The 45,095-nt window shown below is 36.4% G+C and carries 41 protein-coding genes and 3 pseudogenes; 32 read left to right on the forward strand and 12 right to left on the reverse strand.

Features of this window, described 5'->3' with window-relative positions:
• Positions 1-553 (forward strand): annotated as a pseudogene (locus FIM66_RS06240) (DUF1542 domain-containing protein); the annotation flags it as partial.
• Positions 554-771: 218 nt separating this feature from the next.
• On the opposite strand, the gene FIM66_RS06245 reads toward FIM66_RS06240, so the two are convergent.
• From FIM66_RS06245 to FIM66_RS08245, 4 genes are all read right to left on the reverse strand, one after another.
• Complete coding sequence (locus FIM66_RS06245) at positions 772-1,908, reverse strand: potassium channel family protein (RefSeq protein WP_021310300.1); 1,137 nt, start codon at positions 1,906-1,908, stop codon at positions 772-774.
• Between the two features lie 186 nt (positions 1,909-2,094).
• Entirely contained in the window at positions 2,095-2,283 is a 189-nt protein-coding gene (gene rpmB / locus FIM66_RS06255; protein WP_001119005.1) for a 50S ribosomal protein L28, read from the reverse strand.
• 98 nt (positions 2,284-2,381) lie between these two features.
• On the reverse strand, positions 2,382-3,224 hold the full coding sequence (locus FIM66_RS06260) for an HpaA family protein (protein WP_140600235.1): 843 nt from the start codon (positions 3,222-3,224) through the stop codon (positions 2,382-2,384).
• A gap of 10 nt (positions 3,225-3,234) precedes the next feature.
• Entirely contained in the window at positions 3,235-3,363 is a 129-nt protein-coding gene (locus tag FIM66_RS08245) for a hypothetical protein (protein ID WP_274595219.1), read from the reverse strand.
• On the opposite strand from FIM66_RS08245, the gene mraY reads away from it, so the two are divergent.
• Together mraY and murD are read left to right on the forward strand one after the other, a co-directional pair.
• Positions 3,355-4,416 (forward strand): phospho-N-acetylmuramoyl-pentapeptide-transferase, encoded by a 1,062-nt coding sequence (gene mraY / locus FIM66_RS06265; RefSeq protein ID WP_140600236.1) that lies wholly within the window; start codon positions 3,355-3,357, stop codon positions 4,414-4,416. The genes FIM66_RS08245 and mraY overlap by 9 nt on opposite strands.
• The gene (gene murD, locus FIM66_RS06270) at positions 4,417-5,685 is read left to right on the forward strand and encodes a UDP-N-acetylmuramoyl-L-alanine--D-glutamate ligase (RefSeq protein ID WP_140600237.1); all 1,269 of its coding nucleotides are present in this window, start codon (positions 4,417-4,419) and stop codon (positions 5,683-5,685) included.
• Here murD and FIM66_RS06275 read toward each other — a convergent pair.
• Both FIM66_RS06275 and ybgC read right to left on the reverse strand, forming a co-directional pair.
• Positions 5,682-5,942: an HP0495 family protein gene (locus FIM66_RS06275; RefSeq protein WP_140600238.1), complete on the reverse strand. Its 261-nt coding sequence runs from the start codon at positions 5,940-5,942 to the stop codon at positions 5,682-5,684. The two genes, murD and FIM66_RS06275, sit on opposite strands and share 4 nt — an antisense overlap.
• Positions 5,932-6,333 (reverse strand): acyl-CoA thioesterase YbgC, encoded by a 402-nt coding sequence (gene ybgC, locus FIM66_RS06280; protein ID WP_075651863.1) that lies wholly within the window; start codon positions 6,331-6,333, stop codon positions 5,932-5,934. Before ybgC ends, FIM66_RS06275 begins: the two co-directional genes overlap by 11 nt.
• Before the next feature lie 229 nt (positions 6,334-6,562).
• Here ybgC and FIM66_RS06285 point away from each other — a divergent pair, with 229 nt between their 5' ends.
• From FIM66_RS06285 to cagG, 18 genes and pseudogenes are all read left to right on the forward strand, one after another.
• Positions 6,563-7,891 carry a sodium-dependent transporter gene (locus tag FIM66_RS06285; RefSeq protein ID WP_140600239.1) on the forward strand — a complete coding sequence of 443 codons (1,329 nt, stop codon included), beginning with the start codon at positions 6,563-6,565 and terminating at the stop codon, positions 7,889-7,891.
• A gap of 10 nt (positions 7,892-7,901) precedes the next feature.
• Positions 7,902-9,230 carry a sodium-dependent transporter gene (locus tag FIM66_RS06290; protein ID WP_140600240.1) on the forward strand — a complete coding sequence of 443 codons (1,329 nt, stop codon included), beginning with the start codon at positions 7,902-7,904 and terminating at the stop codon, positions 9,228-9,230.
• Positions 9,231-9,244: 14 nt separating this feature from the next.
• Complete coding sequence (locus FIM66_RS06295) at positions 9,245-10,309, forward strand: phospholipase A (protein ID WP_140600241.1); 1,065 nt, start codon at positions 9,245-9,247, stop codon at positions 10,307-10,309.
• A 55-nt stretch (positions 10,310-10,364) separates the two neighbouring features.
• Positions 10,365-11,489: a DNA polymerase III subunit beta gene (gene dnaN / locus FIM66_RS06300; protein WP_140600242.1), complete on the forward strand. Its 1,125-nt coding sequence runs from the start codon at positions 10,365-10,367 to the stop codon at positions 11,487-11,489.
• A 12-nt stretch (positions 11,490-11,501) separates the two neighbouring features.
• A complete protein-coding gene (gene gyrB / locus FIM66_RS06305; RefSeq protein ID WP_120927942.1) occupies positions 11,502-13,823 on the forward strand; it encodes a DNA topoisomerase (ATP-hydrolyzing) subunit B in 2,322 nt (773 codons plus the stop codon).
• A 45-nt stretch (positions 13,824-13,868) separates the two neighbouring features.
• Positions 13,869-14,887, forward strand: a pseudogene (locus tag FIM66_RS06310) (adenine methyltransferase).
• Positions 14,874-15,626: pseudogene (locus FIM66_RS06315) on the forward strand (R.Pab1 family restriction endonuclease). The pseudogenes FIM66_RS06310 and FIM66_RS06315 overlap by 14 nt, the downstream one beginning before the upstream one ends.
• Before the next feature lie 208 nt (positions 15,627-15,834).
• Positions 15,835-17,055: a peptidoglycan DD-metalloendopeptidase Csd3 gene (csd3, locus tag FIM66_RS06320; RefSeq protein ID WP_140570028.1), complete on the forward strand. Its 1,221-nt coding sequence runs from the start codon at positions 15,835-15,837 to the stop codon at positions 17,053-17,055.
• Positions 17,055-17,693, forward strand: coding sequence for an NUDIX hydrolase (locus FIM66_RS06325; protein WP_140600243.1), 639 nt, complete (start codon positions 17,055-17,057; stop codon positions 17,691-17,693). The genes csd3 and FIM66_RS06325 overlap by 1 nt, the downstream gene beginning before the upstream one ends.
• 10 nt (positions 17,694-17,703) lie before the next feature.
• Positions 17,704-19,056 carry a plasminogen-binding protein PgbA gene (gene pgbA, locus FIM66_RS06330; protein ID WP_140600244.1) on the forward strand — a complete coding sequence of 451 codons (1,353 nt, stop codon included), beginning with the start codon at positions 17,704-17,706 and terminating at the stop codon, positions 19,054-19,056.
• 4 nt (positions 19,057-19,060) lie between these two features.
• Positions 19,061-20,440, forward strand: a complete 1,380-nt coding sequence (gene glcD / locus FIM66_RS06335; RefSeq protein ID WP_140548491.1) for a glycolate oxidase subunit GlcD — start codon at positions 19,061-19,063, stop codon at positions 20,438-20,440.
• A gap of 22 nt (positions 20,441-20,462) precedes the next feature.
• On the forward strand, positions 20,463-21,227 hold the full coding sequence (dapB, locus tag FIM66_RS06340; protein ID WP_140490961.1) for a 4-hydroxy-tetrahydrodipicolinate reductase: 765 nt from the start codon (positions 20,463-20,465) through the stop codon (positions 21,225-21,227).
• Between the two features lie 456 nt (positions 21,228-21,683).
• Positions 21,684-21,911, forward strand: a complete 228-nt coding sequence (cagB, locus tag FIM66_RS06345) for a cag pathogenicity island protein B (protein WP_000428894.1) — start codon at positions 21,684-21,686, stop codon at positions 21,909-21,911.
• A 145-nt stretch (positions 21,912-22,056) separates the two neighbouring features.
• Positions 22,057-22,404 carry a cag pathogenicity island type IV secretion system protein CagC gene (cagC, locus tag FIM66_RS06350; RefSeq protein ID WP_140600245.1) on the forward strand — a complete coding sequence of 116 codons (348 nt, stop codon included), beginning with the start codon at positions 22,057-22,059 and terminating at the stop codon, positions 22,402-22,404.
• 1 nt (position 22,405) lies between these two features.
• On the forward strand, positions 22,406-23,029 hold the full coding sequence (cagD, locus tag FIM66_RS06355) for a cag pathogenicity island type IV secretion system protein CagD (RefSeq protein WP_140548495.1): 624 nt from the start codon (positions 22,406-22,408) through the stop codon (positions 23,027-23,029).
• An 8-nt stretch (positions 23,030-23,037) separates the two neighbouring features.
• A complete protein-coding gene (gene cagE / locus FIM66_RS06360; RefSeq protein ID WP_140548497.1) occupies positions 23,038-25,989 on the forward strand; it encodes a cag pathogenicity island type IV secretion system ATPase CagE in 2,952 nt (983 codons plus the stop codon).
• A gap of 1 nt (position 25,990) precedes the next feature.
• Positions 25,991-26,797, forward strand: a complete 807-nt coding sequence (cagF, locus tag FIM66_RS06365; protein WP_140548499.1) for a type IV secretion system chaperone CagF — start codon at positions 25,991-25,993, stop codon at positions 26,795-26,797.
• A gap of 54 nt (positions 26,798-26,851) precedes the next feature.
• Positions 26,852-27,280 (forward strand): cag pathogenicity island type IV secretion system translocation protein CagG, encoded by a 429-nt coding sequence (gene cagG, locus FIM66_RS06370; protein WP_140600246.1) that lies wholly within the window; start codon positions 26,852-26,854, stop codon positions 27,278-27,280.
• Here cagG and FIM66_RS08185 read toward each other — a convergent pair whose 3' ends face one another.
• Entirely contained in the window at positions 27,281-27,478 is a 198-nt protein-coding gene (locus FIM66_RS08185) for a hypothetical protein (protein ID WP_238700923.1), read from the reverse strand.
• Here FIM66_RS08185 and FIM66_RS06375 point away from each other — a divergent pair.
• The 3 genes from FIM66_RS06375 to cagL are packed head-to-tail and all read left to right on the forward strand — an operon-like array spanning position 27,465 to position 30,275.
• The gene (locus tag FIM66_RS06375) at positions 27,465-28,409 is read left to right on the forward strand and encodes a sodium:calcium antiporter (RefSeq protein ID WP_238700924.1); all 945 of its coding nucleotides are present in this window, start codon (positions 27,465-27,467) and stop codon (positions 28,407-28,409) included. The two genes, FIM66_RS08185 and FIM66_RS06375, sit on opposite strands and share 14 nt — an antisense overlap.
• A gap of 10 nt (positions 28,410-28,419) precedes the next feature.
• Positions 28,420-29,565 carry a cag pathogenicity island type IV secretion system translocation protein CagI gene (gene cagI / locus FIM66_RS06380; protein ID WP_140600248.1) on the forward strand — a complete coding sequence of 382 codons (1,146 nt, stop codon included), beginning with the start codon at positions 28,420-28,422 and terminating at the stop codon, positions 29,563-29,565.
• Positions 29,562-30,275 carry a cag pathogenicity island VirB5 family T4SS-associated adhesin CagL gene (gene cagL, locus FIM66_RS06385; RefSeq protein ID WP_140479645.1) on the forward strand — a complete coding sequence of 238 codons (714 nt, stop codon included), beginning with the start codon at positions 29,562-29,564 and terminating at the stop codon, positions 30,273-30,275. Before cagI ends, cagL begins: the two co-directional genes overlap by 4 nt.
• A 65-nt stretch (positions 30,276-30,340) precedes the next feature.
• Here cagL and cagN read toward each other — a convergent pair whose 3' ends face one another.
• Both cagN and cagM read right to left on the reverse strand, forming a co-directional pair.
• A complete protein-coding gene (gene cagN / locus FIM66_RS06390) occupies positions 30,341-31,276 on the reverse strand; it encodes a cag pathogenicity island type IV secretion system protein CagN (RefSeq protein ID WP_140548505.1) in 936 nt (311 codons plus the stop codon).
• A gap of 14 nt (positions 31,277-31,290) precedes the next feature.
• On the reverse strand, positions 31,291-32,421 hold the full coding sequence (cagM, locus tag FIM66_RS06395; RefSeq protein WP_140600249.1) for a type IV secretion system apparatus protein CagM: 1,131 nt from the start codon (positions 32,419-32,421) through the stop codon (positions 31,291-31,293).
• Positions 32,422-32,855: 434 nt separating this feature from the next.
• Between cagM and cagP the strand changes: the two genes are divergently transcribed.
• Positions 32,856-33,209: a cag pathogenicity island protein CagP gene (gene cagP, locus FIM66_RS06405; RefSeq protein WP_100981362.1), complete on the forward strand. Its 354-nt coding sequence runs from the start codon at positions 32,856-32,858 to the stop codon at positions 33,207-33,209.
• A 42-nt stretch (positions 33,210-33,251) separates the two neighbouring features.
• Here the strand turns inward: cagP and FIM66_RS06410 are convergent, their stop codons facing one another.
• The gene (locus tag FIM66_RS06410; RefSeq protein ID WP_140600250.1) at positions 33,252-33,788 is read right to left on the reverse strand and encodes a DUF1353 domain-containing protein; all 537 of its coding nucleotides are present in this window, start codon (positions 33,786-33,788) and stop codon (positions 33,252-33,254) included.
• Positions 33,789-33,978: 190 nt separating this feature from the next.
• On the opposite strand from FIM66_RS06410, the gene FIM66_RS08190 reads away from it, so the two are divergent.
• From FIM66_RS08190 to cagS, 3 genes are all read left to right on the forward strand, one after another.
• Positions 33,979-34,158, forward strand: a complete 180-nt coding sequence (locus FIM66_RS08190) for a hypothetical protein (RefSeq protein WP_000466832.1) — start codon at positions 33,979-33,981, stop codon at positions 34,156-34,158.
• Positions 34,095-34,475 carry a cag pathogenicity island type IV secretion system protein CagQ gene (gene cagQ / locus FIM66_RS06420; protein ID WP_140548511.1) on the forward strand — a complete coding sequence of 127 codons (381 nt, stop codon included), beginning with the start codon at positions 34,095-34,097 and terminating at the stop codon, positions 34,473-34,475. The genes FIM66_RS08190 and cagQ overlap by 64 nt, the downstream gene beginning before the upstream one ends.
• Positions 34,476-34,898: 423 nt before the next feature.
• Positions 34,899-35,498: a cag pathogenicity island protein CagS gene (cagS, locus tag FIM66_RS06425; RefSeq protein WP_000069549.1), complete on the forward strand. Its 600-nt coding sequence runs from the start codon at positions 34,899-34,901 to the stop codon at positions 35,496-35,498.
• A gap of 205 nt (positions 35,499-35,703) precedes the next feature.
• Here the strand turns inward: cagS and cagT are convergent, their stop codons facing one another.
• On the reverse strand, positions 35,704-36,546 hold the full coding sequence (gene cagT / locus FIM66_RS06430) for a type IV secretion system apparatus protein CagT (RefSeq protein ID WP_000776450.1): 843 nt from the start codon (positions 36,544-36,546) through the stop codon (positions 35,704-35,706).
• Between the two features lie 35 nt (positions 36,547-36,581).
• Positions 36,582-37,238 (reverse strand): cag pathogenicity island translocation protein CagU, encoded by a 657-nt coding sequence (cagU, locus tag FIM66_RS06435; protein WP_140548515.1) that lies wholly within the window; start codon positions 37,236-37,238, stop codon positions 36,582-36,584.
• Between the two features lie 379 nt (positions 37,239-37,617).
• On the opposite strand from cagU, the gene cagV reads away from it, so the two are divergent.
• The 4 genes from cagV to FIM66_RS06455 all read left to right on the forward strand — a co-directional run.
• Positions 37,618-38,376 carry a cag pathogenicity island type IV secretion system protein CagV gene (cagV, locus tag FIM66_RS06440; RefSeq protein WP_000900783.1) on the forward strand — a complete coding sequence of 253 codons (759 nt, stop codon included), beginning with the start codon at positions 37,618-37,620 and terminating at the stop codon, positions 38,374-38,376.
• A 4-nt stretch (positions 38,377-38,380) separates the two neighbouring features.
• Entirely contained in the window at positions 38,381-39,988 is a 1,608-nt protein-coding gene (cagW, locus tag FIM66_RS06445; protein WP_140600251.1) for a cag pathogenicity island VirB6 family T4SS protein CagW, read from the forward strand.
• Between the two features lie 52 nt (positions 39,989-40,040).
• Positions 40,041-41,609, forward strand: coding sequence for a type IV secretion system apparatus protein CagX (gene cagX / locus FIM66_RS06450; protein WP_140548519.1), 1,569 nt, complete (start codon positions 40,041-40,043; stop codon positions 41,607-41,609).
• A 14-nt stretch (positions 41,610-41,623) separates the two neighbouring features.
• On the forward strand, positions 41,624-45,095 hold a 3,472-nt coding region (locus tag FIM66_RS06455), incomplete at its 3' end, for a CagY family CD-EC repeat-containing protein (protein WP_274595220.1).

A 45,095-nucleotide genomic window follows, 5' to 3' on the forward strand; every position in this document is an offset into this window, starting at 1 on the left:
GATCACTAACATTAACGAAGCTAAAGAAAGCGCTACAACGCAAATTAACACGAATAAGCAAGAAGCTTTAAACAACATCACGCAAGAAAAGCAACAAGCCACAAGCGAGATTATTGAAGCGAAAAAAACCGCATTTAACGAACTTTTAGAAACCTTGAAGCCGAAATTTAGCGGCTTGTTTGCGGGCATGTATTACATTCATAATTTGATCTATATCCAAGGCGGATGGGAGCAAAAAGTGAAAGACTTGAGCGATTACACGCTAGAGAAAAATAAGAAATACGAAATAGAAGTTTTTTTTAATTTTGTTAGCGCGAAAAATTTAGAAGCTAGCGCGGTTTTTGGGCTGAAAGTGCAAGAAGACTTTTTGAAAGAAAGCATCCAAAAAATCACGCATAAGTATGTATCACAAATTTATTATGCAAAGCTTTTAGTGGAAAATGTGAGCGGTGTTTTAGGATTGTATCATGGGTATTTTTTTGGCAATATCAATTATTTCAATGAAGCGATAATAACGAGCATATCAAAAATGAGAACTTTAAAAGGGTTATAACATTAACTCTCATTGAGTGTATGGGTGTGAGAAAAATAAGCCTCAAATCCGCTTAAATCTTGGATCTATTCTAATTAAACATGAATAACTAAAGCTTTTTGGCTAACGCCAAGCTCTTTGCTATGGATTGTAAAAAATGTTTTTAGCATTTTTTAGATTTTATCATTCATATTTGATGAGAGCCAAGCCTTTTTTATCTTATAAAAAGGCTGTATCAATCACAAGGAAATGTAATCCACTTCTTTGGGTCTTTGATGGTTGGCAATGAGTTGCTTACAGGTCGCAACGCCTTCTGAAGTGCCAACCATCAATAGTTTGGATTCGCTTGCAATGATCGTTTCTCCATCGGGCATAGGGATGTATTTGCCATCTTTTTGAGTGATACCAATCACAAACGCTTTAGCGATCTCTCTAAAATGGGCTTCTTTTAATTTCCTTAACACAAGCCAGCTAGTTTTAGGGACAATCACTTCCTCTAAGTCTAAAAGCGTGTCTTTTTTATTGATAAAACGCTCTAAGATATTTTCCATATCCGGACGCACCGCCATCGCGCTCACTCTCTGCGCCATGAGTTTTGTAGGGGAAACCACCATATCAGCCCCTAATTTTTTTAATTTTTCTAAGCCTTCATCGCTATGCGCGCTCGCAATGATGTAGTAAGGTTTGCGCTTTAATTCCTTTTCAAACAAGCGCACGCTCACCATTAACGCCACATTCACCGGTAAAATCTTGGACAACGCCACAACGCCCCTAGCGCTGCTTAAGTGGGTTTTTAGCATGGCTAAATTGGTGTGCGGATCGCCTATGATATAGTAGGGGTATTTGTGCTTAATGGCTTCTTCTTCAAAACTAGGGTCATTATCCACGACCACAAAGGGGATTTGAGCGGAGCGGAACTGCTTGCTCAATTCAATGGTGTATTCATTGTGGTAACAAATCACATAATGATCCTTAAGGCGCGCGATTTTATAAATCATACCTTTCTCCTTAATCAATCTGGTAAGCGTGCCTTTATTGACCACGCTAACTAAAATAGCCACGCTAAAAGCAATAATTCCCGTCCCACAAAACATTAAAATGGAAGTTAAAAAAATACTTATAGGCCCAAACTGGCTTTCATTTAAAGCGCCAAACCCTGTAGCTGTCATGGTGTAAGTCGTTTGAAAGAAAGCTTGCATAAGGCTATAATTTTCTAGGGCGAAGTATCCCAGAGTGCCTAAAAGCACAAGCAATTGGATTAAAATAAGCGGGAGTCTAAAGACCTTAAATTGCTCATAGATTTCAGAATTTAAATTGACTTCTGGCTGATTTTCATCGTCTTTTTTGATTTTAAAAAATTTCAACTTTTCAAACAAAACCAATTCCTAGATCAAAATAAATTCTTTTGAAAGCGTTTGCTTCTAAGTTTGATCAAAACGCTAAACCTAATTTAGGCTGTGTTTTAATCTTAAAAAGAAGTTTAGATTTAAGGGGAGTTTTAAAAAGGTTATCAAAAACATCAAAACCACCCCTACAATCAAAATGGACAGAAATTCTAAAAACTAAGCCCCTTTACGCATGGTTCTTAAAGTGGAAGCAGCTACCTTAATGCGTTTAGTCGTGCCGTCATCTAATTGGATCTTAATAGATCGCAAGTTGGGGAGTAAGCGACGCTTATTTTTGTTGTTCGCATGACTGACATGATTGCCTATCATAGGCCCTTTAAAAGTTAAAGTGCATCTTTTTGCCATTGTGTATCCTTAAATATGAAATAAACTTTGCATTATACTTAAAATAGCCTTTAAAAAGACTGATTTTAAGGCTAATTTTTAAATAGTTCGTTTGAGAACTACTTTTTTGGAGGCATAGAACTTTTAAAGCCTTTCATTCTGTCAATAGCGTCTCTGTATTTGGCAATATTTTCTTCTGTAAGTTCTGTTACAGCTTTTTTCATGACAACGGCATACATTCTGTTTAAGATCTTATGTATCGCGTCTTCTTTATTCTTTTCTAAATCTTCATGGATAACGCTGTCTAAAGAATCAAACCCTCCAGAATTACTATGTTTGTAAGTATAGGTCATTGCCTGAAAAGTTCCCACTTCCACAGCAAAATCATGGACTACACGATTGCTTTCTGGCTCATAAAAATTAAACCATACAGAGCCTGAGCTTTGATCCACTAGCGTGTCTAAATTAGGATTATTGGGATCTTTTAAATTCATTTTCAAATCTTCTAAGATTCCTACCCACCCTTTCAAATCCAAAACGGAAAAAATCTTTCTTTTATCTTGTGCGCTTAAAGCTTTTTCATCTTGAAAACGCAACACTTGATAGCCTCTTTTTTCAAAAATAGTTTGGATTTGATTGGCTAAAGCGTCTTGAAACTTGTCAATATAGGGTTTTAGATTATCGCTCACTTGAATGTGCGGCACTAAAATACCTACAATATGATGGTTTTGTGGGGCTTGAACAATATGTATCGGATAATTAAAATCTAGTGGCGTAACATGTTCAGAGCTTGTTTTTATTCTTTCATGAGTTTGAACGGGTGGTTGGTTTTTGGCGTTATTTGGTGTTTTTGTCTCAGCGCTTGGATTCATCGTGCAACCGATTAACACGCTTGAAAGCCCTAAAGCCGCTAACATTTTAGAATAAACTCTAACTTTTTTAAAAACAAACGAATGTTCCATGAAAAGACTCCTAAAAATTAAAAATAACATCCAATCCTACCCTATTTATGCTATTTTTAAGTAAACCAATTTGCGCTACAATTTTCTTTTTTCTGATTCCAAGCATGGCGATTTTACCACAAGGGATTTTATGCTCCATTCTTTACTATATGGCTATTTTAATATCAATCTTTTCCAGTATTTGACTTTTAGAGCAGGGTTAGGGTTTTTCATAGCCTTTTTCCTCACGCTTTTTTTAATGCCTAAATTCATTCTATGGGCCAAGGCTAAAAAGGCTAACCAGCCCATTTCTAGCTTCGTGCCAAGCCACCAGAATAAAAAGGATACCCCTACGATGGGGGGGATTGTTTTTGTTTTTGCAACCATTGTTGCGAGCGTGTTGTGCGCGTCTTTGGGTAATCTTTATGTGTTGTTAGGGATAATCGTGTTAGTGGGCTTTAGTTTTGTGGGTTTTAGAGACGATTACACTAAAATCAACCAACAAAATAACGCTGGAATGAGCGCGAAAATGAAATTTAGCATGCTTTTTGTCCTTTCGCTTGTGGTGTCTGTTTTATTGAGCCTTAAGGGGTTAGACACTTTTTTATATGCGCCTTTTTTGAAAAACCCCTTGTTTGAAATGCCCGCAATTTTAGCGGTTGGTTTTTGGGTGTTGGTTTTTTTATCCACGAGCAATGCGGTGAATTTAACAGATGGGTTAGACGGCTTAGCGAGCGTGCCTAGCATTTTCACCCTCTTAAGCCTTTCTATCTTTGTGTATGTGGCAGGGAATGCGGAATTTTCTAAATACTTGCTTTATCCTAAAGTCATAGATGTGGGGGAATTGTTTGTTGTCTCGTTAGCGTTAGTGGGATCGCTCTTTGGCTTTTTGTGGTATAACTGCAACCCGGCAAGCGTGTTTATGGGCGATAGCGGGAGTTTGGCTTTAGGGGGGTTTATCGCTTATAACGCTATTGTTTCGCATAATGAAATCTTATTGGTTTTAATGGGATCTATTTTTGTGGTAGAAACTTTGTCTGTGATCTTGCAAGTAGGGAGCTATAAAACCCGTAAAAAACGCCTTTTTTTAATGGCGCCTATCCACCATCATTTTGAACAAAAGGGCTGGGCAGAAAATAAGGTGATCGTGCGCTTTTGGATCATTTCTATGCTGAGTAATTTAGTCGCTCTTTTAAGCTTGAAAGTGCGTTAAATGAAAATTTCTTTATTTGGGCATGGCAAAACCACTCTAGCCCTAGCGCGTTTTTTTAAAAAAAACCATAACGAAGTCAAATTTTTTGATGACCGATTCACTTCATTTCATAAGGATAGCGAGGGTTTTCTTTGCTATCCCAGTAAGGATTTCAACCCTAATGATTCCCAATTAGAGATAGTCAGCCCTGGCATCAGTTTCACGCATCCTTTAGTCATAAAAGCCAAGCATTTAGTGAGCGAATACGATTATATTGACAGCTTGTTTGATTCTGTTTTCACGCCTACTATAATAAGTATTAGCGGCACTAATGGTAAAACCACCACGACAGAAATGCTCACCATGCTTTTAGAAGATTTTAAGGCTGTGAGTGGGGGGAATATCGGCACGCCCTTGATTGAATTGTTTGAAAAACAATCGCTTTTGTGGGTGTTAGAAACAAGCTCCTTTTCTTTGCATTACACTAATAAGGCTTACCCTTTAATCTACTTGCTCATCAATGTAGAAGCCGATCATTTGACTTGGCATTGCAATTTTGAAAATTATTTGAACGCTAAACTCAAGGTTTTAACATTGATGCCTAAAACTTCGCTCGCTATCCTCCCTTTAAAATTTAAAGAACATTCAAGAGTTCAAAACTCGCAAGCGCAAAAAATCTTTTTTGACAAAAGCGAAGAGATTTTAGAGTGTTTAGAAATCCCTTCTAACGCCCTTTTTTTTAAGGGAGCGTTTTTATTAGACGCTGCCTTAGCCCTTTTAGTTTATGAACAATTTTTAAAAATAAAGAATTTAAAATGGCAAGATTACAGAGAAAACGCCCTTAAAAGACTGAACGCTTTTAAAATCGGCTCGCATAAAATGGAAGAATTTAGGGATAAACAAGGGCGTTTGTGGGTAGATGACAGCAAGGCCACGAACATTGATGCCACCTTACAAGCCCTAAAAACCTTTAAAAACCAAAAAATCCATTTGATTTTAGGGGGCGATATTAAAGGGGTCAATTTAACCCCCCTTTTTGAAGAGTTTAAAAACTATAAAATAAGCCTTTATGCCATAGGATCAAGCGCTTCTATCATCCAAGCTTTAGCGTTAGAATTTAATGTTTCTTGTCAAGTTTGTTTAAAGTTAGAAAAAGCGGTTCAAGAAATTAAAAGCGTTTTATTACAAAATGAAATTGCTTTGCTTTCACCCAGTGCGGCCAGTTTGGATCAATTCTCTTCGTATAAAGAAAGGGGTGAAAAATTCAAGGCGTTTGTTTTAAAAGACTAAAGTGCATGCACCACGACTTCTAATTGTGAGATTTTTTGAAAAATCTCATTCCGTTCTGCTTCGTTTGAAACTTTCATAGAAACATTAAAACTATAAAATCTAGCGTTTTTAGAAGTGTTTTTAAATTCCAATTTAAAGGGGCGTTGGTAGGTTTCTAAAAGCTCTTTTAACGCGCTTGTATCTTTAGTGGTCATAATCACCCTATAATCCCAAAGGCAAGGGTAAATGATAGTGGGTTTTTTTAAATCAGACGGCATTGAATAAATCCTTAAACAATTTAGGGATGGCAATAGGGCTGTATGTAGAGCGATTGACAAAGCCAAACTTGATTTCTGAAGCAAAGACTTTAAAAGGCTTCATAGGCTCTAAAGAAGCGTTTTGGATGCAATAAATTTCTTGAAAAAGCACCACAAAAACCTTTCTTAATTCTTTAATTTGCGTTCTTATTTCTAAGACCTGCCCAAGGCTTGCGGGGGTGAAAAAATCCGCTTTGATAGAGCGGATAACAAACACGCCTTCTTCATTTTCTGGCAAGACCTTTTGTTTAAAAAAAAACTCGCTCCTAGCCCTTTCGCAATATTTCAAATAATTCGCATGATAGACCACGCCTTCAGAGTCGGTATCTTCGTAATATACCCTACAGTGCATTAATTCCCCTTACTTAAATAATGAAATTTTCTCAAAATTATACAATATGTAACTTAACTATAGTATAATCCAAGGGCGTTGCTTTATGTTTTTTAGGTATTTTTAAAGTGGGTTTTTTCTTAAATCTTAAGATCTTTAAAGATTTTAAAAACTAATACAGCAATAGTTGGACGATTAAGGACATCGCTCTTTAATTTTAATCATTGACAAGGAGTTTGGTAGTTAAGATATGGGTAATCATTTTTCTAAATTAGGATTTGTTTTAGCTGCATTAGGGAGTGCGATAGGTTTAGGGCATATCTGGCGTTTCCCCTATATGACTGGGGTGAGTGGTGGGGGTGCTTTTGTTTTATTGTTTCTATTTTTATCTTTAAGCGTTGGTGCGGCGATGTTTATCGCTGAAATGCTATTAGGACAAAGCACGCAAAAAAATGTAATAGAAGCTTTCAAAGAGCTTGACATTAACCCTAAAAAACACTGGAAATACGCAGGGCTTTTGCTTATTTCTGGGCCTTTAATACTGACTTTTTACGGCACGATTTTAGGTTGGGTGCTTTATTATTTAGTGAGTATTAGTTTTAATTTGCCTAACAGTATCCAAGAATCTGAACAAATCTTTAATGATACCTTACAATCCATTAGGTTACAATCCATAGGGCTTTTGAGCGTTTTATTGATAACCGGATGGATTGTTTCTAGGGGGATTAAAGAAGGCATTGAAAAACTCAATTTGGTTTTAATGCCCTTACTCTTTGCTACTTTTTTTGGTTTGCTTTTTTATGCGATGAGCATGGATTCTTTTTCTAAAGCTTTTCATTTCATGTTTGATTTCAAACCAAAAGATTTGACTTCTCAAGTGTTCACTTATTCCTTGGGGCAGGTTTTCTTTTCTTTAAGCATAGGTTTAGGGATCAATATCACTTACGCTGCGGTTACGGATAAAACGCAGAATCTGCTTAAAAGCACTATTTGGGTGGTTTTATCAGGGATTTTGATTTCTCTTGTGGCAGGGCTTATGATTTTCACTTTTGTGTTTGAATATGGGGCGAATGTCTCACAAGGCACAGGGTTAATCTTCACTTCTTTACCGGTGGTTTTTGGCCAAATGGGAGCGATAGGCACTCTTGTTTCAGTTCTTTTCTTGCTCGCACTCGCTTTTGCTGGCATCACTTCTACGGTGGCTTTATTAGAGCCAAGCGTGATGTATCTTACCGAAAGGTATCAATATTCTCGTTTTAAGGTTACTTGGGGTCTTGTAGCACTCATTTTTATCGTAGGCGTGGTGTTGATTTTTTCGCTTCATAAAGATTATAAAGACTCACTCACTTTCTTTGAAAAAAGTCTTTTTGATTGGTTGGATTTTGCATCAAGCACCATTATCATGCCTTTAGGTGGGATGGCAACCTTTATTTTTATGGGCTGGGTTTTGAAAAAAGAAAAATTGCGTCTTTTAAGCACGCACTTTTTAGGCCCTAAATTGTTTGCAACTTGGTATTTCTTGCTTAAATACATCACCCCTTTAATTGTGTTTTCTATTTGGTTGAGCAAGATTTATTAAAACATTTAGCATGGGAAAATTTTCTAAATTAGGCTTTATTTTAGCCACTTTGGGTAGCTCTATCGGTTTAGGGCATATTTGGCGCTTTCCTTATATGGTGGGCCATAATGGGGGGAGTGCGTTTGTGCTTTTATATCTAGTGCTAACCTTGAGTTTAGGCATTGCTATGCTTTTAGTGGAAATGCTGATTGGGAATTTGGGTAAAAAAGATGTTGTTTCTAATTATCAAATACTAGATCCTAAAAGGAAAAAATACTACCCTTTCACTTCTTTTTTTATTTTAGGCGGTCCTCTCATTTTATCCTTTTATGCGGTGGTGTTAGGCTGGGTGCTTTACTACCTTTTTGTAGTAACTTTTGATTTGCCTAAAGATTTAGAGCAAGCCAAAATGCAATTTAGCATGCTCCAAAATGGCAGTTTGATTTGGCCTGTTATTGGCTTTAGCGCATGCTTATTGCCGACAATATGGTTTGTTTCTAGGGGGATTGAAGAGGGGATTGAGAAATTAAATGTAGTGCTGATGCCCTTATTGTTTGTGATTTTCATAGGACTTTTAATCTATGCGATGACTTTAGAAAGCATGCCTAAAGCTTTGCACTTTTTATTTAATTTTGAGATTCAAAAGATTGATTTTAAAGTTATTATGGACGCTTTAGGGCAGATGTTTTTTTCTTTGAGTTTGGGGGTAGGCACGATTATTACTTATTCAGCTTTCACGCCCAAAAAAGAAAATCTGTTCAAAAGCTCTTTATTTATTGTCTTGCCCGGTATTTTAATCTCTTTGATTGCCGGGGTGATGATTTTCACCTTTGTGTTTGAATACCATGCAGATGTGTCTCAAGGACCAGGGCTTGTTTTTATTTCCTTACCTTTGACTTTCGCTAAAATGGGGATAAGTGGGCAGATTGTCTCGCTCTTTTTCTTTATGGCGCTTGTTTTTGCTGGGATCACTTCCACGGTTTCTTTGATAGAGCCTTTAGCGCTTTATTTAATCAATCGTTTTAATTTCTCGCGCCTTAAAGCGTCGCTATGGATAGGGATTGTTGTGTATGTTTTAGGCGTTTTAGTCATTCTTTCTATGAATGAACGATACGCTAAGTTTTTGAGTTTTGCTCATAAGAGCGTGTTCGGGTGGCTGGATTTCATCACTTCTTCATTTTTAATGCCTTTGGGAGGCTTGTTTTCAGTCTTGTTTGTGGGATGGATTTTAAATAAAAAGCGCTCTTTTTTAGCCACGAAGCATTTCTTTAACGCAAACGCTTTTAAAGCGTGGCATTTTAGCATTCGTTTTATCGCGCCTGTAGTGATTTTAGCGATTTTCATCTTGCAATTTAAGTGAAATAAGGATGCTTGATGAAAAGCATTTTGCTCTTTATGATTTTTGTAGTTTGTCAGTTAGAAGGCAAAAAATTTTCACAAGATAATTTTAAGGTGGATTATAACTACTATTTGCGCAAACAGGATTTGCACATCATTAAAACGCAAAACGATTTGTCCAATGCTTGGTATCTCCCTCCACAAAAAGCCCCCAAAGAACATTCTTGGGTGGATTTTGCTAAAAAATATTTAAACATGATGGATTATCTAGGCACTTATTTTCTGCCTTTTTATCATAGTTTCACCCCCATTTTTCAATGGTACCACCCCAATATCAACCCCTATCAACGCAATGAGTTTAAGTTCCAAATCAGTTTTAGAGTGCCTGTATTTAGGCATATTCTTTGGACTAAAGGCACGCTTTATTTGGCTTATACCCAAACTAACTGGTTTCAAATTTATAATGACCCCCAATCCGCTCCCATGCGAATGATCAATTTCATGCCTGAACTCATCTATGTTTATCCTATTAATTTTAAACCTTTTGGGGGTAAAATAGGGAATTTTTCTGAAATTTGGATAGGTTGGCAGCACATTTCTAATGGCGTGGGGGGCGCGCAATGTTACCAGCCTTTTAAAGACGGCAATCCTGAAAACCAGTTTCCAAGAGGGCCTGTAATCGTTAAAGATTATAACGGGCAAAAAGACGTGCGCTGGGGGGGGTGCCGCTCTGTGAGTGCGGGGCAACGCCCTGTGTTTCGTTTGGTGTGGGAAAAGGGAGGCTTGAAAATCATGGTCGCTTATTGGCCCTATATCCCTTATGATCAATCCAACCCTAATTTGATTGATTACATGGGGTATGGTAACGCTAAAGTTGATTACAGGAGAGGGCGCCATCATTTTGAATTGCAACTTTATGATATTTTCACGCAATACTGGCGTTATGATCGCTGGCATGGAGCTTTCCGCTTAGGCTATACCTACCGCATTAACCCTTTTGTGGGGATTTATGCGCAGTGGTTTAATGGCTATGGCGATGGCTTGTATGAATACGATGTTTTTTCCAATCGTATAGGGGTAGGAATACGCTTAAACCCTTAAAAAAACGCTCTTTTATGCTATAATAAGACTAAAAATTCAAGGGGATTATTCAATTATGAAAATCAGTGTTAGTAAAAACGATTTGGAAAACACTTTGCGCTACTTGCAAGCTTTTTTGGATAAAAAGGACGCTTCTTCTATCGCTTCACACATCCATTTAGAAGTCATTAAAGAAAAGCTTTTTTTAAAGGCTAGCGATTCAGATATTGGGCTAAAAAGCTATATTTTTACGCAATCTAGCGATAAAGAGGGCGTAGGCACGATCAACGGGAAAAAGTTTTTGGATATTATCTCATGCTTAAAAGACTCTAATATTATTTTAGAGACTAAAGATGACAGCTTGGTGATCAAACAAAATAAAAGCTCTTTCAAACTCCCCATGTTTGACGCTGATGAGTTCCCTGAATTCCCTGTTATTGATCCCAAAGTGAGTTTAGAAGTTAATACCCCTTTTTTGGTAGATGCGTTTAAAAAAATCGCTCCTGTGATTGAGCAAACCAGCCATAAAAGGGAATTAGCCGGTATTTTAATGCAATTCAATCAAAAACACCAAACCCTTTCAGTGGTAGGCACGGATACCAAGCGGCTCTCTTACACGCAGTTAGAAAAAGTCTCTATCCATTCCACCGAAGAAGACATTTCTTGCATTTTGCCTAAAAGAGCTTTATTAGAAATCCTTAAGCTTTTTTATGAAAATTTCAGTTTTAAAAGCGACGGCATGTTAGCGGTGGTTGAAAACGAAACGCACACTTTTTTCACCAAGCTCATTGATGGGAATTACCCTGATTATCAAAAAATCCTCCCCAAAGAATACACTTCTTCTTTCACTTTAGGCAAGGAAGAATTTAAAGAGAGCATTAAATTATGCAGTTCTTTAAGCTCTACCATTAAACTCACTTTAGAAAAAAACAACGCTTTGTTCGAATCTTTGGATTCTGAGCATAGCGAAACGGCTAAAACCTCTGTTGAGATTGAAAAAGGTTTGGATATTGAAAAAGCCTTTCATTTGGGCGTGAACGCGAAATTTTTCCTTGAAGCCTTGAATGCTTTGGGGACAACGCAATTCGTTTTAAAATGCAATGAGCCTTCTTCGCCTTTTTTGATCCAAGAGCCTCTTGATGAAAAGCAAAGCCACTTGAGCGCTAAAATCTCCACTTTGATGATGCCAATCACATTATAAAGGCTTGATTGAATGCAAAATTACCAGAGCCATAGTATTAAGGTTTTAAAAGGCTTAGAGGGGGTTAGGAAACGCCCTGGAATGTATATTGGCGATACCAATGTGGGTGGGTTGCACCACATGGTGTATGAAGTCGTGGATAACGCTGTAGATGAGAGCATGGCGGGCTTTTGCGATAGGATTAACATCACTTTGACTAGTGAGGGGTCATGCGTTGTAGAAGATAACGGGCGAGGCATTCCTGTAGATATTCACCCCACGGAAAAAATCCCCGCTTGCACTGTGGTTTTAACGATTTTGCATGCGGGGGGTAAGTTTGATAATGATACTTATAAGGTTTCAGGCGGTTTGCATGGCGTGGGCGTTTCGGTTGTGAACGCTTTGAGCAAACGCTTGATTATGACCATTAAAAAAGAGGGTCAAATCTATCGCCAAGAGTTTGAAAAGGGTATCCCCATTAGCGAGCTTGAAGTCATTGGCAAGACTAAAAGCGCTAAAGAAAGCGGCACGACTATTGAATTTTTCCCTGATGAAAGCGTGATGGAGGTCGTTGAATTTCAAGCGGGTATTTTGCAAAAGCGCTTCAAAGAAATGGCGTATCTTAATGATGGCTTAAAAATTTCTTTCAAAGAAGAAAAAACCCAACTGCAAGAGACTTATTTCTATGAAGACGGCTTGAAACAATTCGTGAAAGACAGCGCTAAAAAAGAATTACTCACCCCCATTATTTCGTTTAAAAGCATGGATGAAGAAACGCGCACTTCTATAGAGGTCGCTTTAGCGTATGCTGATGATTACAATGAAAACACCTTAAGCTTTGTGAATAACATTAAAACTTCTGAGGGCGGCACGCATGAGGCGGGCTTTAAAATGGGCTTGTCTAAAGCGATTTTACAATACATTGACAATAACATTAAAACTAAAGAGTCGCGCCCCATCTCTGAAGACATTAAAGAGGGCTTGATCGCTGTTGTGAGCTTGAAAATGAGCGAGCCTTTATTTGAAGGGCAGACTAAATCCAAACTCGGCAGTTCGTATGCGCGCACACTGGTTTCAAAATTAGTCTATGATAAAATCCATCAATTTTTAGAAGAAAACCCTAACGAAGCTAAAATCATCGCTAATAAAGCCCTATTAGCTGCAAAAGCCAGAGAAGCCAGCAAGAAAGCCAGAGAGCTTACAAGGAAAAAAGACAATTTGAGTGTCGGCACTTTGCCTGGAAAATTAGCCGATTGCCAGAGTAAAGACCCGCTTGAGAGTGAAATCTTTTTAGTGGAGGGCGATAGCGCGGGCGGGAGCGCTAAACAAGGGCGCGATAGGGTTTTTCAAGCGATTTTACCTCTAAAAGGTAAGATTTTAAATGTGGAAAAAAGCCATTTGTCAAAGATTCTAAAATCAGAAGAAATTAAAAACATGATCACGGCTTTTGGGTGCGGCATTCAAGAGAGTTTTGATATAGAAAGATTGCGCTATCATAAAATCATTATTATGACCGATGCTGATGTGGATGGGAGTCATATCCAAACCTTGCTGATGACTTTTTTCTATCGTTATTTACGCCCGCTGATTGAACAAGGGCATGTTTTTATCGCTCAAGCCCCTCTTTACAAATATAAGAAAGGCAAGACAGAAATTTATCTTAAAGACGGCGTCGCTTTGGATCATTTTTTAATTGAGCATGGCATCAATTCGGTGGATATTGAAGGGATTGGCAAGAACGATTTGATGAATTTGTTAAAAGTGGCACGCCATTACCGCTATACGCTTTTGGAATTAGAAAAACGCTACAACTTGCTAGAAGTTTTACGCTTTTTGATTGAGACTAAGGACGCCTTAAGCCTTGATATGAAAGTTTTAGAAAAAAGCATTTTAGAAAAATTAGAGGGCTTGAATTATCAGATCTTACGCTCTTTTGCTACTGAAGAAAGCTTGCATTTGCACGCACAAACCCCTAAGGGCTTGGTGGAATTTAACCTAGATGACAACCTCTTTAAAGAGGTGTTGTTTGAAGAAGCGAATTACACTTACCAAAAGCTTATGGAGTATAATTTAGATTTCTTAGAAAATAAGGATATTTTGGCGTTCTTAGAAGAAGTGGAAAATCACGCTAAAAAGGGAGCGAATATCCAGCGCTATAAGGGGCTAGGCGAGATGAACCCTAATGATTTATGGGAAACGACCATGCATAAAGAAAACCGCAGCTTAATCAAACTCAAAATTGAAGATTTGGAAAAAACCGATGCAGTCTTTTCGCTTTGCATGGGCGATGAAGTAGAGCCTAGAAGAGCCTTTATCCAAGCGCATGCTAAAGATGTGAAACAGCTAGATGTGTAAGGGATTTTGATTAGAACCCCTAAACATTTAACCAAGCAAGAGAGCGTGAACTTAGGGGCTTACTACACGCCCCCTTATTTAGTGGATTGTGCTTACAAGCTTTTAAAAAAGCATGTTGGTATTGAAAACTACACGCTTTTAGACACCGCATGTGGCAATAAAGAATTTTTAAAACTCCACCACCCTAAAAAAATAGGAGCGGATATTGACCCTGAGTGTGGTGCTTTAATGATAAACGCTCTAGCCAATCCTAAAAGAGAAAATTATGGCGTTAGCCAAGATGAGCCTTTAATCATTGTGGGCAATCCCCCCTATAACGATAGAACTTCCTTTGTCAAACAAGATATTAAAAATAAAGATTTCATTTTTGAGATAGACAACGATTTGAAATCTAGGGATTTAGGGATAAGTTTTTTAAAATCTTTTGCAATTTTAAAGCCGGCGTTTATTTGCGTGTTACACCCTCTATCTTATCTCATCAAAGAATCTAACTATCTTATCTCATCAAAGAATCTAATTTTAAACAATTAAAGCTATTTAAGGATCATTACAGGCTTTTAGACGCTTTGGTTGTTTCTTCTAAATCTTTCACTAAAAGTAACGAATTTCCTATTGTGATAGCTTTATATGAGCGAGGGCGAATGGATTATGCAGATATGAGGCGTTTTATTTTTCCAACTGATTGCGATACGACGCTATGCTTAAACGATTTTGACTATATAGCCAACTATGTGGATAAATACCCTAACGCTAAAAAGGTTGGTGCATGCGTGGGATATTTTTTCCCTATGCGAGACATTAACGCTCTCAAACGCAACAAAACTTTTTTAAACGCGCCAAGCGAAAATGCGGTGCGAATCAGTCAAGATAAATTGATTTATTACCAATATATCCATTATTTTAAGGAAATCGCTCCTAAAATCCCTTATTATTTTGGTAATTTGGATATTATTATTGATCATTTCGCTTTTTTAGAAATTAAAGACGCTTTTTTAAAAGATAAAAGAGCGCGTTTAGAATATTTTAAAAAATTGTTTCAAGGACACCCTTGTGAGTTTGATTAAAGTTAATGATGATAAAAAAGTAATTGAGGTTTCTATTCCTTTAACTTCAATTTCAGGCAAAGTGCGTGTAAAAATCAGACATGCCTTTAGCGATTATGGCATTTCAACAGCGACTAGAAAAATCCCTTTCAGTTTAAAACATTATGTAGAGTGGCAAATCGGTTATGATGTCCCCATTAAAGACAAAGAAAAATTTGAGCTCACTACTTTAAAAGATGAAAAATATCATTTTTTAGGGGCTAATAATAAAGTAAAAACCCTTTATGAATTGAGTGAAATGATTGATTACGCTAAGTAATTAAATTTAATCAGTTTAGAAAATTTAGAAAATACTTTAAAATATTTAGAAAAACAAAAACAATTCATAGAAGATAGTTTCACGATTACAAGAGAGAGAGATTTAGATCGCATCAATTTGGTGGCATGGATTTTGAACTTTCACGCATTTCTTATCTTTTACTCATTCATTCTTTTAATGATAATCAGTTGAGCGAAATCGTTATTAGAGAGCAACAATACGGCTCTAAAACCCATGCTGTATTTTTGCTTTTCTATTTTGGAGTTAAAAACCACTACCCCCTTATTAAATAGAACGGCTGCACTCAAAGAACATGCCCTTTTAACTATCCATAAAACCAACGCTCTTGTGTTTTTAGAAATGCTTAAAATTTTTGGACTTTTAAGCCAAGCGCACCATAACGATATGTTAAAGATTTTAGAAAAAATACTTCAAAATTAATAATGATACGAATTGTTAGAAAGGGAATATCCAACGCTATAAAATCTAGGCGAGATAAACCTATTTATGGGGAATAACCATGCACCAACAAAACGCGCTTCATAAAGCTATAAAAACAAGGCTAGGCTTTAAACTTGTATCGTTTTTCTTTAATGGCTTATGTTATACTAATGAAATACAGATTCAATTGAAGGCATTAAACAACTGCATGGTATTTTTTCATAAGAAAATTATTTTAAATTTTATCTATTCTTTAATGGTTGCTTTTTTATTCCATTTATCCCATGGGGTTCTTTTAAAAGCCGATGGAATGGCTAAAAAGCAAACTTTATTGGTGGGTGAAAGGCTTGTGTGGGATAAGCTCACGCTGTTAGGGTTTTTAGAAAAAAACCATATCCCTCAAAAACTCTACTACAACCTGAGCTCTCAAGATAAAGAATTGAGCGCTGAAATCCAAAGCAATGTTACCTACTACACCTTAAGAGATGCTAACAACACGCTCATTCAAGCCCTTATCCCTATAAGCCAGGATTTGCAAATCCATATTTATAAAAAAGGGGAGGATTATTTTTTAGACTTTATCCCTATTATTTTCACTCGTAAAGAAAAAACCTTGCTTCTTTCCTTACAAACTTCGCCCTATCAAGATATTATCAAAGCCACCAATGACCCCCTTTTAGCCAACCAATTGATGAACGCGTATAAAAAAAGCGTGCCTTTTAAACACCTAGCAAAAAACGATAAAATCGCTATCGTTTATACAAGAGATTATCGTGTGGGGCAAGCGTTTGGCCAACCAACCATTAAAATAGCCATGATTAGCTCTCGTTTGCACCAATACTATCTCTTTTCCCATTCAAACGGGCGTTATTACGATTCAAAAGCGCAAGAAGTGGCAGGGTTTTTACTAGAAACCCCGGTGAAATACACCCGCATTTCTTCGCCTTTTTCTTATGGGAGGTTCCATCCTGTCTTAAAAGTCAGACGGCCTCATTACGGCGTGGATTATGCGGCTAAACATGGCAGTTTGATCCATTCTGCTTCAGATGGCCGTGTGGGTTTTATAGGGGTTAAGGCGGGGTATGGGAATGTGGTTGAAATCCATTTGAATGAATTGCGCTTGGTGTATGCTCACATGAGCATGTTTGCTAAGGGGTTAAAAAAAGGATCGTTCGTTAAAAAAGGGCAAATCATAGGAAGAGTGGGAAGCACCGGTTTAAGCACCGGGCCGCATTTGCATTTTGGCGTGTATAAAAACTCCCGCCCGATTAATCCTTTAGGCTATATCCGCACCGCTAAAAGCAAATTGCACGGCAAACAAAGAGAGATTTTTTTAGAAAAAGCTCAGCATTCTAAGCAAAAATTAGAAGAACTTCTTAAAACCCATTCCTTTGAAAAAAATTCATTTTATCTTTTGGAGGGTTTTTAATGTCTTATTTTAAGAATGCTTTCAATCAAAAATCTTTAATAGATGATTCCAGTGTGTATTTAGAGCCTTGTTCTAGCTCTAATTTCATAGAATTAAAACGCATGCATTATGATGAAGAGAATACTAAGAAAACATGGGATATTATTAAGTCTTTAGACAGCGTGGCGGTTTTACTCTATGAAAAAGAATCCGATTGCTTTGTGATTGTGAAACAATTCCGCCCAGCCATTTATGCGCGCCATTTTCATTTTAAGCGCGATCAAGATCAAAATATTGACGGATACACTTATGAATTGTGCGCGGGGCTTGTGGATAAAGCTAATAAGAGTTTAGAAGAAATCGCTTGCGAAGAAGCGCTAGAAGAATGCGGTTATCAAATTAGCCCCAAAAATTTAGAAACCATAGGCCAATTTTATAGTGCGACTGGGTTGAGTGGGAGTTTGCAAACGCTCTATTACGCTGAAGTGTGCGCGAATTTGAAAGTTTCAAAGGGTGGGGGGATTGATACAGAAAAGATTGAAGTGCTGTTTTTAGAGCGATCAAAAGCCCTTGATTTTATAGTGGATTTTCAATACGCTAAAACCACCGGATTGTCTTTAGCCATTTTATGGCATTTAAAAAAGTTTAAAAATGTTTAAAAGGAATTTTATGTTAAGGCTTTTGATAGGACTTCTTCTAATGAGTTTTATAAGCTTGCAATCAGCCTCTTGGCAAGAACCCTTAAGAGTGAGTATAGAATTTGTGGATTTGCCTAAAAAAATCATTCGTTTTCCTGCTCATGATTTGCAAGTGGGGGAGTTTGGTTTTGTCGTTACTAAACTTTCAGATTATGAAATCGTTAATTCTGAAGTGGTCATTATTGCCGTTGAAAATGGTGTCGCAACGGCTAAATTCAGAGCGTTTGAGTCTATGAAACAAAGCCATTTACCCACTCCAAGAATGGTCGCTAGAAAGGGTGATTTAGTCTATTTTAGGCAATTCAACAACCAAGCGTTTTTAATCGCTCCTAATGATGAACTCTATGAGCAAATTAGAGCGACTAACACCGATATTAATTTTATTAGTTCTGATTTGTTGGTGACTTTTTTGAACGGGTTTGACCCAAAAATCGCTAATTTAAGAAAAGCGTGCAATGTTTATAGCGTGGGGGTGATTTATATTGTAACCACGAACACGCTCAATATTTTAAGCTGTGAGAGTTTTGAAATTTTAGAAAAAAGAGAGCTGGATACAAGCGGTGTTACTAAAACTTCTACGCCGTTTTTTTCTAGGGTTGAGGGCATTGATGCAGGCACGTTGGGGAAACTTTTTTCAGGCAGTCAGTCTAAAAATTACTTCGCTTACTATGACGCTTTAGTGAAAAAAGAAAAACGCAAAGAAGTGAGGATTAAAAAGAAAGAAGAAAAGGTTGATGCCAAAGAAATTAAACGAGAAATCAAGCAAGAAGCCATTAAAGAGCCTAAAAAAGCCAATCAAGGCACAGAAAACGCTCCTACTTTAGAAGAGAAAAACTACCAAAAAGCAGAGCGCAAACTTGATGATAAAGAAGAAGGGCGTTATTTAAGAGATGAAAGGAAAAAAGCCAAAGCCACCAAAAAGGCTATGGAATTTGAAGAAAGAGAAAAAGAGCATGATGAAAGAGATGATAGGGAGACTGAAGAAAGAAGAAAAGCTTTAGAAATGGATAAAGGCAATGAAAAAGTCAATGCCAAAGAAAACGAGCAAGAAATCAATCAAGAATCCGCTAATGAGCCAAGTAGTGAAAACAACGCCACTCCAAAAGACACAGAAAATACTTCTGTCTTAAAAGAGAGTGCCGCTAAAAAAGAAGCGTCAAAACCAAGCTCTAAAGAAGAAAAACGCCGCTTGAAAGAAGAAAGGAAAAAAGCCAAAGCCGAACAAAGGGCAAAAGAATTTGAACAAAGAGCGAGAGAGCATCAAGAAAGAGATGAAAAAGAGCTTGAAGAAAGAAGAAAAGCTTTAGAAATGAATAAGAAGTAGGCCCATGTTAGAGAAGCAACACATCCAATATTTTAAAAACTTGGTAGGGGGAGAGGATTTTTTCACCGATTTAGCGCATTTGAACGCTTATTGCTATGACGCTACTAAAGAAAGGCATTTGCCTAGCGGCGTGATTTTCCCTAAAAACGAGCGAGAAATCAGCCAGATTTTAAAATACTGCAACGAGCACCGCCTTATCGTTGTGCCTAGGGGGGCTGGGAGCGGTTTTACAGGGGGGGCGTTGAGCGTGAGCGGGGGGCTAGTTTTAAGCGTAGAAAAGCATTTGGATAAGATTTTAGAGATTGACACTAAAAATTTAATCGCTAGAGTAGAGCCGGGCGTGATTAACAAGCATTTCCAAAACGAAGTGGAAAAATTGGATTTATTCTACCCCCCAGATCCAGCGAGCGAGAATCAAAGCACTTTAGGTGGGAATGTCGCTGAAAATGCCGGCGGCATGCGTGCGGCTAAATACGGCATCACGAAAGATTATGTCATGGCTTTAAGGGTGGTTTTAGCGAATGGTGAAATCATAAGGGCGGGCAAAAAAACAATTAAAGATGTCGCCGGCTTTAATATTGCAGGGCTGATGATCGCTAGTGAGGGGTGTTTGGGCGTGATTTCTGAAATCACTTTAAAGCTTTTAGCCAAACCGCCCCTAAAGCAAAGCGCGATGGGGGTTTTTAACCATATTGAAGACGCCATGAACGCCGTTTATAAGACGATGAGCAGCGGCGTTACGCCTGTGGCGATGGAATTTTTGGATAATTTGAGTATCAAAGCGGTTGAAGAGCGATTTTCTAAAGGCTTACCCAAAGACGCTGGAGCGATACTCATCACTCAAGTGGATGGCGTGGTGAAAGAACAGATTGCATGGCAACTCAATGAAATAGAAAAGAATTTTAAAACCAATGGTTGCGTTGGTTTTAAGATCGCTCAAAACGAACAAGAAGAGCAGGATTTATGGTTTTCAAGGCGTAACGCTTCTCAAAGTATTAGCGTTTATGGTAAAAAGAAATTGAATGAAGACGTAACCGTTCCTAGGGCAAGTTTGCCGAGTTTGTTGCAAGAAGTCGCTAAAATCAGCCAAAAATACGGCTTTAAAATCCCTTGCTTTGGGCATACGGGCGATGGTAATGTGCATGTGAATATCATGCTAGAAGATCCTAAAAAAGATTTAGAAAAAGGGCATAAGGCTATGGAAGAGATTTTTCAGGCCGCTATTAGTTTGGAGGGGACTTTAAGCGGGGAGCATGGCATAGGCTTGTCTAAAGCCAAATTCATGCCTTTAGCGTTTAATCATAGTGAAATGGAGCTTTTTAGGAACATTAAAAAAGCCCTTGATCCTAATAATATTTTAAACCCTTTTAAAATGGGGCTATAAAGTTTAAAAGCAAGGAAAGTGCATGAAGATCGGTGTTTATGGAGCGAGCGGTCGTATAGGGAAACTGCTCTTAGAAGAATTAAAAGGGGGGTATAGGGGGTTGGTGCTATCTAGCGTGTTTGTCAGGCAAAAATGCGAAACGGATTTCAGCTCTTTTTCGCACGCCCCTTTAGTAACCAATGATTTAAAAGCGTTTGTGAGGGCATGCGAATGCGTGATTGATTTTTCTTTACCTAAAGGCGTGGATCATTTGCTAGAGACTCTTTTAGAATGCCCTAAAATTTTAGTTTCTGGCACGACCGGTTTAGAAAAAGAAACGCTAGAAAAAATGCAACAATTAGCCTTAAAAGCGCCGCTTTTGCACGCGCACAACATGTCTATTGGGATTATGATGCTCAATCAATTAGCCTTTTTAGCTTCTTTGAAATTAAAAGATGCGGATATTGAAATTGTAGAAACGCACCACAATCTCAAAAAAGACGCACCGAGTGGCACGGCGTTGAGTTTGTATGAAACTTGCGCTAAGGCTAGGGGGTATGATGAAAAAAACGCTATCATCACTCACAGAGAAGGTTTGCGCTCTAAAGAAAGCATTGGCATAGCCGCTTTAAGGGGGGGCGATGTCGCTGGGAAGCACACGATAGGGTTTTATTTAGAGGGCGAATACATAGAGCTTAGCCATACGGCGACTAACCGATCTATTTTTGCTAAAGGGGCTTTAGAAGTGGCTCTATGGCTTAAGGATAAAGCCGCTAAAAAATATGAAATTAGCGAAATGTTTGGTTGAATGTTTTAATTCTTTTTGTATAGATGCACGCTTCTATAATGAAATCACCGCCCTTTATTAGCCTTATTAAAGGGTTTTTACTGCTATAAGGGATATTGCTGACAATCAAGCTGTATTGGAAGAGTTTGTTTTGTAAGGATTATCTTGCCTTGGGTTAGTAACATATTTGGCATTTTTTCATTAATATTGAAAAAAGCCCGATCGTTGCAAGCGTCTAAAGGCTAGGACGATTCACATTTTTACCCATAATTAACAAAAATTTGCTAAAATAGACAAATTTTAATAAGAACAAGAAATAAGAAATGAGCCTTTTTGAAGAAATCAAATGCAATGCTAAAGATGGTTGGACAAGGTGGGCGCATGAAGCGTTCTAAAAATGGTTTGGTTTGTGTGTCATGCTTACTATAGCATGTATAATTAAGCGTTTGTGATCCACAGATCCACATGGGAAACAAAATGGAAAACAAATCAATAGGACAAATTTTCAAAGAGAGTCTCAAAAAAAGTTTCTTTAGTGGTCTATGGAGTTGCTTAAAATGGAGCTTTATTCTCACTCTGATCAGTTTGGGTTTGTTTTTGCTTGTTTTTAGGTTTCAACCTGAGACGATTAAAAAATACATCAAAGATCCTAAAGATCTGCAATTCTACAACGACTTGAGAAAGAAAAATGGTTGGGACAAGTAGGTTTATTGTTTCTAAATTGTGTCAGTTGCCAAACAAAAGCGTCGGTTTTGATTTAAATTATAAAGTAGCGCTTGTGTATGAGTAGCATAAAAATACTTTTTTTTTGATATACTCAAGCGATTGATTTCAATTTGAAAGGAAACGCATGAAATTTTTTACAAGAATCACTGACAGCTACAAGAAAGTTGTAGTAACTTTAGGGCTAGTGGTAACAACCAATCCTTTAATGGCGGTCACTAGTCCTGCAACAGGCGTCACTGAAACTAGAACTTTGGTTATTCAGATCATTTCTGTTCTAGCGATCGTAGGTGGTTGCGCTCTAGGGGTCAAAGGCATAGCGGATATTTGGAAAATCTCTGATGACATCAAAAGAGGTCAGGCGACTGTTTTTGCTTACGCGCAACCCATAGCTATGTTAGCGGTGGCAGGCGGTATTATCTATTTGAGCACTAAGTTTGGCTTCAATATTGGCGAGGGTGGAGGAGCTAGCTAAATTGAATAACAATAATAGTCATAAAAAATTAAGAGGCTTTTTTTTGAAAGTTCTCTTAAGTTTCGTTGTTTTCAGTTCGTATGGGTCAGCAAATGATGATAATTCAAGCAAAAAAGAAGCACTAGAAAAAGAAAAAAACACTCCCAATGGGCTTGTTTATACGAATTTAGATTTTGATAGTTTCAAGGCGACTATCAAAAATTTGAAAGACAAGAAAGTAACTTTCAAAGAAATCAATCCTGATATTATCAAAGATGAAGTTTTTGATTTCGTGATTGTCAATAGAGTCCTTAAAAAAATAAAGGATTTGAAGCATTACGATCCAGTTATTGAAAAAATCTTTGATGAAAAGGGTAAAGAAATGGGATTGAATGTAGAATTACAGATCAATCCTGAAGTGAAAGACTTTTTTACTTTCAAAAGCATCAGCACGACCAACAAACAACGCTGTTTTCTATCATTGCGCGGAGAAACAAGAGAAATTCTATGCGATGATAAGCTGTATAATGTTTTATTGGCCGTATTCAATTCTTATGACCCTAATGATCTTTTAAAACATATTAGCACCGTAGAGTCTCTCAAAAAAATCTTTTATACAATTACATGTGAAGCGGTATATCTATAAAGAGAGGGGTGTTTGTGGCAAGCAAGCAAGCTGACGAACAAAAAAAGCTAATCATAGAGCAAGAGGTTCAAAAGCGGCAGTTTCAAAAAATAGAAGAACTTAAAGCAGACATGCAAAAAGGTGTCAATCCCTTTTTTAAAGTCTTGTTTGATGGGGGGAATAGGTTGTTTGGTTTCCCTGAAACTTTTATTTATTCTTCTATATTTATATTGTTTGTAACCATTGTATTATCTGTTATTCTTTTCCAAGCCTATGAACCTGTTTTGATTGTAGCGATTGTTATTGTGCTTGTAGCTCTTGGATTCAAGAAAGATTATAGGCTTTATCAAAGAATGGAGCGAGCGATGAAATTTAAAAAACCTTTTTTGTTTAAGGGCGTGAAAAACAAAGCATTCATGAGCATTTTTTCCATGAAGCCTAGTAAAGAAATGGCTAATGACATCCACTTAAATCCAAACAGAGAAGACAGACTTGTGAGCGCTGCAAACTCCTATCTAGCGAATAACTATGAATGTTTTTTAGATGATGGGGTGATCCTTACTAACAACTATTCTCTTTTAGGCACAATCAAATTGGGAGGCATTGATTTTTTAACCACTTCCAAAAAAGATCTCATAGAGTTACACGCTTCTATTTATAGCGTTTTTAGGAATTTTGTTACCCCTGAATTCAAATTTTATTTCCACACTGTTAAAAAGAAAATCGTTATTGATGAAACCAATAGGGACTATGGTCTTATTTTTTCTAATGATTTCATGCGAGCCTATAACGAGAAGCAAAAGAGAGAAAGTTTTTATGACATTAGTTTTTTTCTGACCATAGAGCAAGATTTATTAGACACTCTCAATGAACCCGTTATGAATAAAAAGCATTTTGCAGACAATAATTTTGAAGAATTTCAAAGGATTATTAGAGCCAAGCTTGAAAACTTCAAGGATAGGATAGAGCTCATAGAAGAGCTATTGAGTAAATACCACCCCACTAGATTGAAAGAATACACCAAAGATGGCGTTATTTACTCCAAACAATGCGAATTTTACAATTTTCTTGTGGGAATGAATGAAGCCCCTTTTATTTGCAACAGAAAAGACTTGTATCTCAAGGAAAAAATGCATGGCGGGGTGAAAGAAGTTTATTTTGCCAATAAACATGGAAAAATCTTAAATGACGATTTGAGTGAAAAATATTTTAGTGCTATTGAGATTAGTGAATACGCCCCTAAATCACAGAGCGATTTGTTTGATAAAATCAACGCTCTAGACAGCGAATTTATTTTCATGCATGCTTATTCGCCTAAAAACTCACAGGTTTTAAAGGACAAACTGGCTTTCACCTCTAGAAGAATTATTATTAGTGGAGGCTCTAAAGAGCAGGGCATGACTTTAGGTTGCTTGAGCGAATTAGTGGGTAATGGTGATATTACGCTAGGCAGTTATGGTAATTCTTTAGTGTTGTTTGCTGATAGCTTTGAAAAAATGAAACAAAGCGTTAAGGAATGCGTCTCCAGTCTTAACGCTAAAGGTTTTTTAGCCAACGCAGCGACTTTCTCTATGGAAAATTACTTTTTTGCCAAACATTGCTCTTTTATCACGCTTCCTTTTATTTTTGATGTAACTTCTAATAATTTTGCTGATTTCATCGCTATGAGGGCTATGAGTTTTGATGGCAATGAAGAGAATAACGCTTGGGGCAATAGCGTCATGACGCTAAAAAGCGAGATTAATTCGCCTTTTTATCTAAACTTCCACATGCCTACTGATTTTGGTTCAGCTTCAGCGGGACACACTTTGATACTTGGTTCAACCGGTTCAGGTAAGACAGTGTTTATGTCAATGACCTTGAACGCTATGGGACAATTTGTTCACAATTTTCCTGCTAATGTCAGCAAAGACAAGCAAAAGCTCACTATGGTCTATATGGATAAAGATTATGGCGCTTATGGGAATATTGTCGCAATGGGTGGGGAGTATGTCAAGATTGAGCTAGGGACAGATACAGGATTAAATCCTTTTGCTTGGGCGGCTTGTGTGCAAAAAACAAATGCAACAATGGAGCAAAAACAAACAGCTATTTCTGTTGTCAAAGAGCTTGTGAAAAACTTAGCAACCAAAAGCGATGAAAAAGATGAAAATGGCAACAGCCTCTCTTTTAGCCTAGCAGATTCTAATACGCTTGCAGCGGCAGTAACCAACCTTATCACAGGAGATATGAACCTAGATTATCCCATCACTCAACTTATTAATGCTTTCGGAAAAGACCACAATGATCCTAATGGGCTTGTCGCGCGATTAGCGCCTTTTTGTAAATCAACCAATGGTGAATTTCAATGGCTTTTTGACAATAAAGCAACAGATCGCTTAGATTTTTCAAAAACGATTATTGGCGTTGATGGGTCAAGTTTCTTAGACAATAATGATGTTTCGCCCTTTATTTGTTTTTACCTTTTCGCTCGTATCCAAGAGGCAATGGATGGGCGTAGATTTGTCTTAGATATTGATGAAGCTTGGAAATATTTAGGCGATCCAAAGGTCGCTTATTTTGTAAGAGACATGCTAAAAACCGCGAGGAAAAGAAACGCTATTGTCAGACTTGCGACTCAAAGCATCACTGATCTTTTGGCTTGCCCTATTGCTGATACCATTAGAGAACAATGCCCTACAAAGATTTTTTTGAGAAACGATGGGGGCAATCTTTCTGATTACCAAAGATTAGCCAATGTTACAGAAAAAGAATTTGAAATCATCACTAAGGGGCTAGATAGGAAAATCCTCTACAAACAAGATGGAAGCCCTAGCGTTATCGCTAGTTTTAATTTGAGAGGCATTCCTAAAGAATATTTGAAAATTTTATCCACAGATACTGTATTTGTCAAAGAAATTGACAAGATTATCCAAAACCATAGTATCATAGATAAATATCAGGCCCTAAGGCAAATGTATCAACAAATAAAGGAGTATTAAAATGAAACAAAGTTTGCGCGAACAAAAATTATTGAAAATTTTAGAAAATGATGTCTTGACGATTTTGGATAGTTTTTCTAATTATCTTTTTGAACTGAGAGAAGAGTTGGACTTCATAGAAGAAGAAATGGAAGGTGAAATCACCGAACAAAACCTTACCACTCTTTATGATTTTTCTAATTTCTTAGAAGACCATGTCAATGTGTTTTATGAGAATGTTTTAAATATAGATGATGTCAAAACAGAACACCTTTATTCAGGTCTCATAGATAGTCTCAACGCTAATCTCCATTTTGTCAAGTCATTTCTCAGTAATCAGGATTTAGACTTCCGCTTTTTTAAAGAAATAAACGATGGGCAAGATCCCCAAAAAACATTATCAAGATTAATTCCTCTTCAAAGTGGGAAAAATGATGCAAGCTCGTTTAAAGCCAATAATTCTTTTGTCTCATTAGTTTATGTTTATGTTTACTTCATGCTAGAAACTATCATGCAGTCGTATAGGATTCTCAGATTACTAGAAAAACCTATCAATAACAACATAAGCGAGGATATGCAGAGCGATATAGAGAATTTTTTTGTTCAAGCGAATTTTTTGGAATACTATGTTCAGAACAAAATATACCCAACCAATCATGCCTATGACTTCACGCATTTAATCATGGACTCCATTGTTCCTAATTGGATTCAAATTGATATGAGCGTTGAAGCTAAAAAGAAAGAGCTTTTTGAAAAATATTTTCAAAACATTGATGAAGTAACAAACAAAATGCTCGATCAAGAAAATCAAAACAAAAACAACGAGTGAGTGGTGTTAATGCGCTAGAATAATGCTAAAAATAAGAATAAAGGAGTTAAAAGTATGAAAACGAATTTTTATAGAATTAAATTACTATTTGCTTGGTGTCTTATCATTGGCATGTTTAACGCTCCGCTTAACGCTGACCAAAACACTGATATAAAGGATATTAGTCCTGAAGATATGGCACTAAATAGCGTGGGGCTTGTTTCTAGAGATCAACTAAAAATAGAGATCCCTAAAGAAACCCTAGAGCAAAAAGTGGCCATACTCAATGACTATAACGATAAGAATGTTAATATCAAGTTTGATGACATAAGTTTAGGGAGTTTTCAACCTAATGATAATCTAGGCATCAATGCGATGTGGGGCATTCAAAATCTTCTCATGAGCCAAATGATGAGCGATTACGGTCCAAACAATTCTTTCATGTATGGCTATGCGCCAACATACCCAGATTCATCGTTTTTACCACCGATCTTAGGGTATTAACTAGGGGGGTATTAACATGGCAGGCACACAAGCTATATATGAATCATCTTCTGCAGGCTTCTTATCGGAAGTCTCCTCAATCATCTCAAGCACAAGTGGTGTCGCAGGGCCCTTTGCAGGAATAGTAGCAGGTGCTATGACAGCAGCGATTATTCCTATTATTGTGGGGTTTACTAATCCGCAAATGACCGCTATCATGACCCAATACAATCAAAGCATCGCTGAAGCCGTAAATGTGCCTATGAAAGCCGCTAACCAACAATACAACCAATTGTATCAAGGTTTTAGCGATCAAAGCATGGCTGTGGGGAACAATATCTTAAATATCAGCAAATTAACAGGGGAATTTAACGCACAAGGCAACACGCAAGGTGCACAAATTGGTGCTGTTAATAGTCAGATTGCAAGCATTTTAGCGAGTAACACTACCCCTAAAAATCCTAGCGCTATTGAAGCTTATGCGACGAATCAAATCGCTGTTCCTAGCGTGCCAACAACGGTTGAAATAATGAGCGGTATATTAGGCAATATTACAAGTGCGGCACCAAAATACGCCCTAGCTCTACAAGAGCAACTGCGTTCTCAAGCAAGCAACAGCTCAATGAATGATACAGCCGATTCCCTTGATAGCTGTACCGCTTTAAGTGCACTTGTTGGCTCATCAAAAGTGTTTTTTAGTTGCATGCAAATTTCTATGACGCCCATGAGTGTTTCTATGCCCACTGTTTATGCCAAATACCAAGTGTTAGCCACTAATGCCCTAACTTCAGGCACTAATCCTATGACCACTCCTGCATGCCCTATTGGGGACAAAGTTCTTGCTGTTTATTGCTATGCTGAAAAAGTAGCAGAAATTTTGAGAGAATACTATATAGAATTTGTGAAAAACAATACCAATTTGTTGCAGAACGCTTCTCAAATGATACTTAATCAATCAGGATTAGCTACTAGCACCTATGACACTCAAGCGATTTCTAACATAAGCTCGCTATATAATTACAATATAATAGCGAATAAATCTTTTTTGAAATCGCATTTGACTTATCTTGATTACATCAAAGACAAACTTAAGGGGCAAAAAGATAGCTACTTAACAGAAAGGGTGCAAACTAAAATAATCGTGAAGTGAGGAAAGAGATGTGAAATGTTTTTTAAGCATATTTTCTTTCTTAACTTTTTGTGGCTTGTCTCTGAATGGTGCAGGGGCAGTAATAACGCTTGAACCTGCCTTAAAAGCCATTCAGGCGGATGCACAAGCCAAACAAAAAACCGCTCAAGCCGAATTAAAAGCTATAGAGGCTCAATCTAGTGCCAAAGAAAAAGCTATTCAAGCGCAAATAGAGGGAGAATTGAGGACTCAGCTTGCAACTATGAGCGCTATGTTAAAAGGGGCTAATGGCGTTATTAATGGTGTCAATAGCATGACAGGGGGGTTTTTTGCAGGTTCAGACATCTTGCTTGGCGTCATGGAAGGGTATTCAAGCGCGCTTAGCGCATTGGGGGGGAATGTCAAAATGATCGTGGAAAAACAAAAAATTAATACCCAAACAGAAATCCAAAATATGCAAATCGCGCTCCAAAAAAATAACGAAATAATCAAGCTCAAAATGAACCAGCAAAACGCTCTCTTAGAAGCGTTAAAAAACAGCTTTGAACCGAGCGTTACCCTAAAAACACAAATGGAAATGCTTTCTCAAGCTCTGGGAAGTTCTTCTGACAACGCTCAATACATCGCTTACAATACGATTGGTATCAAGGCGTTTAAAGAAACCTTAGAAGGTTTTGAAACATGGTTGAAAACAGCTATGCAAAAAGCAACTCTTATTGACTACAATTCCCTAACAGGTCAGGCTTTGTTTCAAAGCGCCATCTACGCGCCTGCTCTTAGTTTTTTTTCAAGCATGGGCACACCATTTGGAATCATTGAAACATTCACTCTAGCACCCACAAAATGCCCCTATCTTGATGGGCTAAAAATTTCAGCATGCCTTATGGAACAGGTTATTCAGAATTACAGAATGATTGTAGCCCTTATTCAAAATAAACTGAGTGATGCAGATTTTCAAAATATCGCTTATTTGAATGGGATCAATGGAGAAATCAAAACCTTAAAAGGATCAGTAGATTTGAACGCGCTCATAGAAGCTGCTATCTTAAACGCAGAAAATCATTTAAATTATATAGAGAATCTTGAAAAAAAAGCCGACCTTTGGGAAGAACAACTGAAATTAGAGAGAGAAACGACAGCAAGAAACATTGCTGGCTCTAAAGTTATTGTCAAATGAAAACACTCGTGAAAAATACCATATCTTCTTTTTTGCTATTGTCTGTTTTGATGGCAGAAGATATAACAAGCGGCTTAAAGCAATTGGATAGCACCTACCAAGAGACCAACCAACAAGTGCTTAAAAACTTAGATGAGTTTTTTTCAACCACTAGCCCTAGTGCTAATGATAAAATGGGTGAAGAAGATGCTCTAAACATCAAAAAAGCGGCCATTGCTTTAAGAGGAGATTTAGCGTTATTGAAAGCCAATTTTGAAGCGAATGAGTTATTTTTCATCTCAGAAGATGTGATTTTTAAGACTTATATGTCTAGCCCTGAACTTTTATTAACCTATATGAAAATCAATCCCTTAGACCAAAAGACTGCTGATCAGCAATGCGGAATATCCGATAAAATTTTAGTTCTTTATTGTGAGGGGAAGCTGAAAATCGAGCAAGAAAAACAAAATATAAGAGAGCGTTTAGAAACTTCCCTAAAGGCGTATCAGAGCAACATTGGAGGTACAGCTTCTTTAATCATTGCTTCACAGACGCTTGTAGAAAGCCTAAAGAATAAAAATTTCATCAAAGGAATCAGAAAGCTTATGTTAGCTCACAACAAGGTCTTTTTAAATTATTTAGAGAAGTTGGACGCATTAGAAAGATCCCTAGAACAAAGTAAGCGGCAATACCTACAAGAAAGGCAATCAAGCAAGATCATTGTTAAATGATTTTTTTGAGACGATAGGCTATGATTTCTAACCTTTGGGATTTGTTTCTCTAGTTGTTTTTTGATCTAATGATTTTGATCGCTATTTTTTCCATGAGCGATGCTTTGTTCTATTTGATTAATGACGCTATTGGGCAGTTCAGATTTAGAGCGATTGTTTGAGAACGTTGTATCTTTGGCTTCGTTTTCTTTTGTATCAGTAGCTCCAAATTCACTTGTATTTGTAGTATCTTGGTAGTTATTTTCTTGCTCCATTTCTTTTTTTCTCTTCTCACAAATAGCGCACGAAGCTATAAGAAAGGTTCTATTGTTGCTGTTATCAAGAGCGAGTTTTAAACCACTCAAGTGTTGTCTAGAAAACTTGTTATTTTCTGTCTCTATTTCTTGAATTTTTTCTAATAAGGGGGCAAGAATTTTTTGATCCTTGATGCCTTTGATCAAACACTTTCTTAACCCATCGTAATCGTTGCTTGAAATAATACACTCATTGATAATGATTTCAATTTCAGGCGTTCTCCACTCATCAGGAACAAGCGGAGCAGCAGGTTTCACAAAAGCTCCATTCACCTTATTGATCATCTCATCAAAGTTATCATCTTTATTAGATTTGGTTTCAGTGGAAGAATTGCCATTAGGGTTGTCATTCAAAGGGTTAGCGTTAGTTTCGTTTAATTCTTGCAATCCTCTGTGCTTAGCCGCTTTTTTTTGAACAGAAGAGTTGTTCTTTTTTTCAAACGCTTCAATATTCTTTTGAATTTGCTCTGCTCTCGCCCTATCATTTCGTAATTTTTCTCTCAAAGCGTTAGTGGCGAATTCTTTTTCCTCTTTTGTAATTTCTTTGTCGTCATGTCTTTGATAGAGTGTTGTGATTTTTTTAAAGCCTAAAGCCACCAATTTTTTGTATTCACTCGGTAATAATGCTGTATTGATAGCGTTTAAGCCCCCATAAACAACTAAAGAATAAAGAGCGACAGAACCTAATTTTTTGAAGATACTTTTCAAGAGCGTCTCCTTTCTTATTCAAAGGGGTTATTCTTGGCAACATTGTTTCGGTATGCAGAAACCACTGTTTTGAAGAAATTAAATATCTTGTAGTGTTCTTTTTGCATAGTTGTTTTGTCATACATCATAGGATCGCTATCTACGAAGATATTGTATTCATTAGTCTTTTTTAATATAGATTTTTTGGATTGGGTATCAAAATTGAAGCTGTCTAAAACCAACAAACACAATTTTTGTTTTTGAGCGAAACTCAATTTTTGGTTGGTGAAGTTTTTAGTCAAAGTATTCAATTCCACATCATCTTTGACATTTTTCAACAAGTTAGAAAAAGCCTCATAGCCCCTTAAGTATTTCTCATTGATCTTATCAATCGCCATGCTAAACGCCAAGCGTTCCGAGTTAAAAATAAGCGTGTTGGTGGCTTTTTGAGCAATATCTTTTGCTTTGGAGTCAAATTTGTTTCTTTCAAGCTGCAAGTAATAATCTATATTATCCAATTCTTTTCTGCTCAACAGATTAGAAATGTTATTGGAATATTCTTCAATCGCTTGCTTGTAAGATAAAGCTAATCGGCTCGCTTTTTTGTTTTGTTCTTCATCTAAAGAAAACACACCCATTTGAAGCAAAGCCTGAGCCTTATCTTTAGTGGTAGCGGTAGTTTTTTTAAAAATACTGCTTGTTTTCACTTGGGGGTAGTAATAACTCAAACGCTCCTTATCCTCTTGCGTGAATGTTTCTTGGTTTAAAACATAGGCATAAGGGTTAGGAAGAAGTTTCTTATAGAGAGGGTTATCTTTTAAGGCTTGCTCTAGATCACCATAAGCCTTTGACTTAGCAGTAAGGATTTTACCTCTTGTCTCTTTCTCTAGAGCCTCTTTTTCTTTTTTGTATTTGTTTTCTAAATCTAAAAGGACTTTAGCTCTGTAATCCACAAGCTCTTTGATTTTTTGTTTTCTAAAAACCAAGTCTTCTAAGAAATCATGCGTATTGTTTAAGAGCTTCTTGCGAGCCTTAAGAGCGTCTTCTTTTGCAGCCACTTCTTCTTGTTCTTTTTTTATCTCGTTGAAAAATGAACCAAACTGCTCCACATTAGCCGACAAAACTCCAAACGCAACCAACGAGCTAAAAACGATTTTTGCAAGCATCTTATAGTTTTTGTAACCTTAAATTTTCAAAGAATATCAATATATTCTACCACAATTTCCACAAAACTATGGATTAAAATTTTTCCATGTCAAAAAGGTAAGTAAAATCTAGGTCTTATAGTGTTATGTTTTTCTTGCTTGTATGCGGCTTGTTGGTATTTTTTAAGTTTTTCTTAAGGTTATTTTTATACAATGGATTGGTGTTTTTTGGATAGAAACTCCTTTATTCCTTGATAGGTGTTTTCTATTCTTTGTTTGACATTAAATAAACAAATCGTTGGTTTGTGTTATATCACATGTTAGTATCAGCATAGTAGGGTATTCTTTGGGATTTTGAGCTAGATTAAGGTGGTTTTGTAAAATACTTATTATTTCCTATGCTCCTTTGCTCCTTTATAGGTTCACCGCCTTGAACTAGTTCTTTCAAAACCAAAATGAAACGACCGATTAGCAAATTAAGCAAATTAAAACAAAACTTTTTACAATTCAAACATTCTTTCAACAAACATTTAGATAAGTACAGCCTTTATTATAGGCTGTTCAATATCAGCTCTATCGTTATAGGTTTTTTAATAGCGCTTTTTTCTTATGGGGCAGGGGTGATTTTAGTTTATCCAATATTATTCTTATTCGCTCTTATAATAAAACCTAGCTTTTTTTATTACACTACTTATCTTTTGTTGCTCGTTTCTCTCAGTATAATAAGCAAATACTATCTCTTAAGCCACGCAAATTTCACAATGAAGCTAATCATACTTATGACTCAATGGCAAAATTGGTTCTTATGATTCGTTCAAAAATTTCTCAAGACTTGATTTAGAGAAATTTTTTTATTTCCACACATTAGCATAAAACCTTACAATTAAACGCAGACAACATGCTAGATGATAGCATTTGTTTTGTGGCATCGTTTCATAGTAAGGCTCTATCTTAAACTTATGCTTATAAATACGATGCCCTACGCTAAAAGTAAAAAATGTATAAGTTCTAACATTTGCCATAATAAGTAACCTACGCCATAAAGCGATGCCTTGTTTTTTCATAGATAACGATAGCAAGGTATCGGCTCTTTTTCTGTATTGTGTGGCTATGCTAATACCTTCTTTTAAATTGGGGGCTTCGTTGTTGTGTAGCTTTGCCATTAAACAAACATAATCATGGAGGGCGCATGATTTAAAAAATCTACCAAATGGACTTAAGATATTCCAAAATAGCTTGGGTATCGTTGCTCCGTCTGTAATAAACCCTTTCGGTATGGATATATTACAGATGATGACTTCATTTAAAAACACCACTAACATGCGGTTATTTAGCCATTCTAAATGCACCTCGTTACTAAAGCTGTGTATGTTTTCAATATCTATCATGGCGTTCCTTATAACAATAATTGCGTGGTATCATAAAGCAAATCTAATAAAGGGTAATATGCTTTAGTGCTAGGATAGTATTTAATTAAAGCATTATCAAGTAAATTGTTTTTGATATGGTGGTGGTTTTCCAAATTAATATTGAGAAAAATTTGCTATAATTAGGAGATAAAAACAAAAAGGATATGGCTTGTTTGGTGGCAAAATATTTGATTTGTTTGCGATTGGTGGTTGCTTATCGCTTGATTTCATGAGTAATCTTAGATTCAAGAATTTTCTTATTAGCTTTAGGTATGCTATTGTGAAATGCTTCCTACTAAAACACGCATTAGAGATCCGAACGAGCAAGAACTTACACAACCAAAAATAAAAGGACTGAGTATGGGAAAAATTTTAGCTTCTTTGTTGGGTGGCGGAACAAATCTTTTTACAGGTTTATCCAGTGATTTGTTTTCTATGATATTAATTTTTTTGTTCTTCCTGATGTTAATGATGGGACTTAATGAAACATTAGGGAGAAAATTCAACTTGCCTATGGGCAATATCAAGAATTTTATGGCAGAAGTGCTGAAGAATGGATTCGATAGTATCAAAAACATGGGATCTGCTTTGGTTGGTAATGGTTTTGGTAGCAGCAAATCAGACAAAACCACTAATAAAATGAGTGTCTCTCAAGTAAGACTCTAGTAGTGTATTAACTATCTAAAGATGAAATTTTTTCATCTTTCATGCAGAGCTTTGTTTGATTAACAAGGCAATAGATTACTAGCTGAACATTATGATTTTATTACTTAAGACTCCTTTTTGAAAATGAGTTATCTTGACTCTTTATTTTAGTTGTAACGCATTCTTACAACTTATCTTGCTTTAACATTAGAACTTTTTTAAATCGGTTTAGGGCTATTTGTGAAAGCGTTTTTTGTAGGTTTTGAAAAATAGATATGAGAGTGATTGAAGCAATATTTTATGGTTAAAAAATAGTTTCTTGCTCTTTGAATTATGACCGCTCTGAAATTTTCACGCAACAGATATTGTATAATTTCAATATAAACCTTTACGATCTGAACAATCTAAAGAGGAACCAAATCCATTGAAGGGATCAAGAGCGATATGAGTAATAACATGCGAAAACTATTCTTAATGATTGCCAACTCAAAAGATAAGAAAGAAAAACTTATTAAGAGCTTGCAAGAGAACGAACTTTTAAGCACTGATGAAAAAAAGAAAATCATGGATCAAATAAAAACCATGCATGATTTTTTCAAACAGATGCATACAAACAAGGGAGCGTTAGATAAGGTTCTAAGAAATTACATGAAAGATTATCGCGCTGTTATCAAAAGCATTGGTATTGATAAATTTAAAAAGGTTTATCGTTTGCTTGAGAATGAGACTATGGAGTTGTTGCATGCCATTGCAGAGAATCCTAATTTCTTATTCTCCAAATTTGATCGATCAATTCTTGGAATATTTCTGCCTTTCTTCAGCAAGCCCATCATGTTTAAGATGAGTATTAGAGAAATGGACTCGCAAATAGAATTGTATGATACTAAGCTCCCACTATTGAAATTGTTTGTGATGACAGATGAAGAAGTGAATTTCTATGCTAATCTAAAAACCATTGAACAATATAACGACTATGTTAGGGATTTGCTGATGAAATTTGATCTTGAAAAATACATGGAAGAAAAAGGAGTGCAAAATGCTTGATATGGAAAACGAACAAAAAATCTCGGTGTAACTAACAAAATTCAGTTTGAAAAATATTTGTCTTGGGCAGAGACAGAATTAAAAAAATGATGAGTGCTTTAAAAAGATTACCTACCTGATCGCCTTACCTATCAAGTAAAGCTAACGCCCGTTGGCGTTTCTCTCTACCCTAATTAGAAAAATCTATTCTCTCCTTTTCTTTCAATCACTTACCACTGAGCAAACTTCTGATTTGATTGCGTAAGTATTCATTCTCTCTTTCTTCTTGCAGCTTCTCCCTAACTTCTTCCTCTCTGGTTTGCATGTTCAAGTTGCCATTCTTAAAAATCTCAGAACTAATCACATTCTGCCTCATTTGATAACCTGCACGATTACTCAAGGTTTCTAAAATTTCTCGTTGGTTATTTTTCCTAGTGGTATATTCTTGTTCCTTGTCTTGCAAGAGAGTTTTGTAATACTGATTGATTTTTTCTAGCTGGGCTTTTTCTCTTGCCACTTCATTGATCACTTGCTTGTTGTTTGCTCCACTCACATCATAGCCATGCAAGTTTTTTGTGTTAGCTCCTAGCATTGGCTGACTTCCTTGCAACACATCAAAAGTCTGTGGTTGTTCTTTGTTGTTAGGATTATCATTGTAGTTACTCGCTATCATCACCACACCCTTTTGATTCAAAGTAGGCTGCAAATAAAAATCAATGTCAGATCTTGCTCCATTAGCTTGGAAGTAATTCTTGTATTGAAGGATCTTATTGGCATCGCCTATGAGCGTAATCTTTTTAGAATGATGAACAAGTTTGAAAGTTAGTACAACTTGTTTATTATCCAACAAATAGTCCTTGTAATTTGGCAACTTCACTTGCACCATGAATGGTGTGTCCTTGAGTTTGTCATTTAAGGGGATCTCACTATACTTTTCTATCAGTTCATTATACACAGGCGTATAAACATGGTTCTTTTGTTTCACCACTTTTTTCGCATAGTTACTGCACGCGCTTAAAATTAAGCACAGAATTGCCGCACCGATTAAAACACTTGCTCTCAGTTTCATTGTTGTTTCTCCTTATCGCTCTCGTTTCATTAGTTTCATTCTGCAGCGCCCTGTTTCTTTGAAGCGAAAAGACCATTGATAAAATTTTTTATACCAATAACCTTAATAACTTTATAAATCAAATAGCCCATACCTATGAAGCAAATGTTTTTCAAAACAAAAAGCACCTTATCGTTAGTGCTACCAATTCCTAAGATATATAGTTCATAAATAGATCTAATTGTTTCTAATCCAAAAAACAAAACCGCACCCACACCAAAGGCATAGTAAAAATACTGAAGTTTTAATTTTGTTTTTAGACTTTCCACTAGCTCTGTGTTTTTGCTAGTTCTTAAAAATACAAAATAGATTGCAAACAAAACAAATATCCCACCCATACACAATCCTAACAGATGCTCTAACCCTCCTATATACCCTAAGAATGAATGAGCGTATGCCTCCATTATTCTCTGTTTGGCTTGTCCTATCTGCATCAGAAGTTCATACCTTTTTTCTTGCGGTAGCTTTTCTATTTCTATCAGGATATTTTTCAACTCTTCTTGATTCTTTAAAGCTTCGTGAAATCTTTGCTCCCCTAAACTCCCTTTGGGATATAACGAGTCTAGCAAATTTAAAAGATCATTGCTCTGTGAGTTGCTAGGTGGTGGGGCGTTTAGCGGATTGGATCCATGATGCTCTGTTGTATCGTTCATGAAATTCCTTTCAAGAATTAAATTGAGAAATTGTTTTGATATTATACCATTCTCTCTCTGAGTTGTGATTGTCTTATCTCTTTGAATTAGGCGCTTCTAAAATTTCATTACGGATTACGACTGCTTACTCATTGCTCTTACTTTTTGAGTTGCATCGTGTTTCATCTTGCTTCTTGTTTGAAGCAATTCGCTGCTTACATTGATTATAAGGAATCTTTGTTCAACGCCTTATCCAAAAAGGTTCTTGTTAAAGGTTTTTTCAAATATATATTTTTACAGAAATTTTGCTATAATTGAGATTATTTTAAGGGGTTCTTAATGAAAAAATTTCTCAATTTCTACAACCAACAAACTAATAACTAAACAATAAAGCTGTCGCATGTTAGGGAAAAAAAACGAGGAAGTCTTGATTGATGAAAATTTGGTTGGGGGTGTGATAGCCCTTGATAGATTGGCAAAACTCAATAAGGCCAATAGGACTTTCAAAAGGGCTTTTTATCTCTCTATGGCACTCAATGTCGCCGCTGTAACGAGTATTGTGATGATGATGCCTTTGAAGAAAACGGATATATTTGTTTATGGCATTGATCGATACACAGGAGAATTTAAAATTGTCAAACGCTCCGATGCTAGGCAAATCGTCAATTCTGAAGCCGTTGTGGATAGCGCAACTTCAAAATTTGTTTCATTGCTGTTTGGTTATAGCAAAAATTCTTTGAGGGATCGCAAGGATCAACTAATGCAGTATTGCGATGTGAGTTTCCAAACCCAAGCAATGAGAATGTTCAATGAAAATATCAGACAATTCGTAGATAAAGTCCGAGCAGAAGCTATCATTAGCTCTAACATACAAAGAGAAAAAGTCAAAAATAGTCCCTTAACGAGATTAACATTTTTTATTACCATCAAAATCACACCGGATACAATGGAAAATTATGAATATATTACTAAAAAACAAGTAACTATTTATTATGATTTTGCTAGAGGTAACTCTTCTCAAGAAAATCTTATCATCAATCCTTTTGGATTCAAAGTGTTTGACATTCAAATCACAGATTTACAAAACGAACAGACGGTAAGCGAAATTTTGAGAAAGATTAAAGAAGTGGAATCAAAAAATAAGGCGTTAAAGCAATAAGAGCATGTTTAATATTAAAAGGACTTTTTTAGTAACGATCATAAGTTTTTTTCTCATTGTTCCTAATTGGTTGAAAGCTATTGATTTACCCATTGTTTCAAATCTTAAAATTTACCAAACAGTTTATTGCATGCTGATACCGAGTTATGTTTTAACCAACAAAAGTTTTGCAGATATTTTGACAGGCTATACATCTATTGGCGCATCAGGAAGTGGAAAGAGTTCAGGGCAGGGTGTGATCGAAGCACTTAGCACACCATTAGCCACAAGTTTAGCCGCTAGCAATCTGGTGAAATATTTGAATACTTTAGGTCCTTTATGGGGATCGGCGTGGGCAAGTGTTGCTACAGCTATACAAGGTTTTGCTCTAACGCCATCAAGTGGCTGTAATTTTGGTTGGAACGCATTGATAAATAAAAACATAGATGTATCCATGGATAGCATGCTAGACAATTTGAGCAACAAGATTCAGAATTTTACCAAAGGCGGTGTTGAAGACAATGTGAAAGGCAATGTTCTTTTACAAATAATTAGCTCAATAACCGCTCAAGCTTCTACGAATATTACAGCTGATGGTTTAATTTGGCTGATTGGCAAAGAATTTACTGCAAATAAACTGCAAAACAACACTACAGCCATGCTTGCTTTTGCCGCACTAGAATCTGTTGTCAAAGGAGCGGACGCTGCTGTTCTTCCTGCATATGGTGTAGTCAATCTGCCTGATATTATCATAGGGCAAGGGTCATATCTTGATTTTGTTTCTTACCTAATTTATATTGTTTTTGGGATTTTTGTTTTCATTTCTTTTATGAAATTAAGGGATATTTCAAATGGTATTCAGATGAACATAGGTTTTGAATACATGCGATTTATTGGGGGGACATTATTCAAAATGGCGATGGTCTCTTTTATCGCCTATGCAGGTTTTGGTTATCTTTATAAAATCTCTTATTCCATTTATTTTGGTTTAGCAGGTGCTTTTGGGCTGAATCAAGTTCTTTTTTGGGCTTTAGATTTAGTGCTGAATTACACTGTTAATTCAATTTTACCTGCGGTAAGAGCTGTTTTTTCTAATGTTGGCAACAACGCTCCTAGTTTGTTACAAGGCTTGCAAGTGGCAGGTATTTCTTTATTCGCCATTTTTATGCAAGTAACTATCATTATGAGAATAAGCACTGTTGTTGTGAAACCTTTGATAGCGGGGGCTTTTAGCGGTATTGTGTTCCCTATTGCGGTATGTTTGATCGTGCTAGATTGGTTCAAAGATTCTATGAAAAATATATTGATATGGTTTATTAATAATTTGTTTATCTTGGTTCTAGCTATTCCTATTTTGCTCTTTGGTGTTTTGGCATTATTGGCATTCAATTTGACCATAACGCCCTCTGTTGCTATACAAAACATCAATCAAGGGGGACTGGGTATCGATTCAACTATTGCGAGTTTGATCACCCTATTTATTTTAAAAGGTTTCATAGAGACGATTATTGAGAGTGTCAATGCGATCGTTAATACCATTTTCAGCTCTGTTTCTATGGATGGCAGCAGAATGGACAGAGAAAGAGATGCCTTAATGATAGGAAGAGTTGGTGGCTCTATGTTTAAAGGATAAGCCACTTTATTCTTGTGTTACAATTACAAATATTTTTTAAGAGGAATTGTTGATGGAGCAGGCATTTTTTAAAAAAATTGTTGGCTGTTTCTGTCTTGGTTATTTATTTTTATCTAGCGTAATAGAAGCAGCAGCATCTGACATTAAAAATTTTAATCGTGGTAGGGTGAAAGTGGTGAATAAGAAGATTGCTTATTTGGGCGATGAAAAACCTATTACGATTTGGACTTCATTAGACAATGTTACTGTGATCCAACTTGAAAAAGATGAAACTATTTCTTACATCACAACAGGTTTCAATAAAGGTTGGAGTATTGTGCCTAATTCTAATCATATATTCATTCAACCTAAATCGGTAAAAAGTAATCTCATGTTTGAAAAAGAAGCAGTGAATTTTGCCCTAATGACAAGAGATTACCAAGAATTTTTAAAAACAAAAAAACTTATCGTAGATGCGCCTGATCCTAAAGAATTAGAAGAACAAAAAAAAGCTCTAGAAAAAGAAAAAGAAGCTAAAGAACAGGCGCAAAAAGCGCAAAAAGATAAAAGAGAAAAAAGAAAAGAAGAACGCGCAAAAAATAGAGCCAATTTAGAAAATCTCACTAATGCTATGAGTAACCCACAAAATTTGAGCAATAACAAAAATCTTAGCGAATTTATCAAGCAACAACGAGAAAATGAATTAGACCAAATGGAACGACTAGAGGACATGCAAGAACAGGCTCAAGCTAATGCGCTCAAACAAATTGAAGAACTCAACAAGAAACAAGCTGAAGAGACAATCAAGCAAAGAGCCAAAGATAAAATCAGTATTAAGACAGATAAGCCTCAAAAAAGCCCTGAGGATAACTCCATAGAATTATCTCCTAGCGATAGCGCTTGGAGAACTAATCTTGTTGTGCGGACTAATAAAGCCTTGTATCAATTCATTTTGAGAATAGCTCAAAAAGACAATTTTGCTTCGGCGTATCTAACAGTCAAACTAGAATACCCACAAAGACACGAAGTTTCTAGCGTTATTGAAGAGGAGCTAAAAAAGAGAGAAGAAGCAAAAAGGCAGAGGGAATTGATCAAGCAAGAAAATCTTAACACCACAGCCTACATCAATAGAGTAATGATGGCGAGCAATGAACAGATTATCAACAAAGAAAAAATAAGAGAAGAAAAACAAAAAATTATCTTAGATCAAGCAAAGGCGCTAGAGACTCAATATGTGCATAATGCCTTAAAAAGAAACCCCGTGCCTAGAAACTACAATTACTACCAAGCGCCTGAAAAACGCTCTAAACATATTATGCCCTCTGAAATTTTTGATGATGGCACATTCACTTATTTTGGTTTCAAAAACATCACTCTCCAACCTGCTATTTTTGTGGTTCAACCTGATGGGAAATTGAGCATGACTGATGCTGCCATTGATCCTAACATGACCAATTTAGGATTGAGATGGTATAGAGTTAATGAAATTGCAGAAAAATTTAAGCTCATTAAAGACAAAGCTCTTGTAACCGTAATAAATAAAGGCTATGGGAAAAATCCATTGACAAGAAATTACAATATCAAAAACTATGGTGAATTGGAGCGCGTGATTAAAAAGCTCCCTCTTGTCAGAGATAAATAAAAAGGCGTTAAGACATGAATGAAGAAAACGATAAACTTGAAACTTCTAAAAAAACCCAACAACATTCACCCCAAGATTTATCCAATGAAGAAGCGACAGAAGCCAATCACTTTGAAGATTCTTCAAAAGAATCCAAAGAAAGCTCAGATCATCATCTTGACAACTCCACAGAAACTAAAACCCATTTTGATAAAGACAAGTCAGAAGAAACCCAAACTCAAATGGATTCTGGAGGTAATGAAACTTCAGAATCTAGCAATGGCAGTCTAGCAGACAAGTTATTCAAAAAAGCCAGAAAATTAGTTGATGATAAAAGACCTTTCACTCAGCAAAAGAGTTTAGATGAAGAAGCCCAAAAACTGAACGAAGAAGACGATCAAGAAAATAATGGGCATCAAGAAGAAACTCAAATGGACTTAATTGATGTTGATGATAAAAGACCTTTCACTCAGCAAAAGAGTTTAGATGAAGAAGCCCAAAAACTGAACGAAGAAGACGATCAAGAAAATAATGAGTATCAAGAAGAAACTCAAATGGACTTAATTGATGATGAAACTTCTAAAAAAGCCCAACAAGATTCACCCCAAGATCTATCTAATGAAGAAGCGACAGAAGCCAATCACTTTGAAGATTCTTTAAAAGAATCCAAAGAAAGCTCAGATCATCATCTTGACAACTCCACAGAAACTAAAACCCATTTTGATAAAGACAAGTCAGAAGAAACCCAAACTCAAATGGATTCTGGAGGTAATGAAACTTCAGAATCTAGCAATGGCAGTCTAGCAGACAAGTTATTCAAAAAAGCCAGAAAATTAGTTGATGATAAAAGACCTTTCACTCAGCAAAAGAGTTTAGATGAAGAAGCCCAAAAACTGAACGAAGAAGACGATCAAGAAAATAATGGGCATCAAGAAGAAACTCAAATGGACTTAATTGATGTTGATGATAAAAGACCTTTCACTCAGCAAAAGAGTTTAGATGAAGAAGCCCAAAAACTGAACGAAGAAGACGATCAAGAAAATAATGAGTATCAAGAAGAAACTCAAATGGACTTAATTGATGATGAAACTTCTAAAAAAGCCCAACAAGATTCACCCCAAGATCTATCTAATGAAGAAGCGACAGAAGCCAATCACTTTGAAGATTCTTTAAAAGAATCCAAAGAAAGCTCAGATCAGCATCTTGACAACCCCACAGAAACTAAAACCAATTTTGATGAATACGAGTCAGAAGAAATAACTAACAATTCTAACGATCAAGAGATTATCAAAGGAAGCAAAAAGAAATACATTATTGGTGGCATTGTAGTCGCTGTTCTTATCGTGATTATTTTATTTTCTAGAAGCATTTTTCACTACTTCATACCTTTGGAAGATAAAAGCTCTCGTTTTAGCAAAGACAGGAATCTTTATGTCAATGATGAAATCCAAATAAGGCAAGAGTATAACCGATTGCTGAAAGAACGGAATGAAAAAGGCAATATGATCGATAAGAATCTTTTCTTCAATGACGATCCCAATAGAACCTTATACAACTATTTAAATATTGCAGAAATTGAGGACAAAAACCCATTGAGAGCCTTTTATGAATGTATCAGTAATGGTGGTAACTATGAAGAATGTTTGAAGCTTATCAAAGACAAAAAACTTCAAGATCAAATGAAAAAGACTCTAGAGGCTTATAATGACTGCATCAAAAATGCCAAAACTGAAGAAGAAAGGATCAAGTGTTTAGATTTAATCAAAGATGAAAACCTGAAAAAAAGCTTACTGAACCAACAAAAAGTTCAAGTGGCGCTAGATTGTTTGAAAAACGCTAAAACCGATGAAGAACGAAACGAGTGCCTAAAACTCATAAATGACCCTGATATTAGAGAGAAATTCCGTAAGGAATTAGAACTTCAAAAAGAGCTTCAAGGGTATAAGGATTGTATCAAAAACGCCAAAACAGAAGCTGAGAAAAACGAATGCTTGAAAGGCTTGTCTAAAGAAGCTATAGAAAGATTGAAACAGCAAGCGCTAGATTGTTTGAAAAACGCTAAAACCGATGAAGAACGAAACGAGTGCTTGAAAAATATTCCCCAAGACTTGCAAAAAGAACTACTAGCTGATATGAGCGTTAAGGCTTACAAGGATTGCGTATCAAGAGCTAGGAATGAAAAAGAGAAAAAAGAATGCGAAAAATTGCTCACCCCTGAAGCGAAAAAACTTTTAGAGCAACAAGCGCTAGATTGTTTGAAAAACGCTAAAACCGATGAAGAACGAAAAAAGTGTTTGAAAGATCTCCCCAAAGACTTACAAAGCGATATTTTAGCTAGAGAGAGTCTTAAGGCTTATAAAGACTGTGCATCTCAAGCCAAAACTGAAGCTGAGAAAAAAGAATGCGAGAAATTGCTCACCCCTGAAGCGAAAAAACTTTTAGAAGAAGAAGCCAAAGAGAGCGTTAAGGCTTACTTGGATTGCGTATCTCAAGCCAAAAACGAAGCTGAGAAAAAAGAATGCGAAAAATTGCTCACCCCTGAAGCGAAAAAAAAGTTAGAAGAAGCTAAAAAAAGCGTTAAGGCTTACTTGGATTGCGTATCTCAAGCCAAAAACGAAGCTGAGAAACAAGAATGCGAAAAATTACTCACCCCTGAAGCGAAAAAACTCTTAGAGCAACAAGCGCTAGATTGTTTGAAAAACGCTAAAACCGATGAAGAACGAAAAAAGTGTGTCAAAGATCTCCCTAAAGACTTGCAGAAAAAGGTTTTAGCCAAAGAAAGCGTTAAGGCTTATTTGGATTGCGTATCTCAAGCCAGAACTGAAGCTGAGAAAAAAGAATGCGAAAAATTACTCACGCCTGAAGCGAAAAAACTCTTAGAAGAGGCTAAAGAGAGCCTGAAAGCTTATAAAGACTGCGTATCTCAAGCCAAAAACGAAGCTGAGAAACAAGAATGCGAAAAATTACTCACCCCTGAAGCGAAAAAACTCTTAGAACAACAAGCGCTAGATTGTTTGAAAAACGCTAAAACCGAAGCTGAGAAAAAAAGGTGTGTCAAAGATCTCCCTAAAGACTTGCAGAAAAAGGTTTTAGCCAAAGAGAGCCTGAAAGCTTATAAAGACTGCGTTTCAAGAGCTAGGAATGAAAAAGAGAAAAAAGAATGCGAAAAATTGCTCACCCCTGAAGCGAAAAAACTTTTAGAAGAAGCCAAAGAGAGTCTTAAGGCTTATAAAGATTGCGTATCTCAAGCCAAAACTGAAGCTGAGAAAAAAGAATGCGAAAAATTGCTCACCCCTGAAGCGAGGAAACTCTTAGAAGAAGAAGCCAAAGAGAGCGTTAAGGCTTACTTGGATTGCGTATCTCAAGCCAAAAACGAAGCTGAGAAAAAAGAATGCGAAAAATTGCTCACCCCTGAAGCGAAAAAACTTTTAGAAGAAGCCAAAGAGAGTCTTAAGGCTTATAAAGATTGCGTATCTCAAGCCAAAACTGAAGCTGAGAAAAAAGAAT

The sequence above is a fragment of the Helicobacter pylori genome (genome assembly GCF_006439795.1).
Lineage (GTDB): Bacteria > Campylobacterota > Campylobacteria > Campylobacterales > Helicobacteraceae > Helicobacter > Helicobacter pylori_CR.

Excerpts from the sequence above, each read along its gene's own strand:
- rpmB (WP_001119005.1), bottom strand. The coding sequence starts at position 2,283 with ATGGCAAAAAGATGCACTTTAACTTTTAAAGGGCCTATGATAGGCAAT.
- FIM66_RS06260 (WP_140600235.1), bottom strand. The coding sequence starts at position 3,224 with ATGGAACATTCGTTTGTTTTTAAAAAAGTTAGAGTTTATTCTAAAATG.
- mraY (WP_140600236.1), top strand. The coding sequence starts at position 3,355 with ATGCTCCATTCTTTACTATATGGCTATTTTAATATCAATCTTTTCCAG.
- FIM66_RS08245 (WP_274595219.1), bottom strand. The coding sequence starts at position 3,363 with ATGGAGCATAAAATCCCTTGTGGTAAAATCGCCATGCTTGGAATCAGA.
- murD (WP_140600237.1), top strand. The coding sequence starts at position 4,417 with ATGAAAATTTCTTTATTTGGGCATGGCAAAACCACTCTAGCCCTAGCG.
- FIM66_RS06275 (WP_140600238.1), bottom strand. The coding sequence starts at position 5,942 with ATGCCGTCTGATTTAAAAAAACCCACTATCATTTACCCTTGCCTTTGG.
- ybgC (WP_075651863.1), bottom strand. The coding sequence starts at position 6,333 with ATGCACTGTAGGGTATATTACGAAGATACCGACTCTGAAGGCGTGGTC.
- FIM66_RS06285 (WP_140600239.1), top strand. The coding sequence starts at position 6,563 with ATGGGTAATCATTTTTCTAAATTAGGATTTGTTTTAGCTGCATTAGGG.
- FIM66_RS06290 (WP_140600240.1), top strand. The coding sequence starts at position 7,902 with ATGGGAAAATTTTCTAAATTAGGCTTTATTTTAGCCACTTTGGGTAGC.
- FIM66_RS06295 (WP_140600241.1), top strand. The coding sequence starts at position 9,245 with ATGAAAAGCATTTTGCTCTTTATGATTTTTGTAGTTTGTCAGTTAGAA.
- dnaN (WP_140600242.1), top strand. The coding sequence starts at position 10,365 with ATGAAAATCAGTGTTAGTAAAAACGATTTGGAAAACACTTTGCGCTAC.
- gyrB (WP_120927942.1), top strand. The coding sequence starts at position 11,502 with ATGCAAAATTACCAGAGCCATAGTATTAAGGTTTTAAAAGGCTTAGAG.
- csd3 (WP_140570028.1), top strand. The coding sequence starts at position 15,835 with ATGGTATTTTTTCATAAGAAAATTATTTTAAATTTTATCTATTCTTTA.
- FIM66_RS06325 (WP_140600243.1), top strand. The coding sequence starts at position 17,055 with ATGTCTTATTTTAAGAATGCTTTCAATCAAAAATCTTTAATAGATGAT.
- pgbA (WP_140600244.1), top strand. The coding sequence starts at position 17,704 with ATGTTAAGGCTTTTGATAGGACTTCTTCTAATGAGTTTTATAAGCTTG.
- glcD (WP_140548491.1), top strand. The coding sequence starts at position 19,061 with ATGTTAGAGAAGCAACACATCCAATATTTTAAAAACTTGGTAGGGGGA.
- dapB (WP_140490961.1), top strand. The coding sequence starts at position 20,463 with ATGAAGATCGGTGTTTATGGAGCGAGCGGTCGTATAGGGAAACTGCTC.
- cagB (WP_000428894.1), top strand. The coding sequence starts at position 21,684 with ATGGAAAACAAATCAATAGGACAAATTTTCAAAGAGAGTCTCAAAAAA.
- cagC (WP_140600245.1), top strand. The coding sequence starts at position 22,057 with ATGAAATTTTTTACAAGAATCACTGACAGCTACAAGAAAGTTGTAGTA.
- cagF (WP_140548499.1), top strand. The coding sequence starts at position 25,991 with ATGAAACAAAGTTTGCGCGAACAAAAATTATTGAAAATTTTAGAAAAT.
- cagG (WP_140600246.1), top strand. The coding sequence starts at position 26,852 with ATGAAAACGAATTTTTATAGAATTAAATTACTATTTGCTTGGTGTCTT.
- FIM66_RS06375 (WP_238700924.1), top strand. The coding sequence starts at position 27,465 with ATGACCGCTATCATGACCCAATACAATCAAAGCATCGCTGAAGCCGTA.
- FIM66_RS08185 (WP_238700923.1), bottom strand. The coding sequence starts at position 27,478 with ATGATAGCGGTCATTTGCGGATTAGTAAACCCCACAATAATAGGAATA.
- cagL (WP_140479645.1), top strand. The coding sequence starts at position 29,562 with ATGAAAACACTCGTGAAAAATACCATATCTTCTTTTTTGCTATTGTCT.
- cagM (WP_140600249.1), bottom strand. The coding sequence starts at position 32,421 with ATGCTTGCAAAAATCGTTTTTAGCTCGTTGGTTGCGTTTGGAGTTTTG.
- cagP (WP_100981362.1), top strand. The coding sequence starts at position 32,856 with ATGAAACGACCGATTAGCAAATTAAGCAAATTAAAACAAAACTTTTTA.
- FIM66_RS06410 (WP_140600250.1), bottom strand. The coding sequence starts at position 33,788 with ATGATAGATATTGAAAACATACACAGCTTTAGTAACGAGGTGCATTTA.
- cagQ (WP_140548511.1), top strand. The coding sequence starts at position 34,095 with ATGCTTCCTACTAAAACACGCATTAGAGATCCGAACGAGCAAGAACTT.
- cagS (WP_000069549.1), top strand. The coding sequence starts at position 34,899 with ATGAGTAATAACATGCGAAAACTATTCTTAATGATTGCCAACTCAAAA.
- cagT (WP_000776450.1), bottom strand. The coding sequence starts at position 36,546 with ATGAAACTGAGAGCAAGTGTTTTAATCGGTGCGGCAATTCTGTGCTTA.
- cagU (WP_140548515.1), bottom strand. The coding sequence starts at position 37,238 with ATGAACGATACAACAGAGCATCATGGATCCAATCCGCTAAACGCCCCA.
- cagV (WP_000900783.1), top strand. The coding sequence starts at position 37,618 with ATGTTAGGGAAAAAAAACGAGGAAGTCTTGATTGATGAAAATTTGGTT.
- cagW (WP_140600251.1), top strand. The coding sequence starts at position 38,381 with ATGTTTAATATTAAAAGGACTTTTTTAGTAACGATCATAAGTTTTTTT.
- cagX (WP_140548519.1), top strand. The coding sequence starts at position 40,041 with ATGGAGCAGGCATTTTTTAAAAAAATTGTTGGCTGTTTCTGTCTTGGT.